Genomic DNA, 55208 nt, shown 5'->3' on the forward strand with positions numbered 1-55208 from the left:
CGGGCACGAATTGTTCTCCTAAAAGAGCACCGCCAGTCACAGCAGCCGCTTGCATGAGCTCCCGGCGCGTTATGTCCGAACTGGCTGTCGAAGTTCTTTGGCTATCAGACATGTCGATTGTCGCTTTCGTGATGATCCGCCAAATTCGCGGCCCAAGATATGGATGGCCCCCGGCCCGAAGACACGCTGGGTGCGTGTGCGACGCTAAAAGCATAGGGCGCTTGAGGCGCCTTGATTAGCGCCCGCTCCCCGATAGGACCTATCGGTCGGGGCCATGAATGGCAGCGACGCGAATGAACTGCCGCCGGTTCTTGCTTCATCGTCATTGCTCAGACGGGGTTCGCGCCACCGTCCGGAATTTGCGGTGCTCTCGGCAATCGCGATCGATTGAGTGTGTGCAGTTCGCTCGATTAGTCCGTATAATCCGCCCAAACTTATGGGGCGGAACCATAAATGCAGCGCGGACGACTCGATATGCTTCTGGCCTTTCTGGCGGTTGCGCGGGAGGGCAGCTTCACGCGCGCCGCTGCGCAGCTCGGAATTTCGCAGTCCACGCTCAGCCACACGGTTCGCGATCTGGAAGAGCGCCTGGGCATTCGGCTGCTGACGAGAACGACCCGCAGCGTTTCGCCTACAGAGGCCGGCGAGCGGCTGCTACGCAATATCGGCCCGCGCTTTGAGGAGATCGAGGCCGAGGTCGAGGCGTTGAGCGAATTGCGGGAGAAGCCCGCCGGCACCATTCGCCTCACGGCAAGCGATCACGCGTTCAACGCCGTCATCTGGCCGAAGCTGGCGAAGCTCCTGCCGGACTATCCCGACGTCACGGTCGAGGTCTTCCTCGACAACGCACTGACGGATATTGCTGCCGAACGGTTCGACGCGGGCGTGCGAATGGGAGAGCGTGTTGCAAAAGACATGATCGCGGTGCGCGTCGGACCGGACATCCGCTTCGCCGTCGTCGGGACGAAGTCGTATTTCGCCAGGCGGCCGCCGCCAACGACGCCGCAGGAGCTGACCGAACACGTTTGCATCAACCAGCGCTTTTCCATCAATGGCGGGCTTTGGGCCTGGGACTTCGAGCGCGATGGTCGCGAGCTGAAGGTGCGGGTGGACGGCCAGATCGTCCTCAATGGCACCCTCGAGATTCTCGAGGCGGCGCTGGCTGGTTTCGGCCTCGCCTATGTGCCGGAGGATGTCGCGGAGCGTCATCTGGAAAGCGGCCGCCTGATGCGGGTGCTGGATGAGTGGTCACCGCCCTGGCCGGGATACCACCTCTACTATCCAAGCCGTCGCCAAGCGTCGCCGGCTTTCGCCCTGCTCGTCGATGCGCTCCGCTTCTCGGGTTGAGGCAATGCAGTCCTGTTGAGGTCCAATGGGTCGTGACATCCGCCGAGGAATGCGGCGGCCCAGAATAAAAGCGCCCTGTAGCGATCCTTCGCGCCCCCTCTGTCCTGCCCTCTTTGCCCAAGACTCGGCATCTCCCCACAAGGAGGGAGATTGGCAGTTCGCGGACAGCGTTCTTTTTGCAAGGTTGGTGGTTGGCGAAATCATTGATGAAGGCCGATCTCCCCCAAGTGGGACCCAAGTGGGGGAGATGCCCGGCAGGACAGAGGGGGGCGCTGTCCCTCGGCGATCAAAGGTTCTGCACCGCAGCAACGCTCCGAGGTAACGGCATGGATCCCAGGGTCTTCGCCGCGTCGCTGCGCTCCTTGCTTCGCCCTAGGATGACGAATGCATGATGGCCTGTGGCTAATCCCCAGCGTCAGAGATGACGGCTGCGGGAAAGCCGCCAAAAAACCGGCCATGCCGCCAACGCCTGACAGCGCAGCCAGGATGAGGCCGAGCGGAACCGGGTCCATGTCCGGTCGAACCAGGCCGACGTCCCCGCCTATCGCCACAACGGAGAGGCAGGCGAGGCCAACGATGATTTCGGGCCAGCCGGGCAAGCGGGTGCGGCATTTGCGTGCATCGGAAACTGTTCGCGACATTGCAGGGGCTTCTCTGCAGGACGAGGATGGCGAGGGCCGGCAAACGGATCGATCCCGACGCTCACCGAAAAGCTCGCCATCCCGGCCCGGATCAGCCTTCGCTCGGCACCGGCGTGTTGAGCAGCTGCTGCTCCCACAGGTACGCCATGCCGCTGCCGGCCATGTGATCCTTGAGGAGCTCGATCAATGCAGGCAGGGTCTCGGCCCTCGTGTAGTCGCGCTGCCATTCGCACGCGAGCGCCATCCAGGTCATCATGTTGCAGCCGGCCGCGATCATGCGCTGGATCGCCACCTCATGGGCTTCAACCGACACACCGCCGCAGGCGTCCGTGATGACCGTGACGTCCCATCCTTCGCCAGCAGCCTGGATCGCCGGCATCGCGACGCAGATCTCCGTGAACAGACCGGCGATGATCAACTGCTTGCGGCCGGTCTTCTTGACCGCGTCGACGACCTTCTGGTCTTCCCACATGTTGATAAGCATCCGGTCGATCACCTCCTGGCCAGGGAAGACGTCGGTGATCTGCGGAAAGATGAGCCCGCCTCGGCCAGCGAGCACGCTCGTGAGGATGGTCGGTACGCTAAATGCCTTGGCAGCCTTCGCCAGACCCGCAGCATTGTTGACCGCCATATGCGGGTCGTGGCTGTTCAGGTTCGTGAGCTGGTAAGGCTGGTGGTCGATCAGAACGAGTACCGAGTCTTCGGGACGAAGAAGCGAATCAAGGCCGTTACGGGGGGTCATCAAGACTTCCTTTCTCTGCCGTTGTGGGCGGCAATGGGTTCACGCGGAGACATGCGCCGGCGGGCGACGTTGCCTTGGCGCAATTTGCTGTTCCTTTGGGTGATGGGGTAGTGCCATAGTCAGGCAAGCTGTGTCGCGAAATGAGGAACGTCGATTGGACATCGAAGATCTACAGACATTTGTCGCAGTGGCCGATGCAAGGGGCGTATCGGCCGCAGCGCGCCGGCTCGGCGTCTCCAAATCGATCGTCAGTCGGCGACTTTTCCGGATAGAAGCAGAGCTTGGCGTCCAGCTGCTTGCACGAACGACCCGCGGCGCCGCGCTCACCGAAGCGGGAACCACTTTCAGGGATCATGCGGCCCGGGCGAGCGCCGAGATCGACACGGCCAGGGAAACGATTCTCCCGACCGGTGAGCTGCGCGGCCGCCTGAGGGTTGCCATGCCGCTTACTTTCGGCGCGACCCACTTCGCCCCCGTGCTCGCGGAAATGGCGCGTCTGCACCCGAAACTTCACATCCATACTTCCTACAGCGATCGCTTCGTCGATCTCATCGCAGAGGGTTTCGATTGCGCGGTCCGGGGCGCCTACCTTCACGACTCCAACCTGGTCGCGAAGCGCGTCGGGCCGATCCATGGAAAGCTTGTCGCGAGCCCGGATTACATCAAGGCGCACGGGTCACCCGAGTCTCCGGACGAACTCGTCACCCATCAGGCGCTCATGCAGGGAACAGAAGCCTGGCAGTTCATGGATGGCGACAAGATTGTTACGGTCCAGCCGCAGGGCAGGTTCAAGGCTGACAGCGCCACGGCGCTTGCCGCCGCCGCAGTGGCAGGTCTCGGCATCGCCTGGCTCCCTGATTGCATCACGCATGAATATGTGGCCTCCGGCGCGCTGGTCCCGATCATGACACGCTATCCGGTACCTCCGGGGGCCGCATATGTCGTCCGCCCGCCGGGTCAGCATCCCACGCGGAAAGTGCGGGTGCTCACCGAGTTGCTGATCGAGTATTTCAAACAGAACCCGGATCTTTGGGGAGTTGATCGTTAGAACGCGAACGGTTCAAAGCATTGTCAAGGAACCGTGTTCGACGGTCGCACTACTGCGAGCCGTCGCGTTCGGCGACATCGCCCGCACGTTCCACTTGCTGCGACACAGCTAGACGTATCACAGGACTAGTTGGGCAGACGGTCGCTCGCCAGTTTAGGCATTTGTCGGCCGAAAGCGCTCTTCCCGCTCGCGGTTCGGATTAGTCGAAATCGGGCATTCGCATCGGCAAGGGCGAGGCTGTCTGGACGGCCTAAGTGAGGATGACGCGCATGAGTTGGAACCCAGCAATCGAACCGGGCAGCGGCGCAACGCTCAGCGGACCGCGCTATATCTGGTGGAACTCGTCGCCTCCTCGAAGGACCGCATCGAAGAAGCGAAGGCCGAATGGCGCGCCGAGGGCTGGGGCAAGGGATGTTTCGATCTCCCGATCGATGACCGAGATGAGCACATTCCGTACCGGACTGACCGGCGCTAAGAATGACCGGCGCTAGAACGAGGTCGCCTGGGTGCACTGACCCGGGCGGTTCAGACGAGATGACGCGTCGCGTGCCGGATATGTTTCTGAATGGAGAAAGCACAATGAGCAACAAGTGGCCCCACCTGGATTACCTCGGCTGGCGCGAGACGTGTTCGGCCCTGCATCTCTATTTGCAGATCGCCGGGAAATATCGCCTTGCTCATACCCCGTGGCTCAACCATTCCTGGAACGCGACCTTCTATGTCACGCCGCTCGGCCTGACCTCCTCGCCTATCCCCGACGGCCCGGGCATCGAGATCCTCTTCGACCTTCGGAACCATATGGTTGTCGGCGCATGCGGCAATGGTCGCATGGCATCGTTTGCGCTCGGGCCATCCACAGTCGCGGCGTTCCACGCGAATTTCGTGCAGTTGATTTCCGAATTTGGAGGCACGCCGACCTTTAACGGCAATCCGAACGAGGTGCCCAATCCCGTGCCGTTCACCGAAGATCATCGCGACCGGCCCTATGACCGGGAAGCAGTTCAGCGCTTCCATCACGCATCGGTGGCGGTCGACAGGGTATTCAATCGGTTCCGGACCTCCTTTCTTGGCAAGTCCAGTCCCGTTCACCTGTTCTGGGGCAGTTTTGACCTGGCCGTCACCCGCTTTTCAGGGCGGCGCGCGCCTCTCCATCCCGGCGGCATTCCTTCATTGCCCAACGATGTGGCACAGGAAGCCTACGACCGCGAGGTCTGCTCAGCCGGTTTCTGGCCCGGCGGTGGCGGCATCGATTACCCCGCCTTCTACGCCTACGCCTATCCGGCGCCGAGTGGCTTCCGGGGCGCCTCGGTCCGGCCCGAGGGCGCGTTCTGGCATGAGGGCCTATCGGAATTCATCCTGCCGTACGATGCCGTTCAGTCGGCTGCAAATCCCGACGCGGCGCTTATGGAGTTTCTCGTCTCGACCTACGACGCTGCGGCCGATCTCGGAAGATGGGACCGCGACCTGCTGGACTGCATGCCGGGGCGGCGGGGTCAGGCGCGGCCGCATGACGCCGAGCAGCCAGGCCCTGCCTCTCCCTTGACCGTCGAAAAGGTCGAGCGGGAGGATACCGCATCGAAGGGACGCTACCGGATGCTCGTCGACGGCATCGAAGCTGAGATGACCTATAGCCGGGCCGGCGAAGGGTTGATCATCATCGACCATACCGAAGTTCCAGCGGCGTTGCGCGGCCGCAAGGTCGGCGAGCGACTGGTACGCCAGGCCGTCGAGGATGCCCGGCGCGAAGGGGTCGCCATCATTCCGCTTTGTCCGTTCGCAAAAGCGCAGATCGACCGTCATCTCGAATGGCAGGACGTGCTGCGTCGGTCATAGGCTGCTCGTAACTTCCTCCACCCGCCAACGTACCGGCGTGGAATGGCAAAAATTGGCGCGTTCAAATGGATGAAACTGGGCACCGCTATATGATTGAAGTCGCTCTGTAAAAACTGTCAGGCGGACTCAGGAGCCTTGGCCTTTGCGAGGTCCTGCAGGAACTCTTCCATCAGCGGCCTGTCACCGAACCGGCGGTAAGCGCGCTCTGCTTCCAGCGAGAATGCCGGATGCGCCTCGACCAGCCTTGCCATCGTCTGCTGGGCTGCCTCGACCTCGCCGCCCGCGCTCTGCAAAGCGGCCTGAATCAGAAGGCAGTTTGCATCGCGCGGCGCCCGGATCAGGCATTCTTCTATGACGGCGGAAGCCTCGTCGCGGCGGTCAGCCGCGTAGAGCGCCTGCCCGTGCACATAGGCGTAGTACTCGGGCGCCATCGGATGAAGGCGGCGGGCCCGCTCTGCGTTGGCGACGGCATCATCATATTCCCCGAAGCGAACCTGCGCCTTTGCAAGCGCCATCATGCTGTCGGGATCGTTGGGGTTGAGCTCCACAGCGCGACGTGCGGCCTGCAAGCCGCCTGAATAGTCGCCCTGCAGGGCAAGCCCGAAGCTGATGACCTGATAGCCAAGGCCAAGATTGGGGTCGAGACGGACCGCCTGCCGAGCTTCGCTAAGCCCAAGATGGAGTTCCGGCGCGTTTTCCCGGCCGTCACCGCTCTGCGCCACGCTGGCAATAAAGGTCAGCGCGAGGCCTGCGCGGGCGGCCGCATAGGACGGGTCCATTTCAAGGGCGCGCTGGTAGAGGCCCCGCGCCTCCAGAATGTCCTGCGGGTCATCGCCGCCGTGCCGGTAGCGGTTGCGGGCCTGCAGCACGAGGTCATAGGCCTGCAGATTGTCGGTCGGGCGTTCCGCTGCCGCCGCCGCCTCGCTCCTGCCGATATAGGGCGCGATCTGCGCGACGATTTCAGTGGTCAGCTCGCTCTGGACGGTGAACACGTCGGCGACCTGGCGGTCAAAACTGCGCGACCACAGATGCGCGCCTGTCTTTACATCGATCAGCTGCGCCGACACGCGAAGCTGGTCGCCTTCACGGCGGGCGCTGCCTTCAACCACATAATCGACGCCGAGCTTCGCCCCGAGCTTGCGCACGTCCATACCCTGCCCGTGCACGGCGTAGGTGGAATCGCGCGCGATGACCTGCAGCTCTGAATTGCGGGCAAGGGCTGTCGTCACATCCTCGGCCAGTCCGTCCGCGAAATACGATTGCTCGCCGCTGCCGCTCATCGCGGCAAAAGGCATGACCGCCACTGACGGCCGGGGGTCGGCGCGGCCCTGATCCATCGACAAGACCGCCGGGATGCGGCTGACCATGGCTGCCAGGGGGAGCGGCTGGATTTGGGTGCCGATGAGGATGAGGGCTATGGCGGCTATGCCATAAGACCAGCGGGCGGCGGTGCTGCGCAGCACCTGCGGCACGTGCCGCCATGGCGACCACGCAGAGCCCGCGCGCCTTACGCGGTAGACGTTGAGAAGTTCGGGAATGTTCTTGGCCCGCCTGCGGCCGATGCGGACGAACCTGTCCGCGCTGTTGCGGTCGGCCGCCATCACCACGGCGCCGCTGACGAATATCTGCCCCGGATCGCACATGGCCTCAAGACGGGCGGCCACATTGACGCCGTCGCCGTATACGTCGCCGTCATCTTCGATGACATCGCCAAGATTGATGCCGATGCGCAGCTCGAACGGGCCCTTGTCGAAGCCCTCCTGTATGGCCAACGCCGCATCGACCGCTTCGTTGACGCTGGGAAACATGGCGAGAAAGCCGTCTCCCGCCGTCTTGACGATGCGCCCGCCATGGCGGGCAGTGGTCGGGTCAATGAGCTCATCAAAAACAGCGCGCAGCTTCGCGTAGGTGGAAGCCTCGTTTTCAGCCATCAGCAGGCTGTAGCCGACGATATCGGCGGCCATGATTGCCGCGAGCTTGCGTTCCATCAGCATTATTCCTGAGCGGCGGCCATTGCAGGGACTACTACGCCTGACATTTAAGACGACGCACGCTTCAAGATTAGACCCATAATCCCGAATAGGCTTATCATACAGCTCACAAATGCGTGACCATTGTGGCCTATACCGTTCTGACCTTCGTCAGCCATCATCTGCTTCGTCCGGAGCCGTCCCCGCATCCGAAGCGGCGTTGGGCATGCTGGTCGGTGTGATTAATGCGCCTACGCTTGTCGGGCTCCGGGTAGGGAAGGGATGTTATTCGCGGCAGTGTCGCCACCGCGAATAATTCCTGAGCTTATGGGATTGCAGGCCGCGAGACCGGATTCGGTCCGCTGCTTGCGGATGTGGCCGTCAGGCCCGACGCCCGAACAGGTCGGCGTATCGCTGCAGGTAGAGCGGCCAGCCTTGATCGGCGGCGACACCATCGCGCACGCTTTCCCAGCCGGCGCCGTGGCGCTCCAGTTTGCGATGCTCGAGATCCAGGCGGGTCCGATTAGCCGTCTCGGCAGTGAAGCGGACTTCCCACTCGCTTGCCTTGTTCGGATCGGTCTCCAACCGCCATTGCGGACTGATGTCCCAACTGAGCAGCACACGGTGCGGCGGCTCAAAAGCCAGCACGCGCGCCCAGCGGCACTCGCTGCCGTCGGCGCCCCGATCATAAATATGGCCGCCGACGCGCGGCTCGAACACGGTCTCGGCGATCGGCACGGCGAGCAGATTGTGCTCCCTGGGCTTGAACTTGCCAAAATCCTCCGTGAAGACCTCGAAGGCGCGCTCGATCGGCGCATCGACCACGATCGAGTGCCTTATCAAGGTGTCTGCTGCTTGCGTGTTCATTTTTTCACTCCTTTCGCGGTTGTTCGACAGCTTGCTTGAAGGCAGCGAGCGTCTTCATCCAGAACCGGTCGAGCTCTGTGCGAAGCGCCGCCAGCCCGTCGGGTTCGACGCGGTAGATGCGGTGCTTGCCAGCCGGCGTGTCTGCAACGAGCCCTGCCTCTTTCAACACCTTCAGATGCTGCGAGACCGCCGACCGGGTCACCGGCAGGGCACGCGCCAACTCGGTAACCGAACGCGGATGCTCGACCAAGAGTTCGAAGATCGTGCGCCTGGTGGGGTCGCCCAGGGCGGTCCAGCTGTTGTTCACGTTAGTCACTACTAACGCGTTAGCACGGACTAACTTGATGTGTCAACCTTGCTACGGCAAAAAGGACTGAGTGAGGGGACTTTGAAGTTGAAGTCGATCAAGCCTCGACAGCTAAGCCCGCGTCACGCCATTCGGGCAGGCCATCTTCCATGCGGCGTGCGCGGAAGCCGTGCTCACGCAGCAATGCGACCGCCTCGAACGACATCACGCACCACGGTCCGCGGCAGTAGGCGACGATCTCGGGCTTCGCCTCGAGGTCGGACAACCGCTGCTGGAGTTGGCCGAGGGGGACGTTGATCGCGCCGGGCAGATGTCCGAGCGCAAACTCATCGGGCGGTCGGACGTCGATGACTGTAACGAGTCCGTCTTTCATTCGCGCGGCCAGCTCTTCCCGGGACACGGGCTCCATATCGTCGCGCCGGTCGAAATAGCCCCTCACGATGCGTTCGACCTCGGCCGAATGCCGCTCGGCAACGACTCGAATGGAGGCGAAGGCGGCAAGTACGCTTTCATCTGCGAGCCGGTAGTTGACGAACTTGCCATCGCGCTCTGACGCCACCAGACCGGCGCGGCGCATCGCCTGGAGATGCTGCGAGACATTCGCCACCGGACGCGCAAGCTTGGCGGCCAAGGCTTCCACGCTGCGCGGACCCTGCGCGAGTTGCTCGATCAGTTCCAGCCTCTGCGGATTGCCCAGAGCCTTCGCGACAACCGCGAACTGCTGGTAAAGTGCCTGCTTCGGATTGCGGATTGACATCAGGGTAGCAGCCACGCTAGTTCATTCAACATAATTATTGAATGATGCGTATCACACGGCCCCCGAGGAGACAAGTCCGTGGCCGAGAAGCCCCTTCAATCGCTTAGCAGCCTTGGCTCCGGCTCTGACGGCTCCCGAACGGGATTGATGTAGTGATGGCCGCACGCACCCGAGCCATCAATGCCGGTGCCGCATGACAACGATCGCGGCGCCAGCAGTGAGCCTCGGTCTCAAGGCAAACTGGCGGCAGTTCGCGCTGCTTGTGCTTATCAATGCATTCGTCGGCGGCATGGTCGGCATCGAACGCACCGTCGTGCCGTTGATCGGCTCAGAGGAATTCGGGCTCGCCTCGACCACGCTGGTCGTCTCCTTCATCGTCAGCTTCGGCGTCGTCAAGGCGCTGGCCAACCTTGTCTCCGGACAGCTCGCCGACAAATGGGGGCGCAAGCGCGTGCTGGTTATCGGCTGGCTGTTCGGCCTGCCGGTGCCCTTCATGATCATTTGGGCGCCAAACTGGAACTGGGTCATCGCCGCCAACGCGCTGCTTGGCATCAGCCAGGGCTTCGCCTGGTCGATGACCGTCATCATGAAGGTCGACCTTGTCGGCCCGAAGGGGCGTGGCCTCGCCGTAGGGCTCAACGAGTTTGCCGGTTACCTCGCAGTCGGGATCACCGCCTTTCTCACCGGCTATCTCGCCAGTCGCTACGGTCTGCGACCAATCCCGATCTATCTCGGCGTCGGCTACGCAGTGCTGGGCACGGTGCTCTCGATCCTGCTCGTGCGCGACACGCTCGATCATGTGCGTGCGGAACTGGCGAACCATCCGCGCGAGGCCTCACCCCTTTCCTTCCGCGAGGTCTTTGCGTTGACCTCCTTTCGGGATCGCAACCTCTTTGCCGCTTCGCAGGCCGGGCTGGTGAACAACCTCAATGACGGCATGAGCTGGGGCATCTTTCCGCTCTTCTTCGCAGCCGGCGGGCTCGGTGTGGAGCGCATCGGCATTCTGAAGGCCGTCTATCCCGTCACCTGGGGCGTGCTGCAGGTCGTGACGGGACCGCTCAGCGACCGATGGGGCCGCAAGGGCCTGATCGTCGCCGGCATGTGGGTGCAGGCGTCGGCGCTCTTTCTCACGGCGCTGACCTCGAATTTTGGCTGGTGGCTGGTGGCGAGCCTCCTGCTTGGTCTGGGCACGGCGATGGTCTATCCGAGCCTGATCGCCGCGGTATCGGATGCGTCGCATCCTTCATGGCGCGCCCGCTCGCTCAGCGTCTACCGATTCTGGCGCGATCTCGGCTACGCGATCGGTGCGCTGTCGGCGGGACTGATCGCCGACTTCTTCGGCCTGGCGTGGGCGGTTGCCTCGATCGCCGCCCTCACTTTCCTGTCCGGTACTGTGGTCGCTTTCATGATGCGCGAAGGTCATGCCGGACGAAGCAGTTGAACGTCGCCTCGGATGCGTCCGCCTCCGCCGCGACAGCGTCGGGTTCCTGAAGTGCCACTCGCGCGAAATCACACAAAAAAGCAACCGGCCGTTCAAAACCGTTTCAAAAACCGATTTGAAACGGTGTCGCGCCGCTAACTGATTGAGATTATTGGCGCGCCCGAAGAGATTCGAACTCCTGACCCCCAGATTCGTAGTCTGGTGCTCTATCCAGCTGAGCTACGGGCGCGCAACAGGTCATGCTTTGCATGGCCCGCGATCCGATCCTTGACGACCGGCCGCGATGTGACGTGTTCCCTAGCGACTGAATTTCCGAAAAGCAAGCCGATCCGGCAAAAGTTTTGCTGTTGTGCCTTGGCGAGGATCGGGCGGGCGCGGATCAGGCGGGACGGCGCAGGCCGTTGCGGGCCTGGTCGAGCCGGACCGGCTGGTCGGGAATGGTGACCGCGAATGTGGTGCGGCCGCCTCTGCTTTCGACAAGCTCCACCGTGCCGCCATGGGCGCGGATCAGTTCATAGGCGATTGCCAGGCCAAGGCCGGTGCCACCGCTGCGGGCCGAGCCGCGGAACGCCGCAAACAAATTCTCGCGCGCCTTCGGCGGCAGGCCGGGGCCGGTGTCGGTGACGGTGATGCGGCTGACGCTGCCGACGCGCTCGGCCGACACCGACAACCGACGCACCACCGCGCTTTCCGCGTCCGCCGCCATCGCCTGGACGGCGTTGCGGCAAAGATTGGTGAGCACGCGAAAAAGCTGATCGGAATCGGCATCGACCTCGAAAGCCAGATCGACGGCATTGACGAATTCGATGCCGCCTTCGGTGTCGAGCAGGCCGTGGACGTCATCGACCAGCTGGCGCAGCCTGAGCCTGCGGCGCGAGGGCGGCGGCTCCTGGGTGCGGCCATAGGCAAGCACACCTTCCGAATAGGATACGGCACGATCGAGCGCGCGCAGCAGTTTTGGCGCGAAGGCCTGCACGGTCGGGTCCTTGACCTGGCGCAGACGGTCCGACATCAGCTGCGCCGACGCCAGGATATTGCGCATGTCATGGTTGATCTTCGACACGGCGAGGCCAAGGTCGGCGAGATGCTTCTGCTCGGAGAGCATCTTTTGCAGCCGCTCCTGCATCTGCGAGAGCTCGCGCTCGGCAACGCCGATTTCGTCGGCGCGGGCAGCAGGGCGGATGATCCGCCCGGGGTCGTCGGGAGCCTCGGAGAAGGCCAGCATCGAGCGCGTCATCGTCCGTATCGGGCCGATCATGATCAGGTCTATGGCGGCATAGACCAGCATGGCGGTGAACAGCGAGATCAGCAGCGAGACGAAGGCGACGTTGCGCGAATAGATGAGCATGGCATTGCGCAGGCTGTAGTCGGGCATGATCAGCTCGAATTCCTTGTCGCTGTCGCCGACCGGCCCGAAAACGCGCAGCATCCGCTCGCCGCCGAACAACAGCGTGTCCAAGGCGCCGGTCATGCCCTCGATCAGGCCGACATTGGCAATGTCGATATGCTCGTCGACGTGCGGCGGCATCTCAGCCACCACCAGAAGCCGCGAGACACCGCCGTCGCGCACGGCGATCGCCTTGGCGCCGATCGCCATCAGCACATCGTTCTGGGCAGCGCGCGACAGCGAGGCGGGCTCTCCCTGCACCAGCACGATCGAGACGGCCGCAGCAGTGCTCAGCCTCTCTTTCAGCCAGCTCAGCCGGTAGCTGGCGATCCAGGGCAGAAAGATGAGGACCTCGGCCAGGAGCACGAAGACGATGGTGAGCAGCAGGAGCTTTGTCGACAATCCACGCGACAACGGCACCCTGCGGGCGGCTGCGGTCGCCCGATCGGTGCTTTCGTCCGCGGATGGGATTTCACTCATGCTGCTTTTTCACGATCACTTGATCGGCCAAGATTAGGCCATTGCGGCTTTTTTGCCAATTTCATCCTTCGTCCCAATCAGGGATAAGACCGCCCAGACCTCGGCCACACGCCAGCCGTTGGCCCGAGGCGCCGGAATGTCGAGGCCGGATTGACTTCCAAAACCCTTCTTTCTATAAGCCCGCTCACGCTCGGGCCATTCGTCCCGGCGCGGTTTCGATCGCGCCAAAGCCGGCCGGGCAAAGCTCCTGTTACAGAGTGACAGAATCAAGAAGGGCCGCACCCCGCGGTATTAAAACAAATGAAGCGTACCTACCAACCGTCCAAACTCGTCCGCAAACGCCGGCATGGTTTTCGTGCCCGCATGGCCACCAAGGGTGGTCGTGGCGTCGTCGCAGCCCGCCGCAACCGCGGCCGCAAGCGGCTCAGCGCCTGAACGGAAGACGAGATCGTTGCCCGCAACCGGCAAGCCAGTGGGAGCACATCCCAAGCGGCTTCTGAAGCGCGCGGAATTCCTGGCCGTCCGGCGTGGCGAAAAGCGCCGCGGGCGGCTTTTTCTCGTCGAGGTTCTCGACCGCAGCGACGCAGCGGCGCCTCGCGTCGGCTACACGGTCACCAAGAAGGTCGGCAACGCAGTCGTCCGCAACCGCATCCGGCGGCGGCTGAGAGAAGCCGTGCGTACGCATGCCGCGGATGACATGAAGCCAGGCAATGACTATGTCATCGTCGGGCGCGAAGATGTGCTTGCCATTCCGTTCGGTCAGTTGAAGGCCGAACTCTCACGCCGACTGCGCGGAACACGATAGGCCAAGGCTTTCGATGGAAAACAACCGGAACTTCTTCATCACCATCGCGCTGTCGGTGCTGATCCTGTCGCTTTGGCAGTATTTTTACGTGCTGCCGCACAGCGAGGCGCAACGCGAGGCAGCCCGTATCGAAGAGCAGCGGATTGCGGAGCAGAAAAAGGCGGCCGAAGCCGCCAGTCCGGGCGGCAGCGAAACGCCGGTGCCGCAGCAAGGCGCCATTCCTAATGCACCCAATGCACCGGGAACCGACGGCACGACGCTGGCCAGCCGCGAGCAGGCGCTGGCGTCGACGAAGCGCGTCAGGATCGACACGCCGAGCCTGGAGGGCTCGATCAATCTCGCCGGCGCCCGTCTCGACGACCTCAAGCTCAAGCACTACAGGCTGACGGTCGACAAGAACTCGCCCGAGATCGAACTGCTCAACCCGGCGGCGCTGCCTACGGGCTACTATGCCGAGATCGGCTTTATCGGCAGCGACAAGACCGGCACGGTGCCGGGCCCGGAAACCGTGTGGACCGTCGACGGCAATGCGACGCTGACCCCGGCGACCCCGGTCACGCTGACTTTCACCAACGACAAGGGCCTGACCTTCAAGCGCACCTTCTCCGTCGACGGCGACTACATGTTCACCGTGTCGGACACGGTGCAGAATTCGGGGTCGGCCGCCGTTACCCTGTCGAATTACGGCCGTGTCACCCGCTTCGACAAGCCTGCCGTTGCCAGCATCTATGTGCTGCATGAGGGGCTGATCGGCGTCACCGGCACGGAAGGCCTGCAGGAACACACATATTCGTCGATCGAGGAGGACAAGCAGTTCACGCCGAGCAAGTCGACCGATGGCTGGCTGGGCATAACCGACAAATACTGGGCGGTGACGCTGGTGCCGACCGAGAAGCAGCAGTTCCAGCCGCGTTACGCCTATTTCGAGGACGGCCGACCGCGCTACCAGGCCGACTTCCTGACCGACCCGATCACCGTCGATGCCGGCCAGTCGGCGACGGTTGAGAGCGAAATCTTCGCCGGCGCCAAGGAAGTGGCCAAGGTCAACGCCTATGCCGAAGACCGCAACATCAGGCTGTTCGACCGCTTGATCGACTGGGGATGGTTCATCTGGATCACCAAGCCGATGTTCTATCTGATCGACACGATGTACAAATTCTTCGGCAATTTCGGCCTGGCCATCCTGGCCACCACCGTCGTCGTCAAAGCCGCCTTCTATCCGCTCGCCAACAAGTCCTACGCGTCGATGGCGAACATGAAGAAGGTGCAGCCCAAGATGCTCGAGATCCGCGAGAAATACGCGGACGACAAGATGAAGCAGCAACAGGCGATGATGGAGCTCTACAAGACCGAGAAGATCAATCCGCTCGCCGGCTGCTGGCCGGTGGCGCTGCAGATCCCGGTCTTCTTTGCGCTCTACAAGGTGCTCTACATCACCATCGAGATGCGGCACGCACCGTTCTTCGGCTGGATTCAGGATCTGGCGGCGCCCGATCCGACCTCGATCTTCAACCTGTTCGGCCTCATCCCGATCGCGCTGCCGGATATGTTGATGATCGGCGTCTGGCCACTGATCATGGGCCTGACCATGTTCCTGCAGATGCGCATGAACCCGACGCCGCCGGACCCGACGCAGGCCATGATCTTCACCTGGATGCCGGTGGTCTTCACGTTCATGATGGCGGGTTTTCCGGCCGGCCTCGTCATCTACTGGGCCTGGAACAATCTGCTTTCGATCATCCAGCAAGGCGTGATCATGAAGCGGCAGGGCGCCAAGATCGAATTGTGGGACAATCTGGTCGCACTGTTCCGGAAGAAACCGTCGCCGGCGGAATAGACGGCGCTGCCTGCCGAATCCAGGAAAGCCCGGCGCGGCGGTAGACGCCGCCGCGCCCTATAAGCTCCGCTGTCGTTTCAGGAGCGCGTTCCCGTCGATGAACAGGTAAGGATGATCCGCTGCGCACGCGGTCGGTGCTGCCGGGCGGATCGCGCTATTTGACCTGCTGTTTCGTCGATGGAGCCAGACCATGATCGGACCCAACCCCAACATCAAGCACCCGATCCCGATGCATAGCCGCGTCGGCTTCCTGAAGGGGCTGGTCACGGCGCCGAACATCGAGATCGGCGACTTCACTTATTATGACGATCCGGACGGGCCGGACAAATTCGCCGAGCGATGCGTGCTTCATCACTATCCATTCATCGGCGACCGGCTGATCATCGGCAAGTTCTGCGCCATCGCCGAGGGCGCGCGCTTCATCATGAACGGCGCCAATCATGCCATGTCCGGCTTTTCGACCTATCCGTTCAACATCTTCGGTCATGGCTGGGAAGAGGGTTTCGATCCGGCGACCTGGTCGAAGGAATTGCGCGGCGACACAGTGATCGGCAATGATGTATGGATCGGCATGGAAGCGGCGATCCTGCCCGGCGTGGCGATCGGCCATGGCGCCATCGTTGCGGCAAAGTCGGTGGTGACGCATGACGTGGCGCCCTATGCGATCGTCGCCGGCAATGCGGCCAAGGTGGTTAAGATGCGTTTCGACGACAGGACCATCCGGCGGCTTTTGGCGGCGGCGTGGTGGGATTGGCCGGTGGAAAAGATCAGCCGCAACCTCAATGCCATTCGTGGCGCCGATATTTCTGTTCTGGAGGCAGCGGTTTGAACGCGTTGAACAAGTCCGTGATCGGCATCGAGCTGTTCACGCGGCCGTGGATATTCATCCGCGGCGTGCCGGCGATGAAGTTCCTGCCGCCGGAAGGACCGCCGGAGATCGCCTTTGCCGGCCGCTCGAATGTCGGCAAATCGTCGCTGATCAACGCGCTGGTCAATCAGAAGGGACTGGCGCGCACGTCCAATACGCCAGGGCGGACGCAGGAACTCAACTATTTCGTTCCGGGCGGGTTTTCCGGCGAAGGCGCCGACCTGCCGCCGATGGCGCTGGTCGACATGCCGGGCTACGGCTACGCCACTGCGCCCAAGGAAAAGGTCGACGACTGGACGAAACTCGTCTTCGACTATCTCAAGGGCCGCGTCACCCTGAAGCGCGTCTACGTGCTGATCGACGCCCGCCACGGCATCAAGGCCAAGGACGACGAAGTGCTGTCGCTGCTCGACAAGGCGGCGGTGTCCTATCAGATCGTGCTGACCAAGACCGACAAGATCAAGGCGGCCGGCGTGCCGCGATTGATCGAAGAGACACTGCAGAAGATCAAGAAGCGGCCGGCGGCGTTTCCGTTCGTCCTCGCCACGTCGTCGGAAAAAAACGAGGGCCTCGAGGAATTGCGCGCGGCGATCGTGCTGGCGGCCAATGGCGGCTAGAGCGGGATGCGTTCAAATTGAACTGGCATCCCGCTCTATCTATTTGTTTTTAGCCGCATTTCTGCGACGCCAAGTGATTCCACTTGGCTGCAAAATGCTCTAGGACTTTGCCTCCAGGGCGATCGTCTGGGTGCTTTCTTCCGTGGCAAGCCTTTCGGTGCCGTAAGCCTTCAGGAACATGCCGACGCCCGACCTGACGATGTGGTCGATTTCATCCTGGCTCGGGGCTTTGGTGCGGTAGGCGAATATGCACTGACGGAAAAGACCCGCCAGGCACAGTTCGGTGAACTGATAGGCGGCAAGATCGACATCGTCGATCTCGAGCAGGCCGCGCTCGATGGCGGCATTGAGAAAAGCAACGACTTTGTCGTGGCCGCGTTTCGGGCCGCGTTCGTAAAAACGCGCACCAAGTTCGGGCATCCTGTCGGACGCGCCGATCACGGTGCGCTGCGCCTGGACGACCTTGGCCGAGGTGATCTTGAGGGACAGCACCTTGCCGAACTTCACCAGCGTCTCGCGAAGATCGTCGGCGCGGTCGAGCAGATCGTACATGTTCTTGAAGATCGTGCCGCGCTCTTCCTCGATCAGCGCCTCGAACAGCTCTTCCTTGTTGGCGAAGTAGACATAGATCGTGCCCTTGGAAACGCCGGCCTCGCGGGTGATGTCGTTCATCGACGCCGCTTCGAAGCCCTTGTCGATGAAGACACGACGCGCGCCCTCGATGATCTGGTTGCGCTTGACCGGGTCCTGTCCCGCCGCCGGGCGGCCGCGACGCAGGCCATCCAGCAGATCGCACTGGTCCTTGTCGGGCTCGGTCATAACGTCACACCTCGAAAAAATTCGAACCGATCGGTTCGATCATCCTTGATATGGGCCTCTCACCGCGCTAAGTCAACGTCAACATCGAACCGAACGGTTCAGTCTGATGCCCGGTTTCTAGCGATGCCAAGAGAGATGCCATGTCCTCGAACGCGACCCCAACCGCCGAAGTCCGTCCCTTCCCCAACGCCAAGGTTGCGCCGGCAATCGAAGCGCCGAACCCACCGACTGAACCCGCAACAAGCCCTCCGGCCGAGGCGCCGGCCAAAAAGAAACGCTCGGCACGCTCCTTTCTGTTGCCGATCCTTGCGCTTGGCTTGCTGGGCGCAGGCGCCTGGTATGGCTATGATTACTGGACCGACGGGCGTTTCATGATCTCCACCGACGACGCCTATGTCCAGGCCGACATGGCGTTCATTTCGCCGAAAATTTCCGGCTATGTCGATCAGGTCAAGGTGACCGAGAACCAGCAGGTCAAGGCCGGCGACCCGCTGCTGGTCGTCGACAATGGCGACTACAAAATAGCGGTCGCCCAGGCCGAGGCGCAGATCGCCACCTTGAGCAAGACGCTCGATCGTATCGACGCCCAGACCGAGGCGGCGCGCGCCTCGCTCGAGCAGGCGCAGGCGCAGAAGACCGCCGACCAGGCCGCCGCCGCCAATGCGGCGCGTGTCCAAGCGCGCGCCGCCCAATTGCTCAAGACACATGTCGGCACCCAGGCCCAACTGGACGATGCCCAGACCGCGGTCGAGCAGGCCAATGCCGCCCTTGTCGGTGCCGACGCCCAGATCGCGGCGGCTGAGGCCAATATCGGTGTGCTCCAAGCGCAGCGCGCGGAGACGGCAAGCACGCTGGCGTCGCTGCAGCTTGCCAGGGACAAGGCCGCACGCGACCTGTCCTTCACCGTGCTGCGCGCGCCCTATGACGGTGTCGTCGGCAACCGCTCGGTCGAGCAGGGCGACCTGATCAGCCCCGGACAGAAGCTCGCCGTTATCGTGCCGATGGACAAGCTCTATATCGTCGCCAATTTCAAGGAGACCCAGCTTGCCCGGCTGGTGCCTGGTGAAAAGGTCAGGATTTCGGTCGACGCGATCGACGGCCAGGATTTCGAAGGCACCGTCTCGTCGCTGGCGCCGGCATCCGGCGCGGTGTTCTCGCTGCTGCCGCCGGAAAACGCCACCGGCAACTTCACCAAGGTCGTGCAGCGCGTCCCGGTTCGCATCGACGTGCCGGCGGATGTGCTGAAGACAGGCAAGCTGCGCGCCGGCCTCAGCGTCGTCGTCGCCGTCGACAGCCGCACCGCACCTTCGGCGTCGAACTGAGCGGCCGCTTGGGAGCAATGCCGTGGCAACCGCAACCTCGACAGCAGGACCGCCGCCGGCGAGGCCGGCTACGCCTGATACCATTTCCACACGCCGCATCATCGCCTTCCTGGCGATGGTGTTCGGCATGTTCATGGCGATCCTCGACATCCAGATCGTTTCGGCCTCGCTGGCCGAGATTCAGGCCGGCTTGAGCGCCAGCTCCGACGAAATTCCGTGGGTGCAGACCGCCTATCTGATCGCCGAAGTCATCATGATCCCGCTGTCCGGTTTTCTCAGCCGGATGCTGTCGACGCGTGTGCTGTTCACCGTCTCCGCGGCCGGCTTCACCGCCGCGAGCGCGCTGGCGGCGACCGCCACCAACATCGACCAGATGATCGTCTACCGCGCCGTCCAGGGTTTTATCGGCGGCGGCATGATCCCAAGCGTGTTCGCTGCCGCCTTCACCATCTTCCCGCCGTCGCGCCGTGCCATGGTGTCGCCGATGATCGGCCTGGTGGCGACGCTGGCGCCGACCATCGGCCCGACTGTCGGCGGCTATATCAGCCATGCCATGTCCTGGCATTGGCTGTTCCTGATCAATGTGGTGCCCGGCATCATGGTGACCGCAGCCGCATGGTCGCTGATCGACTTCGACAAGCCCAATCTCAGCCTGTTCCGCAAGTTCGACTGGTGGGGCCTCGCCGGCATGGCGGCTTTCCTCGGCTCGCTGGAATTTGTGCTCGAGGAAGGTCCCAACAACGACTGGCTTCAGGACCAGGCCGTGTTCATCTGCGCCATCCTGATGACGGCCGGCGCGGTGCTGTTCTTCTGGCGCGCCTTCACTGCCGAGGAGCCGATCGTCGACCTGAAGGCCTTCGCCAACGTCAACTTCGCTTTCGGCTCGCTGTTCTCCTTCGTCATCGGCATCGGCCTCTACGGCCTGACCTATCTCTATCCGGTGTATCTGGGGCGCATCCGCGGCTACGACTCCCTGATGATCGGCGAGGCGCTGTTCGTCAGCGGCCTGGCGATGTTCGTCACAGCGCCGATTTCCGGCATCCTGTCGCGCAAGATGGATCCGCGGCTGATGATGATGATCGGCTTCTTCGGCTTCGCTGCCGGCACCTGGCGGATGACCTATCTGACCGCAGACTGGGATTTCTGGGAGCTTTTGCTGCCGCAGATCCTGCGCGGCGCCTCGATGATGCTGTGCATGGTGCCGATCAACAACATCGCGCTTGGAACGCTGCCGCCTGACCGGCTTAAGAATGCATCCGGTCTGTTCAACCTCACCCGCAATCTCGGTGGCGCCGTCGGCCTTGCCGTCATCAACACCGTGCTGATCGATCGCAGCGCCTTCCACTACGCAAGGCTGGCCGAGCATGTGCAATGGGGCAGCGCCGAGGCGCAGACCAGGCTGCAGAACATGACGCTCGACTTCCAGCAGAATGCCGGCCTCGACGCCTCCAAGGCGGCGATCTCCAAACTGTCCGGCATGGTCCAGCAGCAGGCTTCGCTGCTGTCCTTCATGGACGTGTTCTATCTGTTGACGGCGCTGTTCGCGACGCTAGCGATCTTCACTATGGTCATCCGCAAGCCGGCCGAGCCGGCGGGCGGAGGCGGCGGACACTGACCGCGCAACTTTGCGCGTCCAAGGATGCGGCGCTCTCATGCATGTCGCGCAAAAGTGCGCAGCGGTTTTGCGATAACGACATGCATAAGACAACAACCTAAAGCGCGTCGCGTGAGGCCGGTCAAACGCGAGCGCTTTAGGTCAGGCCGTGGCCGGCTTGAAGGTCAAGGCGACGCCGTTGATGCAATGACGCAGGCCGGTCGGCGGCGGGCCGTCGTCGAAGACATGGCCGAGATGACCGCCGCAACGGCGGCAGTGGACCTCGGTTCGGGTCATGCCCAGGGACCTGTCCACGGTCATGCCGACGGCGTTGGGCAACTCCTGCCAGAAGCTCGGCCAGCCGGTGCCGGAATCGAACTTGGTTTCGGAGGAATAGAGCGGCAGGTCGCAGCCGGCGCAGGCGAAGATGCCCTTGCGATGTTCATTGAGTAGCGGGCTGGTGCCGGGATATTCGGTGCCTTCCTTGCGCAGCACGTTGAAAGCCGCGTCGGAAAGGATGGCGCGCCACTCGGCCTCGGTCTTGGTGACCTCGAAGGTTTCGGCCGCGTGTGCGTCCTGCGGCCGGCCGATGCGCAGCGCTGCCGCCGTGCCTGCCAACAATGCCACAGCGGCACCGCTCCAAAGAAAGTCGCGCCGGATCATCACCATTCCTCCTTCTATCCGTTTGCCAAATTCGACCGTCACATGGAAATCAAAAGCCGGTGACGGCCAGCTCCCGACAACGGGCACTCCGCACCTGCCCCACGCTTACAGCGGACGGTGCGGAGTGTACGCTTGTCGATTGCGCGGGTCACGCAAGCGGAAACCCGCGCACTCGGGCATGGAGCCTCAGCCATATGTTCGCTGGCGACGCCCGCTTCGTTACATCTTCGGCAGGAGAACCTTGTCGATGACGTGGATGACGCCGTTCGACTGCTCGACATCGGCGACGGTCACATTGGCGACATTGCCGTTCTCGTCGGTCGCGGTGACCTTGCCGTTTTCGGCCTTGAGCGTCACCTCGCAGCCGCCAACCGTCTTGACCTTGTGCGCGCCACCATCGTCCATGGCCATCTTGGCAACGTCGGCGGCCATCGCCTTGGCACCGATGACGTGGCAGGTCAGGATCTTGACCAGCTTGTCCTTGTTTTCGGGCTTGAGCAATGTATCGACGGTGCCGGCCGGAAGGGCGGCAAAGGCCTCGTTGGTCGGCGCGAACACGGTGAAGGGACCGGCACTCTGCAGCGTGTCGACGAGACCGCCGGCCTTGACGGCCGCGACCAGCGTCGTGTGATCCTTCGAATTGACGGCGTTCTCGACGATGTTCCTGGTGGCATACATGGCGGCGCCGCCGACCATCGGATTTTCGGCATAGGCGGCGGTGGCGAGCGCGGAGACGGCGACCGTTCCGGCAAGCAAAAGGGTGGCGAACTTACGCATTATTTCTATCTCCTCAGTTTATTTCTTCCCCTATTTGGGGTGCAAGGAGATACGGTGGATAAATGCCCGAGTTTCGCCCGTTCAGGATAAAATTTTATTTTTTATAACGGCGAGCATGATTTTCATGGCAGGACTCTTACAGCCTGCATGCTTCCACGATGAAGTCACCACAGGCGATAGACTTAAAATCTTCTCGAAAACCGGCAGACCGGGGTGATTTGCAGACAGGGGCGATCAGATGCTCTTCAGATCGCCCGCAGCGACCACAGGGCCGGTCGGCTGGCCGGTCGGCGAACCGCCGGTCGGTTCAAGGCTGACCGCAAGCACGGCGCCTTGCGCAAGTTTTTCCTGCACGGCCGGGGAGATGGTCATACGCGCGGTCTGGCCGGCCGGGATGACGCCCATAGAGACCGGCGCATTCTTGCCCTCGATCATCCAAAGCTCGAAATCCTTGCCGGCGGCGCGCTCGCCGGAGACATGCGACAGGCCGACCTCGCGACGGGCGGCATCATAGACGGCGAGGTATCTGACGTCGCTGCCATCGGCAGCCAGCGAGGCGATGAGCCGCGGCGGCTCGGCCGGCGGGTTGAGGTAAGGCTCGGCGATATAGATCGTCAACGCCGCGACGGAAGCGGCTGCAAGACCGCGCCAGAAGGCAAGGCTTGACCAGAGACCGGCGCGAGGCTTTGCGACGAACAGCCGGCGATCCAATGCCTCCTTGACCCTGATCGGCGGCTCTGTCTCCGGATAGGCGTCGGCCATCGGCGAAAGACGCGCCTCCCAGGCATCGACAAGGTGCGCGAAAGCGGCGTCCGCGTCGATGCGGCGTGACGCAATCTCGCGTTCGTCCGCGGCCAGGACGCCAAGAACGTATTCGGCGGCAAACAGGTCGTCGCCCCCAGATTCCGGTCCGTCATCCTCTGCCCGCGTCATCTTTCAAGACACTCTCTGAGCTTCAACAGGCTGCGCCGCAGCCAGGTTCGCATCGTGTTCAGCGGCACGTCATGGCGCGCCGCCAGTTCGGCATAGCTTTCGCCCTCCAGATAAGCGCCCCGGACGGCCGCCGCCCGGTCCTTTTCCAATTCGTCGAGACAACGATAGAAGCGCCCGGATTCACCGCCCGCAACAGCCGCAGCCTCCGGTCCCGGCGCCGGATCGGCGACGTCGAGCGCAGCGTCGATATAGGCGACAGGCTCTCGCCGCGCCCTTATCCGATCGATCGCGTGATTGCGCGCAATGGCCACCAGCCAGGAAATCGGGCTTAGCTCCGAGACAGCGAAACGGTCGGCCTTCGTCCATATCTTGACGAAGACCTCCTGCAGCGCCTCTTCTGCCTCTCCCCGGTCCTTCAATACACGAATGCAGACGCCGAAAAGTTTCGCGCTGGTCTGCCGGTAGAGCAGATCGAACGCAGCCCGGTCCTTCATCGAAGTCCGGACGATCAGGTCGCTGATGTCCTGCGGCGTCATCGGCTGCCAAATTAAGCAATTGCCCAAATTAGGCAATTGCAATGTATTGCGACCACGGAAGCGTTCCTGTGCACCGGGAGCGCCGTCGGCTTCCGTTGACGAGAAAGAGCCGACCTTTTTGAGCATAGGATTTTCCCAAAACCGGGTTTCCACTTTTGCATCCGATGCTCTAGCTTGCCGATAGTTGGGGGAGCAAGAATGTCGGTCGAACGGGCCCTGTGGGAACATGACGCTACCGGCCTGGCTGGCTTGGTGCGCAAAGGAGAAATCTCGCCGCAGGAGCTCGTCGACGCGGCGATTGCGCGGGCCGAGGCCACTCGCCCGGATATCAATGCCATCGCCGAGCCGCTTTACGAGGCGGCGCGGACGCGCGCGAAAACCATCGACCGCAAGCTGCCGCTGGCCGGTGTGCCCTTCGCGCTGAAGGATCTCGGCATCGCCATGAAAGGCGTGCCGACGCACGGCGGCAGCCGCATTCCGGCTTTCGTTGCCGATTTCGACTCGGTGATGACCGAACGCCATCTGGCCGCCGGCCTCGTCCCGATCGCCACCAGCACCTCGCCCGAACATGGGCTGAGGCTGATGACCGAATCCGCCGCTTTCGGCATCACCCGCAATCCGTGGAATACAGCCCATACCAGCGGCGGCTCGTCTGGAGGTGCGGCGGCGCTGGTCGCGGCCGGTGTCGTACCGGTGGCACATGCCTCGGACGGCGGCGGCTCGATCCGCGTTCCCGCCGCCTGCACCGGGCTGGTCGGGCTGAAAACCTCGCGCGGCCGCGTGCCGCTGACGCCGCTGGTCAGCGAAAGCTGGTACGGCCTGGTCATCGACCACGCCGTTTCCCGCTCGGTCCGTGATTCGGCCCTGCTGCTCGACCTGACGCATGGGCCCGATCCGCTGTCGCCGTATGCGGCGCCGACGCCGAAAGGAACTTTCGCCGCCGCAGCAGTGCGTGACCCCGGCAAGCTGAAACTGGCGGTCTACCGAAAATCGCCGCTCGGCCTGCCGATATCGACCGAGACGCTGGCGGCGCTGGACACTGCGATAGCTTTGGCGCGCGAAGGCGGCCATACGATAGAGGAGATCGACCTGCCCTATATCGATCGCGATTTCATCGCTGATTTCGCCAGAACCGTCGCCGCGGCGGTGGCCGGCACGATGCGCGGCGAGGTCCTGCGCGTCGGCCGCTCCATTTCGGGTGATATCGAACGCACCACGCGGGTGATGAGCGCCTTCGGCGAAGTTCTTTCGGCCGGCGAGATCTATGCCAGCCTGCAGCGGCTGCATGCCACGTCGCGCCGGCTGATCATCGAGACCGCGCGGTACGATGCCGTGCTGATGCCTGTCATCGCGCATCCGCCGCTCGCCTGCGGCGCGATGGATCCAAAAGGCGCAGATGCGTTCCTGGAAGAAATGCTCGACAGGCTGCGGCTTGCCCGCCTGCTGAAATTCAAGCCGCTGTTCGGCCAGTTGATGGACAAGAGCCTGTGGTTCACCCACTGGCCGGCAATCCAGAACGTCAGCGGCCAGCCGTCGATCGCGCTGCCTGTTCATGTCACCGATGCCGGCCTGCCGCTCGGCATCCAGGCCGCTGGCCGCCCCGGCGACGAGGAGACCTTGTTGTCCCTCGCCGCGCAAATGGAACAGATTTCGGGATGGCTGACGCGGCGGGCGCCACTGCAGGTGCCCGGTATGAAAGCAGGCCGATTTCACCTGACGTGACAGCAAAGCCGTTTGCCCCCTGCTCCAATTCCCGCTAAGACGCCGCCGTTCATGCCAAGCTGGGAACCAAGCCGAATGACGGACCTCGCCGCCACCGCCGAAATGCAGGCCGCGCTGCTTTCGAGGGCGCTGCCCTATATGCAGCGCTACGAGAACAAGACGGTCGTGGTGAAGTATGGCGGCCACGCCATGGGCGACATCGCGCTCGGCAAGGCCTTTGCCCGCGACATCGCGCTGCTCAAACAATCCGGCGTGAACCCGATCGTCGTGCATGGCGGCGGGCCGCAGATCGGCGCCATGCTGAGCAAGATGGGCATCGAATCGAAGTTCGAGGGCGGATTGCGCGTCACCGACCAGAAGACGGTCGAGATCGTCGAGATGGTGCTGGCCGGCTCGATCAACAAGGAGATCGTCGCGCTGATCAATGCCGAGGGCGAATGGGCCATCGGCCTGTGCGGCAAGGACGGCAACATGGTTTTCGCCGAAAAGGCGCGCAAGACCATGATCGACCCGGACTCCAACATCGAGCGTGTGCTCGATCTCGGCTTCGTCGGCGAGCCGGTCGAGGTCGACCGCACCCTGCTCGACCTTCTGGCGCGGTCCGAAATGATCCCGGTGCTGGCGCCGGTGGCGCCGGGCCGTGACGGCCACACCTACAACATCAATGCCGACACCTTCGCCGGCGCCATCGCCGGCGCCTGCCAGGCGACACGCCTTCTGTTCCTCACCGACGTGCCCGGCGTGCTCGACAGGAACAAGAAGCTCATCGACGAACTGACCGTCGCCGAGGCCAAGGCCTTGATCAAGGACGGCACGGTGTCGGGCGGCATGATCCCCAAGGTCGAGACCTGCATCGAGGCGATCGAGCGCGGCGTCGAAGGCGTCGTCATACTCAATGGCAAGACGCCGCATTCGGTGCTGCTCGAACTGTTTACCGAACACGGCGCCGGCACACTGATCGTGCGGTAAGCGCAGGCTGCAACTTTTTGGAGTATCAACCTAAGGTTGAGCAGCAGGCACCAGGCGAACTTATCGCCTGAGGTGTCCAAGCGGCACGTGGCCCGGCCCCTTGATGTTCTGCAGCACGAGCTGCGTGTGAACGTCGCGCACGCCGTCGAGCCGCATCAGCCGATGCATGACAAAGGCGTTGAGCTCGTCGACCGACGGCACCATCACATGCAGCAGGAAATCGTAGTCGCCGGTCATCGTCCAGCACGACGACACCTCGTCCATGCGCTGCACGGCGGCGATGAAGGTTTCGGGCGACCCGTCGCTGTGGGTCACCAGGCGCACCTGAATGAACACTTCGACCATCAGGCCGATGGCGCGGCGGCTGAGCACAGCGGCAAAGCGCTTGATGATGCCGGCGCTCTGAAGAGCCTCGAAGCGGCGCGCGCATGGCGTCGTCGAAAGCCCGATCTCCTGGGCCAGTTCGGACACAGGCTTGCGCCCATCGCGCTGCAAGATATCGAGCATCTTGATCTCAAAATCGTCAAACTGAGGCACTTTCACTCTCCTGCAGCTCTGCTGTGGTGGCTTTTACCTCAAATCGCCTGTTCGAGCCATCATCAAAGCGGATTTGCCTCACCGGATCCGGCTAAACTTCCAAGATGTTAGTCGTGATTTCCAGGGAGAACAGCCATGACGATGAACGTTGCCGATTACGCCCGCGAATGCGCGGCGCAAGGCCTTCGCGGCGACTATTCGGTCTGCCGTGCCGATTTCACCGTTGAGCAGAGCTACAACTACACAGCTGACGAGCAGGCAGTGTGGCGTACTTTGTGCGACCGCCAGACGAAGCTGACCAAAAAGCTGGCACACCGGTCCTATCTCGACGGCGTCGCCACGCTGGGCCTGCTCGACAGGATTCCGGATTTCGGTGTGGTCAGCGAGAAGCTGCGCAAGCTTACCGGTTGGGAAATCGTCGCCGTGCCGGGTCTCATTCCCGCACCGGCCTTCTTCGTCCACCTGGCTGCCCGGCGCTTCCCGGTGACCAACTGGCTGCGGACGAAACAAGAGCTCGACTACATCGTCGAGCCGGATATGTTCCACGACTTCTTCGGCCATGTGCCGGTGCTGACCCAGCCGGTCTTTGCCGATTTCATGCAGATGTATGGCGAGAAGGCCGAGCATCTGATCGCGCTCGGCGGCGACGAGATGATCAGCCGCCTCTACTGGTACACCGTCGAGTACGGGCTGATCCAGGAGGCCGGCCAACCGTTGAAGGCTTTCGGCGCCGGGCTGATGTCGTCCTTTGCCGAACTTCAATTCGCGGTTGAAAGCAAGGACGCGCATCATGTTCCCTTCGATCTGGAAACGGTAATGCGCACCAGCTATGAGATCGACAAGTTCCAGCGCGCCTATTTCGTGCTGCCGTCCTTCGACGTTTTGCGCGATGCCTTCCACAACGTCGCCGACATGGCAGCGATCATCGGACGCCACAAGGGCAAGCCGGCGCTCGACCCGGCAAAACTTTAGACGCTGGCCCGGCTCGGACGCTCGCAGCCGATCGGCGCGGGCGTTATTGGTGGCGCGCTGTGATGGCGATCCATCGGCAGGACGGAAGCCGAGAAGATGGGACCGCTCAGGCCGCTTCGGAAACGTCCCTGTCCAGGATGGTCAGATTGCGGCCGCGATCCTTGGCCTGGTAAAGGCGGCGGTCGGCGACACGCATCAGATCCGATACGCCGGCATCCTCGCCGCAGGTGACACCGCCGATGCTGACGGTGAGGGGTATGACCCGCTCATCGACGGGACGGAAGCGGATCAGCTCGACTTCACGGCGAATGCGTTCAGCGACGCGTTTGGCTTCCTGTTCGGTGGCGCCGACCAGAAACGCACCGAATTCCTCGCCGCCGATGCGGCCGATCACGTCGCCGCTGCGCACGCCGCGCTCGATCGCGCTTGCAATCAGGAGCAGCGCATCGTCGCCGGTCAGATGGCCGTAGCTGTCGTTGATGAGCTTGAAGTGATCGGCGTCGATGATCAGCAACGCACCGCGATCGGATTTACGCCGGGTGGCCTCGAGGGCGGCGAAGAAGCTCTCGCGGTTGAGCATGCCGGTCATGTCGTCGCGGCTTGCCTTCTCCGACAGGCGCCGATGCGCAGCGGCGAGCTGGGCATGAGCGCGGGCGAGGTCGCGATGAGCGCCTTTCAACCTCTCGCCCTGCCAGAACGTGTAGGCGCTGGCGATCCAGGCGAGCACCAGCGGGCAGACCGTGGACGTCAGCCAGATCGTGCGGTTGATCGGAAAGCCCATTGCCGGAACGACGATCAGCGTCAACAACAGCGAGACTGCGAGGGAGGCGAAAGCGACGGCGGCAGACTTCAGAAATATGCGGCTCATCGCTGGTTCCCCCTGGACCGTCTATGTGCCAGCAAGCCCTGAATGGCACCTTTCGGCGATGCCTAAAATTTGAATCATCGGGCCATTTTCGCCAGCCATGACGCGCATAAGTTGTGGATAAAGCCTCTGCCAAAGGCATTGTTTCGTGCCATAAGGGGTTGCATGACCACGCTCCCGGACCCCGCCCGCTTTGCCCATGTCACCGACTGGGTGTTCGACCTCGACAACACCCTCTATCCGCACCATTCGAACCTGTTCTCGCAGATCGACGTAAAGATGACCGCCTATGTCGGAGAACTGCTGACGCTGCCACGCGACGATGCCCGCAAGCTGCAGAAGGAACTCTACCGGGAATATGGCACGACGCTGAACGGCCTGATGGCGCGCCACGGCATCGATCCCGACGACTTTCTCGAGAAGGTCCATGACATCGACTATTCCTGGCTGGTTCCCGATCCCGTTCTCGGCACCGCCATCCGCCAGCTTCCCGGCCGCAAGTTCATCTTCACCAATGGCGACCGCAGGCATGCCGAACGCACCGCGCGCCAACTCGGCATCCTCGATCATTTCGACGACATCTTCGATATCGTCGCTGCCGGGCTGAACCCCAAGCCGGCCCGCCAGACCTACGAGAAGTTCGCGGAACTCCACGCGGTCACCGGCCACAATGCGGTGATGTTCGAGGATCTGGCCCGCAACCTGTCCGTGCCGAAATCGCTGGGCATGACCACGGTGCTGGTTGTGCCGCGCAACTTCGAGCCGACCTTCTCGGAAATCTGGGAACGTGACCCGGGCCACGAGGACGATGTGGATTTCGTCACCGACGATCTTGCCGAATTCCTCACAGCGATCGTCGACATCACCGCTTGAGCCGTTGCTTCGTAAAGCCGGATCGCGGCCTAGAGCTGATAGAAGCGGCTGATGATCCCCCAGGCTTCGTCGGCGGTGTCGACGAAATCGATGATGTCCTGGTCGCCAGGGGTGATCGTGCCTTGCTCGGCGAGGAAATCGAGATCGATCGCCCGTTTCCAGAAAGCCTTGCCGAACAGGATCACCGGCACGCGCTCCATGCGGCCGGTCTGGATCAGGGTCAGCGTCTCGAAGAATTCGTCCATCGTGCCGAAGCCGCCGGGAAACACCGCGACAGCCTTGGCGCGCATGACGAAATGCATCTTGCGGACCGCGAAATAGTGGAAGTTGAAACAGAGCTCCGGCGTCACATAGGCATTCGGCGCCTGCTCGTGCGGCAACACGATGTTGAGGCCGATCGACGGGGCGCCGACATCGTCGGCGCCGCGGTTGCCGGCTTCCATCACGCCGGGTCCCCCGCCTGTCACCACGACGAATTCGCGATAATAGGAGGTGGCCGACTGCTGCGAGCAGAGCCGGGCGAATTTTCGCGCTTCCTCGTAATATTTGCTGTTTTTCTCGAGGTTTTCCTTCTGCGTCTCGTTCTTGGCCGCCCAGGCTTCACCGCCCGGCTCGGGTATGCGCGCCCCGCCGAACAGGATGACGGTCGAGCCGATGCCGCGCTCGGCCAGGATCATCTCCGGCTTCAACAGTTCGAGCTGCAGCCTGACCGCGCGCAATTCGCGCCGTGTCATGAAGTCGGGATCATTCCAGGCCAACCGGTAGGTCTCGGCACGCGTCTGCGGCGTGTCCGGCACGCTTTTCGACCGCTCCAGATCCTCGTCCGAATGCGGCAGCGGCGTCCACCCCGCCTTTTCCATAGGAGTCATATTACCTACCCGTCCAATTATTCAGTTGCGCCGTCCCGCGACGCAGCCGCGATTGACCCTCACCAAGCCTTCACATAGGGTCCGGCGACTTTCAAAACAGGTTAAGGTGCGGCCCCTTAACAGCTTGGTAACGGAGCGAATTCATGTCAAAGCCCGATCTGGCGAGCCTCGAAAAAACCATCGAAACCGCCTTCGAGGAACGCGAGACGATTTCGACGGCAACCCGCGGCGCAGCACGCGACGCCATCCAGGCGGCGCTCGACCTGCTCGACCGGGGTGTTGTCCGCGTTGCCGAGCGCCAGGCCGACGGCAAATGGCATGTCAACCAGTGGCTGAAGAAAGCGGTGCTGCTGTCGTTCCGACTCAACCCGATGGAGATCATCAAGGGTGGTCCGGGCCAGGCGGTGTGGTGGGACAAGGTGCCGTCGAAATTCGACGGCTGGAGCGCCATCGACTTCGAGAAGGCAGGTTTCCGTGCCGTGCCGTCATCGATCGTGCGGCGCTCCGCCTACGTCGCGCCAGGTGCCGTGCTGATGCCGTCCTTCGTCAATGTCGGCGCCTATGTCGACAGCGGCACCATGGTCGACACATGGGCCTCGGTCGGCTCCTGTGCCCAGATCGGCAAGAATGTGCATCTGTCAGGCGGCGTCGGCATCGGCGGCGTGCTGGAGCCGATGCAGGCCGGCCCGACCATCATCGAGGACAACTGCTTCATCGGCGCACGCTCCGAAGTGGTTGAAGGATGCGTCGTACGCGAAGGCTCGGTACTCGGCATGGGCGTCTTCATCGGCCAGTCGACCAAGATCGTCGACCGTGCCACCGGCGAGGTTTTCTACGGCGAAGTGCCAGCCAATTCAGTGGTGGTGGCGGGCACGATGCCGGGCAAGAACGTGCCAGGCGAAAACTGGGGTCCCAGCCTCTACTGCGCCGTCATCGTCAAGCGGGTCGATGCCAGGACCCGTTCCAAAACCTCGATCAATGAACTGCTTCGCGATTGATCTTTTCAAAAAAAACGGACCTACCCGCTTGCTCGACAGATCTCGATTTCTATGGCTTTTCTTCAGCCTTTCCGGGCGAGTGAACCCCAGCGCCTATGTTTTGGCGGGTCTTTTGCCGCTCCTCACTCAGCTTTTCCTGCTCTACCAGTTCTCGCGAACGCCGTTGGGCACTGCTGCAAGTCAGTATTGGGCGCTCGCCTGGTGGATCGCTGTGGTCGTCTCGACATGGTCGACCTTTGCGCTAACGGCGAAGCGGTTCCATGATTTCGGCAAGCCTACCTACTACGCATTGATCTCTCTCATCGTCGGCGCCATTCTCCTTGTCATTCTGGCCTTTTTCAAAAGTGATCCCGGACCCAACCGCTACGGCAAACGCACCAATGCGCCGGCCGAATCCTGAGCGCCGGGCGGGTCTCTAGCCATGCGCTACCGCACGCTTGATGCGAAACTGATCATCGAAACTGCCGAGCGACTGGAAAAACGCGTCGCCGAGCGGTTTCCCGATACCGGCTTGCGTGGCGTCGCCATAGAACTTGTGTCGCTGTCGCGTGATCTGGCCAAGGCGGCGAAGGCGCTGGAAGCGCCGATCTGGTGGCTGCGCGGCGTCGTCATCGTCACCATTGCCGCCGGCGCGCTGATGTTTCTGTTCGTCGGCACCATCCTTCCGCTCGGCCGCATCTCGGGAACCCACGACGCCATCCAGTCGGTGCAAGGCATCGAATCCTTGATCAACATGATCATCCTCGCGATGCTCGGCTTCCTGGCCTTGATCCGGACCGAGGAGCGCATCAAGCGCAAGCAGGTGTTTCGCAAGCTTCATGGCTTGCGATCGCTGATCCATGTCATCGACATGCATCAGCTGACCAAGGATCCGGCAGCGCTTTCAACCGATTTCAAGCCGACATCGCATTCACCGGCACGCATAACCGACCGTGCCGATCTCGCGCGCTACCTCGACTATTGCTCCGAAATGCTGTCGATCACCGGCAAGATCGCCGCGCTGTTCGCGCAATCGGTCAACGACGATGTGGTCGTCGATGGCGTCAACGACATCGAGTCCCTGGGCTCCAATCTGTCGCGAAAGATCTGGCAAAAGATTACGCTGATCGACGGTCCATTGCGGTCGGCTCGTCCAATTACCTAAGCTAATCTTAATCACCTTGGTCCAGCATGCCCTGTGAACACTGTGTCGACCGGCACGGAGCACTCGACTGGCACGCGACGAACCCCTGGCCAACCCGAAAACGCGCGGAAAGCGAAGCGCCGGCGCGCGGCCGTTCGCCTGGTTTTCTTCACCGATCAGAGCGGAACCGGAAGCTGTCCGCGCGCGGCTTCTCGACACCACTTTCGAGCGCAAATTCGCTGTCCTGTTCGGCACCATCAGTGTCCTGGTGCTGGCAGTCGGCGCCGCGGTCGTCACCGGCGACCGGTGGCCCTACGCCTGGATGGCAGCCGACCTCATCCTGTTTGCCGTCCGCTTCCTGCTGATGCGGGAATGTGAGCGGACCCGCAAGCGCGGGGGAACGGGGCCGCTGGCAGGCCTCATGGCCGCCGGTGGGTCATGGTCATTGATTTTCGGCCTCGGCTGCTATGGCTGCGTCGTCAGCGGGGATATGGCGCTTGCCGTGCTGGCTGCCCTGAACGTCGCAGGCGTCGTCGGCGTGGTGTCGTCGCGCAACGCAGCGACCCCGCGCTACGCCATATTCGTCATGCTGGCCGTAAGCCTGCCTTTCCTGGTTGGCGCGCTGTTATCTCCGGCGCCCGGAATGTCGATCGTCGGATTTCAAGTGCCTTTCTATGTGGCCGGCGTCATCATCGTGCTGCTTCAAAATCATGCGATCAACGCCCGCATGATCCGCGCCGAACTGGACAATCGCGATCTGGCGATCAAGGACGCGCTGACCGGCCTGCCAAACCGCATCTTCCTTCAGGAGAAACTGCGCGGCATGTGCAGCGAGCTTGCGACGCCGGCAGCAAACGGCGGCAGGCCGTTTGCCGTTCTCAGCATGGACCTCGACGGCTTCAAACACGTCAATGACCGCTTCGGCCACGCGGTCGGCGACATGCTGCTGCGCAAGGTAGCCGAACGATTGAAGCGCGCTTTCCGACCGGGGGATGTGGTCTTTCGCATCGGCGGTGACGAATTCGTGATCCTGCTGCCCGACACATCCGAGATCGAAGCCACCATGCTGGCAAAGCAGGCCATTGAGAAGATTTCGGTATCTTTCGACCTTGGCGTGGGCACCGCAATACGCATCGGGTTGAGCATTGGAAGTGCCTTCGCGCCTGCCGACGGCGGCGAGCCGGAACTTCTTCTCACCTGCTCCGATCACGCGCTCTATGAAGCCAAACGCACCGGAAAGGGCCGTTACCGGGCGCACGTGCGGGCCGCGAACTGACCACAGCGATTATTGGGCCTTTGTCGCTCAGTCCATGCAATATCCCGTATCCCGCCTAAGTGCGTCGCGTCTGAAGCGACTCCTGCGACGCACTTTTAAGCCTTTGTTTGTTTTATGCGCATTTGCCCAAAACCGCTGCGCCCGCACGGGTCAAGCCCGAGGCCATGCCTTTTGGGCGACATGCATCAGGCCTGCGACAATACGCCACGAAAACCATAGTGTCGGCGGGATGGCTGGCCCTTATGTCTGGCCGTGACAGGCCTTGCGCTTTCGACTAACGCTTTTGCCCATGACGTTGCCGACTGATCCCGCTGGAAATCTCGCCGCCCTCATCCGCTGCCCCTCCGTGACACCCATCGAGGGCGGGGCACTGAGCACGCTGGAAACAATGCTGAAACCACTCGGCTTTTCCGTCGAGCGCCCGGTGTTCTCGGAGGACGGCACGCCCGATATCGAGAATCTCTATGCGCGGCGCTCCGGCAACGGTCCGCACCTGATGTTCGCCGGGCATACCGACGTGGTGCCGGTCGGCGACGAGACCTCATGGACGCATCCGCCTTTCGCTGCCGAGATCGCCAAGGGCGAGATGTTCGGTCGCGGTGCCGTCGACATGAAGGGGGGCATCGCCTGTTTCATCGCCGCCGTGGCGCGCCATCTCGATTCGAAAGGCGGCCTGAAAGGCTCGGTCTCCCTGCTGATCACCGGCGACGAAGAAGGGCCGGCCATCAACGGCACGACAAAGCTGCTCGAATGGGCGGTCGCCAAGGGCGAAAAATGGGATGCGTCGATCGTCGGCGAGCCGACCAATCCCGATGCGCTGGGCGACATGATCAAGATCGGCCGGCGCGGCTCTTTGTCCGGCAGCGTCATCGTCAACGGCCGCCAAGGCCACGCCGCCTACCCGCAGCTTGCCGACAATCCGGTGCGCGGCCTGATGACGCTGGTCGACGCCTTGCTGCAGCCAGTCTTCGACAAGGGCACCAAGGACTTCCAGCCGACCAATCTGGAGGTGACCTCGATCGACGTCGGCAATCCGGCCACCAATGTTATTCCGGCAAAGGCGACCGCCACCTTCAACATCCGCTTCAACGACACATGGACCGCCGAGACCATCCAGGCGGAAATCCACAACCGTCTCGACAAGGCGGCGAAGCGAAAGAAATACCGGGCCGGCAAGACGACGCCGGTCGATTACGAACTCGCCTGGCGCGACCGGCCGAGCCACGTCTTCCTCACCCGCGACGAGCGGCTGATCGAAGCACTGAGCGGTTCGGTCAGGGCGGTGATCGGCAGGAAGCCGTCGCTTTCCACCTCCGGCGGCACCTCCGACGCACGCTTCATCAAGGATTATTGTCCGGTGGTCGAGTTCGGGCTGGTCGGCAAGACCATGCACATGGTCGATGAACGCGTCGCACTTGCCGACCTCGAGACGCTGACGCAGATCTATCAGCGCTTCATCGAAGACTGGTTCGAGCAAGGCGCATCGTAATCATGCTTTCGTCGGATGAAACCTATGCTTCGCTCAACGGCGCCTGGCGACTGATGCTCGGCAAGGCCGATGGGCTGCGCCAGTTCGACCTTTCGGCCGACGGTTTCTGGAATTCCTTCTTCGCCATCGTCGTCGCGGCACCGGCGCTGATCGTCGGTTGGGTCGGCCTCGCCAACGAGATCGGCGATCCGAATGCATTCGCCGGACGCTTCAGCATGCTGATCCGTCTGGCGACAGTCGACATCGGCGTCTGGGTATTGCCGCTTGTCGGCCTTGCCCTCGTCGCGCCGCGCGCCGGCATCGGCGGGCGCTTCGTCCACTATGTCGTCGCCAGCAACTGGGCGTCGGCGATCATCGCCTGGATGATGCTGCCAGCGGCGTTGATCAGGCTTTTCCTGCCGTCCACCAACGAGTTCGCCGTACTGGCGTCGCTGCTTTTGTTCGCGCTGTCGATGATCCTGACCTGGCGGATGACAAACGTCGCCATCGGCAGGGGCGCGGCTGTCGGCAGCGCTGTCTTCGCCGGAATGTTCGTGGTGTCGCTGATCGTTCTGTTCGTGCTGCAGGCGCTGCTCGGCATCGTTGCGCCGAGCGGAACCGGCACTTGAAGCATCCAACTGAATTTGTCCGAATTCCCGGTGTGGTTTCGCTTGCTGAGGGGCAGCGCCAACTCCCACAATTGGTTGAAGACGACGAGGACTGATTTTTACTCAGTCGTGTGCCGCCTGCGGGTAGTCCACACCGATAAGAAAAAGTCCGTCGGGCGGCGCCACCTGGCCACAGGCTGCACGGTCGCGCGCGTCGAGCGCCGCTTTCAGGTCGGCAATTGTCCAGCCGCCTTCGCCGACGCGCTTCAGCGAGCCGACCATCGAGCGCACCTGATTGTGCAGGAACGAGCGCGCCGAGGCTCGCACTTGGATCATGTCACCCAGCCGACTGACATCCAGCCGGTCGAGCGTCCGGATCGGGTTGTCAGCCTGGCACTGGGTCGATCGGAACGTGGTGAAATCATGCCGCCCCAGCAGCACCTGTGCCGCTTCGTGCATGGCCTCGGCGTCGAGCCGCTTCGGCACCCACCAGATCTTGCCCTTGTCGAGCGCCGCCGGCGCGCGCCGGTTGACGATGCGGTAGAGATAGTGGCGGCCGATCGCCGAGAACCGCGCATCGAAGCTATCCGGCACCACAGCCGCCTTGAGGATGGCGATGCGCGCCTTGGCCGTTTGCAGGTGGGCGTTGACGGCATCGCGCACCTTGTCATCAGGCCACGCCCTGACGAGATCGACATGCGCCACCTGACCGGTCGCATGGACGCCGGCATCGGTGCGGCCGGCGCCGCGCAGCGAGACCTGCTCGCCGCAGAATTTCTCGATCGCCTGTTCGATCGCCTGCTGCACCGAAGGCTGGTCTGCCTGGCGCTGCCAGCCGGCATAGAGGCTGCCGTCATATTCGATGTCGAGGCGAAAACGCGGCATTCCTAAGAAGGATGAGGTTAGGCGGCGAGCGCGGTGCCGAAAGCCGAAGCGTAGACCAGCTTGCCGGTCTCAGGCGCTTCGCCCCAGACCAGCGCCTGCAGCGCTTCGCCCTGGAACTCGCTTTCGAATTTTTCGGCGCGCGCGTGACTGTAGCCGAAGCGGCCATAATATGCGGGATCGCCAAGCACCACCGCCAGCACCTCGCCGGCATCCTTCAGGCGGATATGCGCCTCGCGGACCAGTGCACCGCCGATGCCGGTGCCATGGAATGACGGCTCGACCGCCAGAGGCGCCAGCGCCACCGCCGGAAAGCTCTTGCCGCCGTTCTGCACGTAAAGCCGCGAAAACAGAATATGGCCGACCACCTGTCCATCTTCTTCCGCCACCAGTTCGACGACGGCATCGCCGCCGCTGACCAGCGCGTCGACCAGGCCGGCCTCCGCCTGCTGGCCGAATGCGTGTTCTTCGACCAGGCGGATCGCCTCGCGGTCCCGCGGCGTTGCCGCGCGTATCGACATCATGCTCATGAGAATTTCGTTCCTTTTTCGAGCTTGGCCCCGCGCAGAAACTCCTGCGCGGCAATGGGCCTTCCGCCCGCACGTTGAACTTCGACCAACCTGATCGCGCCTGACCCGCAGGCGACCGTCAGCCGGTCGTCGAGAATTCCTCCCGGCTCGCCGGCGCCTTGCGAAAGCGTCGAGCGAAGCAGTTTCAGCCGCTCCAGGCGGCCGGCAATTTCGATCTCGCACCATGCGCCGGGAAAGGGCGACAGGCCGCGAATATGATCGTGGACTTCGCCAGCAGGCCGCGTCCAGTCCACGTGCGTCTCCGCTTTATCGATCTTTTTGGCATAGGTCACCCCCTCCGTCGCCTGTGCGGTAAAAGTCAGGGCATCCCGTTCCAGACGAGCCAGCGCTTCCGCCATCAGCGCGGCGCCAATGTGCATCAGCCGATCATGCAGTTCGCCGGCCGTCATATTGGGGCCGATGGCGCATTCTTCGGCCATCGCCACCGGGCCGGTGTCCAGGCCCTCTTCCATCCGCATCACCATCATGCCTGTCTCGGTATCGCCGGCCATGATGGCGCGCTGGATAGGGGCGGCGCCGCGCCAGCGTGGCAACAGCGACGCGTGACCATTGAGGCAGCCGAGCCGCGGCGCCTCGAGAATGGGTTTGGGCAACAGCAATCCATAGGCGACGACGACGGCGACATCGGCCCGCAAGGCGCGGAACGCCTGCTGCTCGGTCTCGTTCTTCAGCGACACCGGCGTCCGCACCTCGAGGCCCAGCCGCTCGGCCTCGCGCTGCACCGGCGACGGCGTCAGTTCCAGCCCGCGGCGACCGGCGGCGCGCGGCGGCTGAGTGTAGACGGCTCCAATCTCATGTCCGGCATCCGCGACCGCCCGCAGCGTCGGCACCGAGAATTCGGGCGTACCCATGAAGATGACGCGCAAGGGCATTTTGTTCCGGGTCCGGTCTAGGTCTGGCCGTTAAGTCGGCTCAGTCGAAGTCGCGAACTTTGCGGGTCGGCGACCGAAGTCGCGTTTCCTTTCTGCTTCGATTTCGTTCATGATCTTGGCGAATTCATCGCCAATTGCGTTTTCAGCAGCGAAAGTCGCGCGAATAGCGTCCCATGCCGAAAGACCCGGCTCCAGCCTGGCTTGCCTTTCGGCGACCATGCCTTCGCGCAGAAGAGCTATCGCCTTGCCCGACAGGCTCTGGCCGCTCTTACGCGCCGCCTGCTCGATTTCCCGCTTCAAGGGTTCGGGAATATTTCTGATCAGCATGTCGCTCATCGGCGTCTCCATTTCCTGATCTGGAACAGGGTAGAGGGGCGCTGTCCCGCCAACATCTTCGAAAGGTTCAGCATCAAACTGCGCGAGTATCGCCCTATCCCACTAACTTGCCCGGCGCCTTGCTGCCTGATGGTTTGTCCCTGGCGAGCTTCTTGAACTTCTTCACCACCATGTCGCGCTTCAGCTTCGAGATGTGGTCGATGAACAGAACGCCGTTGAGATGGTCGATTTCGTGCTGCAGGCAAGTCGCCATCAGCCCTTCGGCCTCGATCTCCTGCAGCTTGCCGTCGCGATCGAGATATTTCACCCGCACGGCGGCAGGGCGCTCGACCTCGGCATAGTAATCGGGGATCGACAGGCACCCCTCCTCGTAGACCGAGCGCTGATCGGCGCTCTCAAGAATCTCGGGATTGATGAAGACATGCGGCGCCGGCGGCTCGTCTTCCTTGGCGAGGTCGATCACCAGCATGCGCAGCGGTTCGCCGATCTGGATCGCCGCCAGACCAATGCCCGGCGCATCATACATCGTGTCCAGCATATCGTCGGCCAGTTTGCGCAAGGCGCCGTCGACGCGCTCGACCGGTTTCGAAACCTGGCGCAGGACGGGATCGGGAAGGATGATGAGCGGCTTGATCGACATGGCGTCTCACCTAAGACCTCGCACGAAAAGCGTCAACCGGGGCATTTGCAGCGGCGTTCACGTTTTGATCTGTGTCGTCAGGCCGAATCATCTATGCTGTCCGATATGAACGACCTGACCACCATCCTGTCCGAACCGATCGCCCGGCTCGGCGCCACCACGATCACGCTCGGCCACGCGCTGGCATTCGGCGCGGTCCTGTTCCTGGGCCTGTTCGTGGCGCTCGTCGTCGCGCTCTGGCGCTCGGCCAAGGCGCGTGCGGTGGCTGCCGCGGAAGCCGCCGACCACGCCCGCGACGCCGAGGCGCGGATGGCCGGCATCCTGGCAAGCCAGGCCGAGATGCAGGGCCGCATGGGCGCCATCGCCGAAGTGTTCGGGGCGCGTCAGGCCGAACTCACGCAGTCGATCGGCCAGCGTCTCGACGCGATGACTGGCCGTCTCGGCCAGACCATGACCGAGCAGACGAAATCGACGCATGAAAGCCTCGCCAAACTGCAGGAGCGGCTGGCGGTCATCGATACAGCGCAAGGCAACATCCAGTCGCTCGCCAGCCAGGTCGTGCAACTTCAGGCAATCCTCTCCAACAAGCAGACGCGCGGCGCCTTCGGCCAGTCGCGCATGGAGGCGATCGTCGCCGATGGCCTGCCGCACGGCGCCTATGAATTCCAGGCGACCCTGTCGAACGGCAACCGGCCCGACTGCCTGGTGAAGATGCCGAACGGAGCGCCTGCACTTGCCATCGACGCCAAGTTTCCGCTGGAAGCCTGGAATGCCATCCGTGCCGCCGAAGGCGCCGATTTGCAGAAGGTCGCCGCACAGGCGTTCCGGCGCGATATCGAGGTGCATGTCCGCGATATTTCCGACAAATACCTGATCCAGGGCGAGACGCAGGACACCGCCTTCATGTTCGTGCCGTCGGAATCGGTATTCGCCGAGATCCACGAGAATTTCGAGGGGATTGTCCACAAGGCGCACCGCGCCCGCATCGTCATCGTCTCGCCGTCGCTGCTGATGCTGTCGATCCAGGTCATCCAGGCGATTCTCAAGGACGCCCGCATGCGCGAGCAGGCGCATCTGATCCAGGGCGAAGTCATCCGGCTGATGGAGGATGTCTCGCGCCTCGACGAGCGGGTGCGCAAGCTGCAGAGCCATTTCGGCCAGTCGGCCAAGGATATCGACGATATTCTCGTCTCGACGTCGAAGGTGACCAAGCGCGGCCAGAAGATCGAGGCGCTGGAGTTCGGCGCGCAGCCGGCGGAAGGCGACGCCGGATCGGCGGCCAGCGCGAAGACCGAAGCGGGTGCGCGCGTCGCCGACTCCAAGACCGGCCAATTGAGGCTAAGGGTGGTCGAAGGCGACGACTGAGAGGCTACTGCTCCTCCACGATCATTGTGCCTTCGAACTCCGGCAGCCAAGGCAGCGCCGAGCGGTGCCAGATCTGTTTTCTCGGGATCAGTTGTTCGCGCTGCCGCGCCGTGCCGACCCTGATGCCATAGACTTTCGGCCCGTCGCCAACCGACGTGGCATAGAGGTGCGTACCGCACTCGCCGCAAAAGGCCTGGGCGCGCCTGGCGCCGCTCGCTGCGGTCTTGATGTAGATCTTCGGCGTGCCCTTGGTGATCCGGTAGTGCCCCTCCGGCGCCGGCACGGTTACCCGAAACGCTGTTCCGGTCAGTTGCTGGCAATCGATGCAGTGACAAATACTGGTCTTGTCCGGATCGACCTCCGCCTCGTAAGTGATGGCGCCGCAATGGCACCCGCCGTCGATTTTCATCTTCGCTCCTCCCTTCAGCCGCGCCTCGACGCGTTGGAGCTTAATGGCGCACCGGCCGAAGCTCCACCGGCAATCACAACGCGCGAACCATCCGGTGGTTCAAGACTGCGGCGCCGACGCCTGTTCGATGATTTCATCAGTCCAGACCTTGAAACCGGCCAGCGTGCCCGGCCCGAAAATATGGGTCAGCGGCACATCGGCTGCGTCGCGGCCGGAGGCGATCAGGATCCGGCCGATGCGCGGCGCATTGTTGCGCGGATCGAAGGCATGCCAGCGACCGCCGAGGTAGACCTCCATCCAGGCGGCGAAGTCCATGTCCGACCATGGTTTCGGCAGGCCGATGTCGCTGATGTAGCCGGTGCAATAGCGCGTCGGGATGTTCAAGGCGCGGCAGAAGGCGACGGCGAGATGGGCAAAGTCGCGGCAAACGCCGCTTTGCTCTCGATAGGCCTCTGCTGCCGTGCGCGTCGGCCGCGCGTTGCCGTAGTTGAAGATGATGTGGTTGTGGACGAAATCGCAGACCGCCTGCACGCGTGGAATACCGAGCGGTGAGTGGCCGAACAGCCGCCACGCCTCGTTCGCCAGCACGTCGCTCTCGCAATAGCGGCTCGGCAGCAGGAACAGCAGCGTCTCCGACGGCAGGTCGCGCACCTCGTGCTGCCACGCCACCAGATCGCCCATCTCAAAACTTCCGGGATCGCGGATCACCGCATCCGTGCCGAAGGTGAAGCGACCGGGCGGGGCGACAAGGCGGTTGCACCAATTGCCGAAACTGTCGCGGTAGCTCTCGATCGGCACCGGTGGGTTCGAAGTCAGGAAATCCGGCCGCTCGAGATCGGACGCGCGGGAATAGTGAACGTTGAGCATCGCGATCAGCGGCGTTTCCTGCGGAAAGTCGAAGCTCATCTCGCAGCCGATATGGATTCGCATTGTCGTCCTGACCGTCCTGCCGGATCACCACCCGGCGAAGGCACGGGCCGTTGCTGCAGTGCAAAAAAGATCATCGCACGGACCAGCGCGGTTTACGAGCGAATTAGAAACGGTTGACAGCCGACGCCTGGCGCCGGCGCCAGATTATGCCTCTTGCGGTCGGGCGTTTCTCTTGGTTCATTTCGCTTGCCACAATTGGAGGAAACGAATCATGGCTAAAGGTGCGATGAAGGCGGGCAAGGAAGCCCGCAAGCCGAAGAAGGACGCGAAGAAACCTGCCGCTGCCCCGACCCTGAAAGCGCCGCCCGTCAAGGCGACCAAACTCAAGGACAAGTAAGCCTCGGCGTTTCGGCGCAGTCATGACCGACGGCATTCCAGGACCATCGACATTCAGCGACTGGTCCTGAAGTGCTGTCGGCGCTGCTGTTGATTGGGCATTTCTAAATCAATGCCGCGAAGACGACTTCGCGCTTTCCGAAAAGACCGGGACGACCCGCAGTCCAATGGAGCGTTCCGATGTCGTGGATTCTTCTCTTCTTCGCTGGCCTGTTCGAGATCGGCTGGGCGATCGGCCTCAAATACACTGACGGTTTTTCGAAGCCGCTTCCGACCGTCCTGACGGTTGCCTCGATGGTCGTCAGTCTCGCCTTGCTCGGACTGGCGCTGAAGACGCTGCCGGTCGGCACGGCTTACGCGGTGTGGACCGGCATCGGCACCGTCGGCACGGCGCTGCTTGGCATCTGGCTGCTCGGTGAGCCTGCGACCGCGATCAGGCTGGCCTGCATCGCACTCATCGTCTGCGGCATCATGGGATTGAAACTCGCGACGTAAAGCGCGTGCGTCTGAAGGGACTCATGCGACGCGCTTTACGCTCTTTTTTTATGCATGTCGTCGTCCCAAAACCGCTGCGCACTTTTGGGCGACATGCACTAGTTTTGCTGCAAGGCAGCAGCACAAACGCCTTCAGGGCCGCTGCAAGGCGGCCCTGAATTTGATTGGTGAATCGCGCTTGGAGCGCTAGCGAGCGGAAAAGCCCGGAGGCGTCCTGCCGGTGCGCTGCTTGCGCGCCGCATAGCGCGCGTCGCGCTTGGCTTTGCGCTCGGCCTCGTCGGCAAGCAAACGAGCGATGCGCTCGTTCTCTTCGGCTTCCCGGATCTTAGCTTCCGCCTGCGCCGCTTCTTCCGCAGCAATCCGCGCGGCTTCCGCAGCAGCTTCGCGCTCGGCCTTTTCGGCCGCTTCGCGCGCCAGCTTCTCCTGCTTCAGCCTGGCCTTTTCGGCCTCGCGTATCGCACGGGCTTCGAGGATCGCCTTGCGTTCGGCCTGTCGTGCCAGCACCGCAGGATCGTCCGCTGCCGGCTTTGCCTTGAAGCGCTCGAGAAGCGCCTTCTTTGCCTCGTTTGCGGCATTGCGCCGCTCGAAAACGTCTTTTTCCCTATAGATAGCCAAGTCCACTTCCCTGGAGTCAATTTGCGAGGCTTACATACGCGTGAAAACCCAGAGTTCAAGCGCCAAAACGGTATGCCAGCCATGAAATTCTGAGCTGTTGCAGCCGGGAGACGCCTTTTCGGCTGAATTCGGCTGAAACGGACATGCACTGTTCACCATCCGACCCTCTGGCGGCGCGGCGGACTGGTCGCTACCTGTAGCGCGAAAAACAAAACACCAGAACAAAACACCAGGATGACAGATGATGGAACTCGGTCTCTACACCTTCGCCGACGTCAGCCCGGAATCAGGCCCAGGCGCCATCGGTGCGCATGAGCGGCTGCGCAACCTGATCGAGGAGATCGAACTGGCCGACCAGGTCGGCCTCGACGTGTTTGGGTTGGGCGAGCATCACCGTCCCGATTATGCGGCTTCAGCGCCGATCGTAGCCCTGGCCGCAGCCGCCGAACGCACCCGGCGCATAAAGCTGACCAGCGCGGTCACTGTGCTATCCTCCGACGATCCGGTCCGTGTCTTCCAGCAGTTTGCAACGCTCGACCTTCTATCCAGCGGCCGGGCCGAGATCATGGCTGGGCGCGGCTCGTTCATCGAATCCTTTCCGCTGTTCGGCTACAATCTTGAGGACTATGACGAGCTCTTTGCCGAAAAGCTCGATCTGCTGCTTGCCATCCGCGATCATGTCAAGGTGAGCTGGTCGGGCAGGCTGCGCGCTCCGATCAACGATCGCGGCGTCTACCCCCGCCCGTTCCAGGACCGATTGCCGATCTGGATCGCGATCGGCGGCACGCCGCAATCCGCCGCGCGGGCCGGTGCGCTCGGCCTGCCGCTGGCGCTTGCCATCATCGGCGGCGAGCCGGCGCGGTTCGCGCCGCTGTTCGATATTTACAGGGAAGCGGCCAAACGGGCTGGCAACGATCCGGCTGGTCTGGCCACCAGCCTCAACGTGCACGGCTTCATTGCCGCGACCACCGACCAGGCGGCCGACGATTTTTATGGGCCGCAGGCCGAGGTGATGAACCGCATCGGCCGCGAGCGCGGGTGGGGTCCGACGTCGAGAGCACATTTCGACCAGTCGCGCGGCCCGAACGGCGCGCTGTTCGTCGGCAACCCCGAACAGGTGGCCGAAAAGATCGTTGCCCAGCACAGGATATTCGGCAACGACCGCTTCCTGCTGCAAATGGCGATCGGCACCATGGCGCACGCCAAGATCATGAAGGCGATCGAACTCTACGGCACCAAGGTGGCACCGATCGTGCGCAAGGAAACGGCGAAGGCGATCCCCGCCGTTGCCGCGCCGGCCGCCTGACTCGCCGGCCAGGTGGGGCCTAAGGTCATCGTCAGCGCCGGCTAACGCATCGGCCGAAAATCGGAATCGATTTTCTGGCCGATGGTAAATTCAAAGCGTTAGAGCGTACTTTGAGCGTCCAAGTGGACGCACGTCGCTCCAACGGAACCTTGAAGCCGCAAAGGCGTTTCCGCCAACAGCGTACACCAATCGCAGTGTGCCGCCGAGGGCCAGAATGAAAGCCGAACCCGCCGCTTCGGGCGCTGCCGAGAGCCCCGATCCGCGCGTCGAGGCGCGTGCGGACATGCACCTGATACGTTCGCTGCTAGTCGGCATCTTCATCCTTATGGCGATCTACGCGCTCTCCTTCGCCCGTGCCTTCTTCATGCCGGTCATCCTGGCTTTCCTGCTGGCGCTGACGCTGACGCCGATCGTCCGTTTCCTGCGCAAACACGGCATGCCCGATGTGATATCGGCGACACTGCTGGTGCTGCTGTCGTTCTGCGTCATCGCCGTCGCAGGCTATCTGCTCAGCGGCCCGGTCATCGACCTCATCAACAACACCTCGGCGATTGGCCAGCAGCTGACCGAACGTCTCGCGCAACTGCGGCGTCCTTTCGAAAGGATCATGGAGATTTCGCGGCAGATAGAGGGACTGACGCAGACCTCCCAAGGGCCGGGCGTCCAGAGGGTAGCCATGGCGCAATCGGGCATCCTCTCGCAAGCCGCCGGCAATTTGCTGTCGGCGGGCACCAGCCTCATCATCGTCTTCGTCCTGTCGCTGTTCCTGCTCGCCTCCGGCACGATGTTTTATGAGAAGATCGTCGAATCCTTCCCCAGTCTCAGCGAAAAGAAGCGGGCACTGCGCGTCGTCTATGACGTCGAACGTGAAATCTCGCACTATCTGCTTACCGTCGCCGTCATCAATACATGCCTGGGCGTGGTCATCGGACTCGGCCTCTGGGCACTCGGCATGCCCAACTCGCAGGTCTGGGGCGCAGCAGCGGCTCTGCTCAATTTCCTGCCCTATATCGGGGCGCTGATTACCATCACGCTGGTCACGATCATCGCGCTGATCAGCTTCGACAGCATCTCCTACGCGCTGCTGGCGCCGGCCTTCGTGCTGTTGTGCGATACCGTCGAAGGCCAATTCGTGACGCCGACGGTGGTCGGCCGCCGCCTAGAGATCAATGCCGTGGCGATCCTCATCGCCATTGCCTTCTGGTCCTGGCTGTGGGGTCTCGTCGGCGCGCTGATGGCGGTGCCGCTGCTGGTCGTCATCAAGGTGTTCTGCGACCATTTCGACGGCCTCAGCCATGTCGGCAATTTCCTGGCGGCGCAACATACGGCGGTTGAGGACGAAGAGATTTCAGAAACCGACACGGCTGCGGGCGTATGATACGAGAAGGGGGATAAGCTGCGGCAGGGAACCGTGGATTGTAAAATCCAGAGCGCCCCTTTTTGCTTGGGTGGACTCATGGGCGTCAGTTCAATTTTTTGAATTTGCGGCCATCGCGGTCGGTTCCTACATCCCTCCCGTCCACAGGATCCTCGCCGCCCATGACCGCTCTTTCCGTTCTCGACCTGTCGCCGATCGTCGAAGGCAGCAACGCTTCGCAATCGCTCGCCAATTCGCTCGATCTCGCCCGCCATGCCGAGCGGCTGGGATACAGGCGCTATTGGCTGGCCGAGCATCACAATATGCCGGGCATCGCCAGCGCCGCCACCTCCGTCGTCGTTGCCCATGTCGCCGGCGGCACCACAACGATACGCGTCGGCGCCGGCGGCATCATGCTGCCGAACCATTCGCCGCTGGTCATCGCCGAGCAGTTCGGCACGCTTAACGCGTTGCACCCGGGCCGCATCGATCTCGGCCTCGGCCGAGCGCCGGGCACCGACATGGGCACGGCGCGTGCGCTGCGCCGCAACCTCGAGGCCGGCGCCGACAGTTTTCCGCAGGATGTCGTCGAACTGATGGGCTATTTCCAGCCGGCCGAAGACGGTCAGCGTATCCGCGCCGTGCCCGGCGAGGGCGAGCAGGTGCCGATCTGGATTTTGGGCTCGAGCCTCTATGGCGCGCAGCTCGCAGCCATGCTCGGCCTGCCCTACGCCTTCGCCTCGCATTTCGCGCCGGCCGAACTCGACCACGCGCTGGAGATCTATCGCTCGCGCTTCCAGCCGTCGAAACAGCTCGACAAGCCCTATGTCATGCTCGGCCTCAACGTGTTCGCTGCACCCTCCGACACCGAGGCGCGGCTGTTGTTCACCTCGCTGCAGCAGGCCTTCGTCAATCTGCGCACAGGCCGGCCCGGCCGCTTGCCGCCGCCGGTCGACGGATATGAGCGCGACCTCGACCCGATGGCCAAAACCATGCTCGACCAGGCGCTGTCCTGCGCCGTCGTCGGCGCCCCGGAAACGGTCAGGCAAGGCATCGAAGCGTTCGTACAGCGCACCGGCGCCGACGAGTTGATGGTTACCGCGCAGATTTTCGACCACGCAGCGCGGGTGCGATCCTTCGAGATTCTGGCCAACGTCCACAAATCGCTGTCAGAAGCTGCCTGACTTTTTTGCGACGCTGCGAAGGCGCGTTAGGCGCTGACGCTTTGGGCGATCGCCCCCAGCGGCGCGCCAAGGGGCCGGCATGAATTGCGGATCATCAGGCGTCCCTTGAGCGTCAGCTTGCGCGGCGGCGCGTCCCTGTTTCCGGCTAGGCGGTCGAGCAACAGATTGGCCGCCTGCTCACCGATCGCCTTGACCGGTTGTGCGACCGTGGTCAGTTGCGGCTGGAACACGTCCGACCACGGAAAATCGTCGAAGCAGGCAACCGAAATGTCCTCGGGGCAAGACAGCCCGATATCGCGGATCGCCTTCATGGTGCCGATCACCATCGGGTTGTTGGCCGAGAAGACCGCGCTCGGGCGGTCGTGCAGCGAAAGCAGCTGCATCGTCGCGTTGTAGCCGTCGACTTCATGGAAATTGCCGAAGCGGACAAGCTCGCTCTCGACCGGCAGGTCGGCAGCCTGGAGCGCCTCGCGATATCCCGTCATGCGGTCATGCATGGGCGAGATGTCGAACGATCCGGAGATGTAGCCGATCCGCCGGTGGCCGAGATCGATCAGATGGGTGATGGCGTCGAACACCGCGCGCTGGTTGTCGAGAACGACGGTGTCGGTATCGATGCCTTCGCAAACGCGGTCGAGCAGCACCACCGGCACGTTGGCGTCGTCGACAATTCTCTTCAGGATCGCGCCGTCGCCGACGCGCGCAACGATCAGTCCGTCGACCATTCGGTCGAGCAGCAGCCTGATCTGGTCGTCCTGCGTGTTCAGGTCCTCGTCCGTGCAGCACAGCATGACCGCATAGCCGGCGCGGTCGAATGCCTGCTGGATGACCGAAACGACATCGGTGAAGAACGGATTGGTGATGTGGGGAACGGTCAGCCCGATGGTGCGGGTCGTGCCCATCTTCAGGCTGCGGGCGATCGCGTTGCGCTTGTAGCCGATGTCGCGGATCGCCTGTTCGATGCGCTGGCTGAGCTCGGGACTGACGGTCGCGGTGCCGTTGATCAGCGCCGAGACGGTGGCAACCGAAACACGCGCCGTTTCAGCCACGTGCAGCATGGTCGGGGCCGTGGACTTTCGCTGCTTTTTTCGCCCTGACGCCATCATTTTCGAAACGTTTCATCGCCCTCTAGCTGCAATATCTACGGAATCCTGCGGATTTGTGCAAGAATTGAAATGCATCAATCCCGCCTCATCAGATAGCGACTTGACATGTTCGAAACGTTTAGATTAGCGTTTGAGATGTTCGACGACAACGGAAGGGAGGCCGTTCTTGTCATGGAGCATGGCAATTCCATCACGTCCGGAGATGATGCGGCCGCCGGCCGCTCGGCTGTCGTTCTGAGTGCCGAGCACATCTCCAAGACCTTCGGTGGCATCGCCGCACTTGTCGATGTCGGCTTCGAGCTGCGGCACGGCGAGATCCATGCGCTGATGGGGGAAAACGGCGCCGGCAAGTCGACGCTGATGAAAATCCTCTCCGGCATCTATACGGATTACGACGGAACGGTGAACGTCGATGCCCATCCGGTCCGTTTCGCCGGGGTGCGCGACGCCGAGCATGCCGGCATCGCCATCATCCACCAGGAGCTCAATCTCGTTCCCGAACTCAGCGTTGCCGATAATATCTTCCTCGGGCGCGAGAAGCTGATCGCCGGACTTATCGTCGACCGCAAGGCAAGCAGCCATGCCGCAGGCGCCCTGCTGCAGAGGCTCGGCATCGAGCTCAACCCGGATGCGCGGGTCGGCAGCCTGCGTGTCGGCGAGCAGCAGCTGGTCGAGATCGCCAAGGCATTGTCGATGTCGGCGCGCATCCTGATCATGGACGAGCCGACCTCCGCGCTTTCGCCGGCCGAATGCCAGAGGCTGTTCCGGATCATCCGCCAGCTCGCCGACAACGGCGTGGCGATCATCTACATCTCGCACCGCATCGACGAGGTCATGCATCTGGCCAGCCGGGTCACCGTGTTTCGCGATGGACGCCGCGTGCTGACCGAGGCGATGGCAAAGCTCGACGAAGACACCATTATTTCGGCGATGGTCGGGCGCAACCTGCTTGCCTCTTCCCAGGAAGAGCGTGGTCCCAGCGGCAAGGTCGTTCTCTCCATAGGCGGCCTATCGCTGTCGAAACCAGACCGCCACGGCTGGCGCACCGCGCTCGACGGCGTCGCCTTCGATCTTGCCGAAGGCGAAATTCTGGGGATAGGCGGACTGCTCGGCTCGGGACGCACCGAAATCCTGGAGACCATCTTCGGCTCGAGCGGCGGCCGCGCCGGCGGCGAAATCCGGCTCGACGGCGAGCCGGTGGAAATCCGTTCGCCGCGCGACGCCCGCCGGCTCGGCATCGCCCTGGTGACGGAGGACCGCAAGACGCAGGGCCTGCATCTTCAGGCGTCGATCACCGACAATGTCGCGCTGCCGCTGGTCGGCACGCTGGCGCGGTTCGGACTTCGCTCGCGGGCCGCCGAGCAAGGCCTGGCGCGGCAGGCGGTCAAGGCGCTCGGCATTCGCTGCGGGACCATCGAGCAGCCGGCCGGCACCCTGTCCGGCGGCAACCAGCAGAAGGTCGTCATCGGCAAGTGGCTGGCGACGCGGCCGCGGGTGCTGCTGCTGGACGAGCCGACACGCGGCATCGATGTCGGCGCCAAGCGGGAGATCTACGACCTGATCTTCAAGCTGGCGCGAGACGGGCTCGCCATCGCCGTCATCAGCTCGGAATTGCCGGAGCTGCTGCTTCTTTCCGATCGCATCCTGGTCATGGCCGATGGTCGCCAGACGGGGATCCTGTCGCGCGCGCAAGCCAGCGAGGAGGCCATCATGCGGCTCGCGGCGCCGCGCCGGACCATGACGAGACCCGCAGCATGAGCATCTTGAACATCCTGTCGCGGACGAAGCTCTATTGGGGGCTGATCGCCATCTTCCTGATCGGCGTGCTGGGCTCGCCGATCAGCTCCAAGGGCAACAACATCTTCCTGTCCTACGGCAATCTGCTCGATGTGCTGCGCCAGGTGTCGACCACCGGCCTGATCGCCACCGGCATGACGGCGGTGATCATCACTGGCGGCATCGACCTTTCCGTCGGCTCGCTGATGGCGATCTGCACCGTGGTCTGCGCCATGCTGCTGACGGTTCCGGGCGTCACGCCGGCGGTGGTGCTGGGGGTGCCGACAGTTGCCGTTGTCGCCCTTTGCCTCGGCATCCTGGTCACCCGCTTCATCTTCCTGAACATCGAAAAATCGCGCGCCGGCCCGCAGGCCACCCACGCCATCAGGCTGGATGGCGTTCGTGGGCTGGTCACGCCCGGCATTGTCGGGGTGATCCTCTGCAGTCTGGTGCTGTGGTACCTGCTGCCGCAGGTCGGTTCGAAATTCGGCGTGGTCGGCGTGTTGCTGGTGGCGCCTTGCGTCGGCCTGCTGTTCGGCGCGCTCAACGGCTTCATCATCGTTGCCGGGCGGCTGCAGCCTTTCATCGTCACGCTGGCGATGATGGTGACGGCGCTCGGCATCGCCCGGCTGACCGCCGGCCAGAACAATGCAGTGCTGCCGGTCTACACCGGATCGAACGCCACCGCCGATTTCGAGATGCTGCGCTCGCTGGTGTTCGGCGTGATCCCGATGCCGGGCCTGTTCTTCCTCGGAGCGATACTGATCTACGGCGCAGTGCTGCGCTTCACCCCGTTCGGCCGCTATGTCTACGCCATCGGCGGCAACGAAGAGGCGGCGCGGCTGTCCGGCATTGCCGCCGGCCGCGTCAAGATCGCCACCTACGCCGTGTCCGGGCTGCTGGCCGGCGTGGCGGCAGTTCTCTATGTCGCGCAATACAGGCAAGGCAAGCCGGATGCCGGCGCCGGGCTGGAGCTCGATGCCATCGCCGCCGTGGTCATCGGCGGCACCAGCCTGATGGGTGGACGCGGCAGCCTGATCGGCACATTCTGCGGCGTGCTGATCTTTGGGCTGCTCTCGAACATCCTGCAATTGCACAACATCAATTCGAACCTTCAGCTCGTGCTGAAGGGGATGATCATCATCGGCACCGTGCTCGTCCAGGAGCGCAATGCCGTTGATCTTCTCTACTATCTGCGCCTGCCTGGCGGAAAAGCGGCGCACAAGGAAACGACCGCAGCAAAGCGGCCGTCAAAAGAGACCCCGTCTCTAAATCTTGGAGGAAACAAGAAATGAAACGACGTGAATTGTTGAAGCTTGCAGCTGTCACCGCGGCACTGCTGACCACGACCGCGCTTTTGGCCAGCGGCAACGCCTACGCACAGGACAAGAAGTGGAAGATCGGCTTCTCGCAGGTGACGACCATCGAGCCGTGGCGCGCCCAGTTCAACAAGGACATCCTGGCTGAGGCCGCCAAGCATCCGGAAGTCGAGCTGATCGTCACCGACGGCGAGGACAAGACGGAAAAGCAGGTCGCCGATGTCGAAAACCTGATCCGCCAGGAAGTCGATGCGCTGCTGGTGTCACCGAAGGAATCGGCGGGGTTGACCGGTGTCGTGCAGCAGGCGATCGACGCCAAGATCCCGGTCTTCGTCCTCGACCGCAATGTCGAAACCAAAGACTACACGCAGTTCGTCGGCGGCGACAACAAGCTGATCGGCCGGGCTGCCGGTGAATACGCGGTCGAATTGCTCGGCGGCAAGGGCAAGGCATCAGGCAATGTCGTCGAGATCTGGGGCGGCATGGGCACCCAGCCGGCACATGACCGCCATGACGGCTTCCATGAATTCACCGACAAGGAGCCGGGCATAAAATATTTGCTCGACCAACAGTCGGGCGACTGGAAGCAGGACCAGGCCTACAACATCATGGCCACGGCACTGCGCAACAACGAGAAGATCGACCTCGTCTATGGTCACAACGATCCGATGGCCTACGGCGCCTATCTTGCCGCCAAGGATGTCGGCCGCGAGAAGGACATCAAGTTCATCGGCATCGACGGCCTGCCCAATGAAGGCGTGCAGCTTGTTGCCAATGGCGAGCTGACGGCGACGTTCACCTATGTGACACCGGGCGCCGAAGGGCTGCGGCAAGCGATCAAGTTTCTGAACGGCGAGAAGGTCGAAAAGACCATCACGCTGCCGACGCAGAAGATCACCAAGGAAAATGCCGCCCAGATCCTGAAGGAGCATGGGCTCTGAGGCGTGTCGCCGGTGAGGGCGCTTGAGGGACGCGGCATGGCGCTGCCCCTCATCCGCCTGCCGGCACCTTCTCCCCGTATAGTGACGGGGAGAAGGGGACTGCCGCAGGGCCGGCACCCTTTTTGACCAAGGCCGCGCTCACGCCAGCTTGGCCAAAAGCCTCATGAAAATCGCCGTCTCCTTGGATGAAAGCGGCGCCAGCGTTTCCTCGGTGATCTCGCGGGCGATCGGGATCAGCCGCTCGACGGCCTTGCGGCCTTCCGCGGTCAAATTGACCAGCAGGCGCCTTTTGTCGACCTCATGCTTGGAAAGCTCGACCAGGCCGCGCGCCTTGAGCCGGTCGATGACACCTTTTACCGTCGCCGCGTCCATGGCGATCAGGCTGCCAAGCTGGTTCTGCGAGGTCTCGCCGACATCGTGCAACTTGGCCAGCGCGGCGAATTGCGGCGGCGTCAGGTCGGCAATGTGCGCGGCGAAGATCGAGACATGGCGCTGGTGCGCCTTGCGCAGGATGAAGCCGACCTGCTCCTGCAGGCGGTAATCGTTCTCGTCGGGCTCCTCGGCCTCGACCAGCTTGAGCTTGATGTCTTCGGCGCTCACCGCAGTCCGTCCCATGCCTTGATGTCCTTTGCCGCGAGACCGCCCATGCGGTCGTGCACGCGCGGGCCGCAGGTCATGGCGAGGCAGAACAGGATCTCGTCGGGACGAGGCCCGTCGCTGATGCCGACCTCCATGGCATCGAAATGACTGCGCACATAGGCGGCGTTGATATGGCCGAGCGGCACGTCGAGCCGCGCGCCGAAGGCGCCGACCTTCTTTGCCGACGGCACGATCGCCTTGGCGTCGCCGAGCCGCTCGCGCATGGCATAGCCGCCAGGCACATGCCACAGCGCGCCATGCTCCAGTTCGCCGGCGATACCGACGATGGCGCCCTTGCCGTAGCCGTCGATCTGTTTCACGTCTCCGCCCAATGCGGCGATCAGTTTGTCCGAGAGCAGCAGCCCGAGCGGCTTCAGATCGTCCATGGCGCTCTGCAGGTCTTCCACGTAGCGGCCGGCGAATGGGTTGTTCACCACCGCCATGGCGGCGGCGCGGCGGCGCGGCACCTTCGCCACCGGCCCGCCCTCATGAAATATCTCCTCGGTCAGCACCGCAATCTTGCGGATGGCAAACTCAGGCATGGGCAATTTCCTTCCTTGATTTCTCGTTGGGCGCAACGAGCGCCATGGGGCCGGCGATCCGTGCCTGACCGGCAAGGAACAAGGCTGAAGCGGCAATCAGGCAATGTCGCCGAAAATCTTCGGCCACGGCGAGCCCGCTATCCAGCGCCTTACCGATTTCGCTGGAGGAAAGCGCGCCGACGGCCTGGGTGACCAGGCGATCGCCAAGGTCGCTGTCGGGCGCCAGATCGCGCGCCGGCATGCGCTCGATGGCGCCATGAGCGGGCAGGTCGACGGCGTTGGCGATCAGGGTCGCGGCGGCATCGGCTTCAGCACCGGTCCGCGCCAGTACGGCAACAGCGTCGGCGATGCCGAGCGAAAAGGAACGGCCGCGCCAGCCGCTTGTCGCGATGCCGCGGATCCCGTCTTCGGCACCGATCGTGACACGGTCTGCCAGTCCATGACCTGTCCCGGCAATGGCAAGCGTCATGGACCGGCCATTGCCGAGATAAATCGCGCTGTCGCCGCCATTGTTGACATAGGCGCGATCGAGCCGGCGACCGGCCAGCAGCGCGCCAAGCATTTCGTCGGCTACCGAACCGGCGACCGCAGCCATCGGCGTGATGAATTGTTTCGCGAGCGGAACAACCGCCGCTTCCATGCGTCGCGCCGTCGGGCCAGCGAAAGCACGGGACCGCGACGAGGCCGGCCGGCGCAGTTCCGGCAGTTCGTCGACGAGCTCCTGCAGGATTGTTTGAAACCGCGCCACCGCCTGGCCATAGGCGGCGCGGCATTCGCCCGCATCGCCAAATGCCTCGACGATCAGGTCGATCGGGCCATGATTGAGATGCAGCCGCCTGCCGTCCTCAAGCCAATACGCCTGCGGGCCGTTCATCACTACTTTGCCCCGTCTGCCGCTGCGCGCCGCAACTGCGCCAGCGGCGGCCATGGGTTGCTGGCCGGCGCGCCCGTGCCGCGGCGCGGGTTGAGATACTCGCCGCCTTTGGCGAGAATGTCGTCAACGCTGCGGATCTCGGCTTCGTAGCCGCCGAGCCTGATATAATCGTCGCGGCGCAGGGTGAACTCGATCGGCGCCACCAGCGCCGGCGTCGGCACATAGCCGAAGGCGCCTTCCGGCACGCGGGTGACGTCGACCATCAGCGTGATGCCGCCGCCCGGCCAGACATAGACCGGCGCGCCGCCGACCGTCACATAGGTCGTCAGGCCCTGCACCGAGCGGGTCAGATTGACCGGGTTCTCGGTGACGCCGGCACGCAGCGAGCCGCCGGCGCCGCCGACGAACAGCACGGTGCACAGCGCCGGCTCGCAATTGTCCTCGATCAGGCCGACGGATTTCTGCAGCCGCTCGGGGAACGGTTTCTGCACCGGCTTCAAGGCGTCGTCGAGCTCGTAGTAGGCGAACTGCTCGCCGGTGGTCGAGACCATCAGCAGCGACAGGCCGGGACGCGCGCCCTTCTTCGCATTCCATTCGCCAAGGATCGACAGCGGGTCGGAAATGCTGGTGCCGCCCCAGCCGAGGCCGGGCTCCGACACCTTGAAATAGCGGCCCGGCGTCGAACGGCGGCCGATGATTTTTATCCCCGTGTCCTGCCAGCCGAGCACCTTGCCTGCCTGATGCTCGGAAACGACGCCGGTGATGTGGTCGTCGACCACCACCACCTCGTCGACCAGGCCGCGCCACTGGGTGGCGAACATGC

General features: G+C 63.0%; 58 protein-coding genes, 1 tRNA gene and 1 pseudogene (2 of these 60 only partly in view). 31 read left to right on the top strand and 29 right to left on the bottom strand.

The features are described 5' to 3' along the window. Nucleotides 1-112: the 5' portion of a (2Fe-2S)-binding protein gene (locus tag AC0L3H_RS05315; RefSeq protein WP_027152089.1), read on the bottom strand. The gene continues 527 nt to the left of window position 1, outside the view; 112 of the gene's 639 nt are visible here — the first part of the coding sequence; the start codon lies at nt 110-112; the stop codon falls past the left edge of the window. Nucleotides 113-453: 341 nt separating this feature from the next. Here AC0L3H_RS05315 and AC0L3H_RS05320 point away from each other — a divergent pair, with 341 nt between their 5' ends. Next, a complete protein-coding gene (locus tag AC0L3H_RS05320) occupies nt 454-1347 on the top strand; it encodes a LysR family transcriptional regulator (RefSeq protein ID WP_027152090.1) in 894 nt (297 codons plus the stop codon). Nucleotides 1348-2079: 732 nt separating this feature from the next. Here AC0L3H_RS05320 and AC0L3H_RS05325 read toward each other — a convergent pair. Then, complete coding sequence (locus AC0L3H_RS05325; RefSeq protein ID WP_473584741.1) at nt 2080-2730, bottom strand: hydrolase; 651 nt, start codon at nt 2728-2730, stop codon at nt 2080-2082. 154 nt (nt 2731-2884) lie between these two features. Here AC0L3H_RS05325 and AC0L3H_RS05330 point away from each other — a divergent pair, with 154 nt between their 5' ends. From AC0L3H_RS05330 to AC0L3H_RS05340, 3 genes and pseudogenes are all read left to right on the top strand, one after another. Beyond that, on the top strand, nt 2885-3778 hold the full coding sequence (locus tag AC0L3H_RS05330; protein ID WP_473584742.1) for a LysR family transcriptional regulator: 894 nt from the start codon (nt 2885-2887) through the stop codon (nt 3776-3778). 302 nt (nt 3779-4080) lie between these two features. Continuing rightward, nucleotides 4081-4253 (top strand): annotated as a pseudogene (locus AC0L3H_RS05335) (pirin-like C-terminal cupin domain-containing protein); the annotation flags it as partial. Between the two features lie 104 nt (nt 4254-4357). Further along, nucleotides 4358-5611 carry a DUF5996 family protein gene (locus AC0L3H_RS05340; protein ID WP_473584743.1) on the top strand — a complete coding sequence of 418 codons (1254 nt, stop codon included), beginning with the start codon at nt 4358-4360 and terminating at the stop codon, nt 5609-5611. 116 nt (nt 5612-5727) lie between these two features. Here AC0L3H_RS05340 and AC0L3H_RS05345 read toward each other — a convergent pair whose 3' ends face one another. The 4 genes from AC0L3H_RS05345 to AC0L3H_RS05360 all read right to left on the bottom strand — a co-directional run bounded on the left by AC0L3H_RS05345 (nt 5728) and on the right by AC0L3H_RS05360 (nt 9512). Further along, nucleotides 5728-7599 (bottom strand): adenylate/guanylate cyclase domain-containing protein, encoded by a 1872-nt coding sequence (locus AC0L3H_RS05345; protein WP_473584744.1) that lies wholly within the window; start codon nt 7597-7599, stop codon nt 5728-5730. Nucleotides 7600-7962: 363 nt separating this feature from the next. Further along, on the bottom strand, nt 7963-8448 hold the full coding sequence (locus AC0L3H_RS05350; RefSeq protein ID WP_473584745.1) for an SRPBCC family protein: 486 nt from the start codon (nt 8446-8448) through the stop codon (nt 7963-7965). Nucleotides 8449-8452: 4 nt separating this feature from the next. Then, nucleotides 8453-8764: an ArsR/SmtB family transcription factor gene (locus AC0L3H_RS05355; RefSeq protein ID WP_236378022.1), complete on the bottom strand. Its 312-nt coding sequence runs from the start codon at nt 8762-8764 to the stop codon at nt 8453-8455. An 88-nt stretch (nt 8765-8852) separates the two neighbouring features. Continuing rightward, the gene (locus tag AC0L3H_RS05360) at nt 8853-9512 is read right to left on the bottom strand and encodes an ArsR/SmtB family transcription factor (protein WP_473584746.1); all 660 of its coding nucleotides are present in this window, start codon (nt 9510-9512) and stop codon (nt 8853-8855) included. A 193-nt stretch (nt 9513-9705) separates the two neighbouring features. Between AC0L3H_RS05360 and AC0L3H_RS05365 the strand changes: the two genes are divergently transcribed. Then, entirely contained in the window at nt 9706-10953 is a 1248-nt protein-coding gene (locus AC0L3H_RS05365; RefSeq protein WP_473584747.1) for an MFS transporter, read from the top strand. Nucleotides 10954-11105: 152 nt separating this feature from the next. Here AC0L3H_RS05365 and AC0L3H_RS05370 read toward each other — a convergent pair. Continuing rightward, nucleotides 11106-11182: transfer RNA gene (locus AC0L3H_RS05370), tRNA-Arg, on the bottom strand. A gap of 150 nt (nt 11183-11332) precedes the next feature. Continuing rightward, nucleotides 11333-12820, bottom strand: coding sequence for an ATP-binding protein (locus tag AC0L3H_RS05375; RefSeq protein ID WP_091596434.1), 1488 nt, complete (start codon nt 12818-12820; stop codon nt 11333-11335). Between the two features lie 300 nt (nt 12821-13120). Between AC0L3H_RS05375 and rpmH the strand changes: the two genes are divergently transcribed. The 5 genes from rpmH (at nt 13121) to yihA (ending at nt 16947) form a co-directional block, all read left to right on the top strand. Beyond that, nucleotides 13121-13255 carry a 50S ribosomal protein L34 gene (gene rpmH, locus AC0L3H_RS05380; protein WP_008833937.1) on the top strand — a complete coding sequence of 45 codons (135 nt, stop codon included), beginning with the start codon at nt 13121-13123 and terminating at the stop codon, nt 13253-13255. A gap of 16 nt (nt 13256-13271) precedes the next feature. Beyond that, on the top strand, nt 13272-13625 hold the full coding sequence (gene rnpA / locus AC0L3H_RS05385; RefSeq protein WP_128175793.1) for a ribonuclease P protein component: 354 nt from the start codon (nt 13272-13274) through the stop codon (nt 13623-13625). 13 nt (nt 13626-13638) lie between these two features. Further along, nucleotides 13639-15462 carry a membrane protein insertase YidC gene (gene yidC, locus AC0L3H_RS05390; protein ID WP_287220359.1) on the top strand — a complete coding sequence of 608 codons (1824 nt, stop codon included), beginning with the start codon at nt 13639-13641 and terminating at the stop codon, nt 15460-15462. Nucleotides 15463-15652: 190 nt separating this feature from the next. Beyond that, the gene (locus tag AC0L3H_RS05395; RefSeq protein ID WP_091596428.1) at nt 15653-16291 is read left to right on the top strand and encodes a CatB-related O-acetyltransferase; all 639 of its coding nucleotides are present in this window, start codon (nt 15653-15655) and stop codon (nt 16289-16291) included. Beyond that, nucleotides 16288-16947: a ribosome biogenesis GTP-binding protein YihA/YsxC gene (gene yihA, locus AC0L3H_RS05400; RefSeq protein ID WP_023801587.1), complete on the top strand. Its 660-nt coding sequence runs from the start codon at nt 16288-16290 to the stop codon at nt 16945-16947. Before AC0L3H_RS05395 ends, yihA begins: the two co-directional genes overlap by 4 nt. Before the next feature lie 99 nt (nt 16948-17046). On the opposite strand, the gene AC0L3H_RS05405 is transcribed toward yihA, so the two are convergent. Continuing rightward, nucleotides 17047-17766, bottom strand: coding sequence for a TetR/AcrR family transcriptional regulator (locus AC0L3H_RS05405; RefSeq protein WP_091596422.1), 720 nt, complete (start codon nt 17764-17766; stop codon nt 17047-17049). Between the two features lie 140 nt (nt 17767-17906). Between AC0L3H_RS05405 and AC0L3H_RS05410 the strand changes: the two genes are divergently transcribed. Continuing rightward, nucleotides 17907-19088, top strand: a complete 1182-nt coding sequence (locus tag AC0L3H_RS05410) for an HlyD family secretion protein (protein WP_473507915.1) — start codon at nt 17907-17909, stop codon at nt 19086-19088. An 82-nt stretch (nt 19089-19170) separates the two neighbouring features. Continuing rightward, nucleotides 19171-20703, top strand: a complete 1533-nt coding sequence (locus AC0L3H_RS05415) for a DHA2 family efflux MFS transporter permease subunit (protein ID WP_473584858.1) — start codon at nt 19171-19173, stop codon at nt 20701-20703. 141 nt (nt 20704-20844) lie between these two features. On the opposite strand, the gene msrB is transcribed toward AC0L3H_RS05415, so the two are convergent. The 4 genes from msrB to AC0L3H_RS05435 form a co-directional block, all read right to left on the bottom strand. Then, nucleotides 20845-21345: a peptide-methionine (R)-S-oxide reductase MsrB gene (gene msrB / locus AC0L3H_RS05420; RefSeq protein ID WP_473584748.1), complete on the bottom strand. Its 501-nt coding sequence runs from the start codon at nt 21343-21345 to the stop codon at nt 20845-20847. Between the two features lie 219 nt (nt 21346-21564). Further along, nucleotides 21565-22122: a fasciclin domain-containing protein gene (locus tag AC0L3H_RS05425; RefSeq protein ID WP_091596413.1), complete on the bottom strand. Its 558-nt coding sequence runs from the start codon at nt 22120-22122 to the stop codon at nt 21565-21567. Nucleotides 22123-22356: 234 nt separating this feature from the next. Continuing rightward, complete coding sequence (locus AC0L3H_RS05430) at nt 22357-23055, bottom strand: anti-sigma factor (RefSeq protein WP_473584749.1); 699 nt, start codon at nt 23053-23055, stop codon at nt 22357-22359. Beyond that, the gene (locus AC0L3H_RS05435; RefSeq protein WP_473584859.1) at nt 23052-23591 is read right to left on the bottom strand and encodes a sigma-70 family RNA polymerase sigma factor; all 540 of its coding nucleotides are present in this window, start codon (nt 23589-23591) and stop codon (nt 23052-23054) included. The genes AC0L3H_RS05430 and AC0L3H_RS05435 overlap by 4 nt, the downstream gene beginning before the upstream one ends. Before the next feature lie 198 nt (nt 23592-23789). On the opposite strand from AC0L3H_RS05435, the gene AC0L3H_RS05440 reads away from it, so the two are divergent. Both AC0L3H_RS05440 and argB read left to right on the top strand, forming a co-directional pair. Next, on the top strand, nt 23790-25313 hold the full coding sequence (locus AC0L3H_RS05440; RefSeq protein WP_473584750.1) for an amidase: 1524 nt from the start codon (nt 23790-23792) through the stop codon (nt 25311-25313). Between the two features lie 75 nt (nt 25314-25388). Continuing rightward, nucleotides 25389-26282: an acetylglutamate kinase gene (argB, locus tag AC0L3H_RS05445; RefSeq protein ID WP_077374521.1), complete on the top strand. Its 894-nt coding sequence runs from the start codon at nt 25389-25391 to the stop codon at nt 26280-26282. Between the two features lie 60 nt (nt 26283-26342). Here argB and AC0L3H_RS05450 read toward each other — a convergent pair whose 3' ends face one another. Beyond that, entirely contained in the window at nt 26343-26819 is a 477-nt protein-coding gene (locus AC0L3H_RS05450) for an Lrp/AsnC family transcriptional regulator (protein ID WP_023801577.1), read from the bottom strand. A gap of 135 nt (nt 26820-26954) precedes the next feature. Here AC0L3H_RS05450 and phhA point away from each other — a divergent pair, with 135 nt between their 5' ends. After that, nucleotides 26955-27791 (top strand): phenylalanine 4-monooxygenase, encoded by an 837-nt coding sequence (gene phhA, locus AC0L3H_RS05455; protein WP_128175770.1) that lies wholly within the window; start codon nt 26955-26957, stop codon nt 27789-27791. Nucleotides 27792-27897: 106 nt separating this feature from the next. On the opposite strand, the gene AC0L3H_RS05460 is transcribed toward phhA, so the two are convergent. Continuing rightward, nucleotides 27898-28659, bottom strand: coding sequence for a GGDEF domain-containing protein (locus tag AC0L3H_RS05460; RefSeq protein ID WP_023801575.1), 762 nt, complete (start codon nt 28657-28659; stop codon nt 27898-27900). Nucleotides 28660-28821: 162 nt separating this feature from the next. Here AC0L3H_RS05460 and AC0L3H_RS05465 point away from each other — a divergent pair, with 162 nt between their 5' ends. Beyond that, the gene (locus AC0L3H_RS05465; RefSeq protein WP_023801574.1) at nt 28822-29529 is read left to right on the top strand and encodes a pyrimidine 5'-nucleotidase; all 708 of its coding nucleotides are present in this window, start codon (nt 28822-28824) and stop codon (nt 29527-29529) included. 29 nt (nt 29530-29558) lie between these two features. Here the strand turns inward: AC0L3H_RS05465 and AC0L3H_RS05470 are convergent, their stop codons facing one another. After that, on the bottom strand, nt 29559-30398 hold the full coding sequence (locus AC0L3H_RS05470) for an LOG family protein (protein ID WP_023801573.1): 840 nt from the start codon (nt 30396-30398) through the stop codon (nt 29559-29561). A gap of 143 nt (nt 30399-30541) precedes the next feature. On the opposite strand from AC0L3H_RS05470, the gene dapD reads away from it, so the two are divergent. From dapD to AC0L3H_RS05500, 6 genes are all read left to right on the top strand, one after another. After that, nucleotides 30542-31396, top strand: coding sequence for a 2,3,4,5-tetrahydropyridine-2,6-dicarboxylate N-succinyltransferase (gene dapD / locus AC0L3H_RS05475; RefSeq protein WP_128175767.1), 855 nt, complete (start codon nt 30542-30544; stop codon nt 31394-31396). Further along, nucleotides 31377-31796 (top strand): DUF805 domain-containing protein, encoded by a 420-nt coding sequence (locus AC0L3H_RS05480; protein WP_473584751.1) that lies wholly within the window; start codon nt 31377-31379, stop codon nt 31794-31796. The genes dapD and AC0L3H_RS05480 overlap by 20 nt, the downstream gene beginning before the upstream one ends. Before the next feature lie 21 nt (nt 31797-31817). Continuing rightward, on the top strand, nt 31818-32540 hold the full coding sequence (locus AC0L3H_RS05485; RefSeq protein ID WP_473495109.1) for a hypothetical protein: 723 nt from the start codon (nt 31818-31820) through the stop codon (nt 32538-32540). A 247-nt stretch (nt 32541-32787) separates the two neighbouring features. Next, entirely contained in the window at nt 32788-33795 is a 1008-nt protein-coding gene (locus AC0L3H_RS05490; RefSeq protein WP_473584752.1) for a GGDEF domain-containing protein, read from the top strand. Between the two features lie 289 nt (nt 33796-34084). After that, the gene (dapE, locus tag AC0L3H_RS05495; RefSeq protein ID WP_473584753.1) at nt 34085-35284 is read left to right on the top strand and encodes a succinyl-diaminopimelate desuccinylase; all 1200 of its coding nucleotides are present in this window, start codon (nt 34085-34087) and stop codon (nt 35282-35284) included. A 2-nt stretch (nt 35285-35286) separates the two neighbouring features. Continuing rightward, on the top strand, nt 35287-35892 hold the full coding sequence (locus AC0L3H_RS05500; protein ID WP_473584754.1) for a transporter: 606 nt from the start codon (nt 35287-35289) through the stop codon (nt 35890-35892). 102 nt (nt 35893-35994) lie between these two features. Here the strand turns inward: AC0L3H_RS05500 and truA are convergent, their stop codons facing one another. From truA to def, 5 genes are all read right to left on the bottom strand, one after another. Then, complete coding sequence (truA, locus tag AC0L3H_RS05505; RefSeq protein WP_473584755.1) at nt 35995-36756, bottom strand: tRNA pseudouridine(38-40) synthase TruA; 762 nt, start codon at nt 36754-36756, stop codon at nt 35995-35997. 17 nt (nt 36757-36773) lie between these two features. Further along, a complete protein-coding gene (locus tag AC0L3H_RS05510) occupies nt 36774-37283 on the bottom strand; it encodes a GNAT family N-acetyltransferase (protein ID WP_128184972.1) in 510 nt (169 codons plus the stop codon). Beyond that, on the bottom strand, nt 37280-38215 hold the full coding sequence (gene fmt / locus AC0L3H_RS05515) for a methionyl-tRNA formyltransferase (protein ID WP_473584756.1): 936 nt from the start codon (nt 38213-38215) through the stop codon (nt 37280-37282). The genes AC0L3H_RS05510 and fmt overlap by 4 nt, the downstream gene beginning before the upstream one ends. Before the next feature lie 30 nt (nt 38216-38245). Continuing rightward, nucleotides 38246-38551: a hypothetical protein gene (locus AC0L3H_RS05520; protein ID WP_023801563.1), complete on the bottom strand. Its 306-nt coding sequence runs from the start codon at nt 38549-38551 to the stop codon at nt 38246-38248. Nucleotides 38552-38645: 94 nt separating this feature from the next. After that, a complete protein-coding gene (gene def / locus AC0L3H_RS05525) occupies nt 38646-39191 on the bottom strand; it encodes a peptide deformylase (protein WP_128170220.1) in 546 nt (181 codons plus the stop codon). Nucleotides 39192-39296: 105 nt separating this feature from the next. Between def and AC0L3H_RS05530 the strand changes: the two genes are divergently transcribed. Then, nucleotides 39297-40556 carry a DNA recombination protein RmuC gene (locus AC0L3H_RS05530; protein ID WP_473584757.1) on the top strand — a complete coding sequence of 420 codons (1260 nt, stop codon included), beginning with the start codon at nt 39297-39299 and terminating at the stop codon, nt 40554-40556. 4 nt (nt 40557-40560) lie between these two features. Here the strand turns inward: AC0L3H_RS05530 and AC0L3H_RS05535 are convergent, their stop codons facing one another. Together AC0L3H_RS05535 and AC0L3H_RS05540 are read right to left on the bottom strand one after the other, a co-directional pair. Continuing rightward, nucleotides 40561-40965 (bottom strand): GFA family protein, encoded by a 405-nt coding sequence (locus AC0L3H_RS05535; protein ID WP_473584758.1) that lies wholly within the window; start codon nt 40963-40965, stop codon nt 40561-40563. Nucleotides 40966-41064: 99 nt separating this feature from the next. After that, the gene (locus tag AC0L3H_RS05540; RefSeq protein WP_236368517.1) at nt 41065-41895 is read right to left on the bottom strand and encodes a transglutaminase-like domain-containing protein; all 831 of its coding nucleotides are present in this window, start codon (nt 41893-41895) and stop codon (nt 41065-41067) included. Nucleotides 41896-42106: 211 nt separating this feature from the next. On the opposite strand from AC0L3H_RS05540, the gene AC0L3H_RS05545 reads away from it, so the two are divergent. Both AC0L3H_RS05545 and sugE read left to right on the top strand, forming a co-directional pair. Beyond that, on the top strand, nt 42107-42232 hold the full coding sequence (locus tag AC0L3H_RS05545; protein WP_023801558.1) for a hypothetical protein: 126 nt from the start codon (nt 42107-42109) through the stop codon (nt 42230-42232). A 179-nt stretch (nt 42233-42411) separates the two neighbouring features. After that, nucleotides 42412-42726 (top strand): quaternary ammonium compound efflux SMR transporter SugE, encoded by a 315-nt coding sequence (gene sugE / locus AC0L3H_RS05550; RefSeq protein WP_023801557.1) that lies wholly within the window; start codon nt 42412-42414, stop codon nt 42724-42726. 186 nt (nt 42727-42912) lie between these two features. Here sugE and AC0L3H_RS05555 read toward each other — a convergent pair whose 3' ends face one another. After that, nucleotides 42913-43341, bottom strand: a complete 429-nt coding sequence (locus AC0L3H_RS05555) for a DUF6481 family protein (RefSeq protein WP_023801556.1) — start codon at nt 43339-43341, stop codon at nt 42913-42915. A 244-nt stretch (nt 43342-43585) separates the two neighbouring features. Between AC0L3H_RS05555 and AC0L3H_RS05560 the strand changes: the two genes are divergently transcribed. The 3 genes from AC0L3H_RS05560 (at nt 43586) to AC0L3H_RS05570 (ending at nt 47188) form a co-directional block, all read left to right on the top strand. Beyond that, on the top strand, nt 43586-44647 hold the full coding sequence (locus AC0L3H_RS05560) for an LLM class flavin-dependent oxidoreductase (RefSeq protein WP_473584860.1): 1062 nt from the start codon (nt 43586-43588) through the stop codon (nt 44645-44647). Nucleotides 44648-44861: 214 nt separating this feature from the next. Further along, complete coding sequence (locus tag AC0L3H_RS05565) at nt 44862-46025, top strand: AI-2E family transporter (RefSeq protein WP_473584759.1); 1164 nt, start codon at nt 44862-44864, stop codon at nt 46023-46025. A 161-nt stretch (nt 46026-46186) separates the two neighbouring features. After that, nucleotides 46187-47188 (top strand): LLM class flavin-dependent oxidoreductase, encoded by a 1002-nt coding sequence (locus tag AC0L3H_RS05570; protein ID WP_473584760.1) that lies wholly within the window; start codon nt 46187-46189, stop codon nt 47186-47188. A gap of 26 nt (nt 47189-47214) precedes the next feature. Here AC0L3H_RS05570 and AC0L3H_RS05575 read toward each other — a convergent pair whose 3' ends face one another. Then, nucleotides 47215-48246: a LacI family DNA-binding transcriptional regulator gene (locus tag AC0L3H_RS05575; RefSeq protein WP_473584761.1), complete on the bottom strand. Its 1032-nt coding sequence runs from the start codon at nt 48244-48246 to the stop codon at nt 47215-47217. Nucleotides 48247-48465: 219 nt separating this feature from the next. Here AC0L3H_RS05575 and AC0L3H_RS05580 point away from each other — a divergent pair, with 219 nt between their 5' ends. From AC0L3H_RS05580 to AC0L3H_RS05590, 3 genes are read left to right on the top strand one after another with little or no spacing between them, the layout of a single operon-like run. Then, nucleotides 48466-50052 carry a sugar ABC transporter ATP-binding protein gene (locus AC0L3H_RS05580; protein WP_473584861.1) on the top strand — a complete coding sequence of 529 codons (1587 nt, stop codon included), beginning with the start codon at nt 48466-48468 and terminating at the stop codon, nt 50050-50052. Further along, complete coding sequence (locus tag AC0L3H_RS05585; protein WP_473584762.1) at nt 50049-51365, top strand: ABC transporter permease; 1317 nt, start codon at nt 50049-50051, stop codon at nt 51363-51365. The genes AC0L3H_RS05580 and AC0L3H_RS05585 overlap by 4 nt, the downstream gene beginning before the upstream one ends. Then, a complete protein-coding gene (locus AC0L3H_RS05590; protein ID WP_128175728.1) occupies nt 51362-52330 on the top strand; it encodes a substrate-binding domain-containing protein in 969 nt (322 codons plus the stop codon). The genes AC0L3H_RS05585 and AC0L3H_RS05590 overlap by 4 nt, the downstream gene beginning before the upstream one ends. Nucleotides 52331-52468: 138 nt before the next feature. Here AC0L3H_RS05590 and AC0L3H_RS05595 read toward each other — a convergent pair whose 3' ends face one another. The 4 genes in view from AC0L3H_RS05595 to AC0L3H_RS05610 are tightly spaced (at most 2 nt apart) and all read right to left on the bottom strand, a layout consistent with a single transcriptional unit that may run on beyond the window. Then, the gene (locus AC0L3H_RS05595) at nt 52469-52930 is read right to left on the bottom strand and encodes a MarR family winged helix-turn-helix transcriptional regulator (protein WP_473584862.1); all 462 of its coding nucleotides are present in this window, start codon (nt 52928-52930) and stop codon (nt 52469-52471) included. Beyond that, nucleotides 52927-53511: an amino acid synthesis family protein gene (locus tag AC0L3H_RS05600; protein WP_023801548.1), complete on the bottom strand. Its 585-nt coding sequence runs from the start codon at nt 53509-53511 to the stop codon at nt 52927-52929. The genes AC0L3H_RS05595 and AC0L3H_RS05600 overlap by 4 nt, the downstream gene beginning before the upstream one ends. Beyond that, nucleotides 53504-54385 carry a UPF0280 family protein gene (locus AC0L3H_RS05605; RefSeq protein ID WP_473584763.1) on the bottom strand — a complete coding sequence of 294 codons (882 nt, stop codon included), beginning with the start codon at nt 54383-54385 and terminating at the stop codon, nt 53504-53506. The genes AC0L3H_RS05600 and AC0L3H_RS05605 overlap by 8 nt, the downstream gene beginning before the upstream one ends. A 2-nt stretch (nt 54386-54387) precedes the next feature. Then, a protein-coding gene (locus AC0L3H_RS05610; RefSeq protein WP_473584764.1) for a 6-hydroxynicotinate reductase crosses the window boundary here: on the bottom strand, nt 54388-55208 show its 3' portion. Its footprint extends 721 nt past the window's final position; the window shows 821 of its 1542 coding nt (coding positions 722-1542); its start codon lies off the right edge, out of view — the gene reads right to left on this strand; the stop codon is at nt 54388-54390.

Source organism: Mesorhizobium sp. WSM4816 (genome assembly GCF_055811535.1).

Bases quoted from the DNA above. Each gene is read 5' to 3' on its own strand.
- AC0L3H_RS05320 (WP_027152090.1), top strand. From the start codon at position 454: ATGCAGCGCGGACGACTCGATATGCTTCTGGCCTTTCTGGCGGTTGCG.
- AC0L3H_RS05325 (WP_473584741.1), bottom strand. From the start codon at position 2,730: ATGACCCCCCGTAACGGCCTTGATTCGCTTCTTCGTCCCGAAGACTCG.
- AC0L3H_RS05340 (WP_473584743.1), top strand. From the start codon at position 4,358: ATGAGCAACAAGTGGCCCCACCTGGATTACCTCGGCTGGCGCGAGACG.
- AC0L3H_RS05345 (WP_473584744.1), bottom strand. From the start codon at position 7,599: ATGGAACGCAAGCTCGCGGCAATCATGGCCGCCGATATCGTCGGCTAC.
- AC0L3H_RS05350 (WP_473584745.1), bottom strand. From the start codon at position 8,448: ATGAACACGCAAGCAGCAGACACCTTGATAAGGCACTCGATCGTGGTC.
- AC0L3H_RS05360 (WP_473584746.1), bottom strand. From the start codon at position 9,512: ATGTCAATCCGCAATCCGAAGCAGGCACTTTACCAGCAGTTCGCGGTT.
- AC0L3H_RS05365 (WP_473584747.1), top strand. From the start codon at position 9,706: ATGACAACGATCGCGGCGCCAGCAGTGAGCCTCGGTCTCAAGGCAAAC.
- AC0L3H_RS05375 (WP_091596434.1), bottom strand. From the start codon at position 12,820: ATGAGTGAAATCCCATCCGCGGACGAAAGCACCGATCGGGCGACCGCA.
- rpmH (WP_008833937.1), top strand. From the start codon at position 13,121: ATGAAGCGTACCTACCAACCGTCCAAACTCGTCCGCAAACGCCGGCAT.
- yidC (WP_287220359.1), top strand. From the start codon at position 13,639: ATGGAAAACAACCGGAACTTCTTCATCACCATCGCGCTGTCGGTGCTG.
- AC0L3H_RS05395 (WP_091596428.1), top strand. From the start codon at position 15,653: ATGATCGGACCCAACCCCAACATCAAGCACCCGATCCCGATGCATAGC.
- AC0L3H_RS05405 (WP_091596422.1), bottom strand. From the start codon at position 17,766: ATGACCGAGCCCGACAAGGACCAGTGCGATCTGCTGGATGGCCTGCGT.
- AC0L3H_RS05410 (WP_473507915.1), top strand. From the start codon at position 17,907: ATGTCCTCGAACGCGACCCCAACCGCCGAAGTCCGTCCCTTCCCCAAC.
- msrB (WP_473584748.1), bottom strand. From the start codon at position 21,345: ATGATCCGGCGCGACTTTCTTTGGAGCGGTGCCGCTGTGGCATTGTTG.
- AC0L3H_RS05425 (WP_091596413.1), bottom strand. From the start codon at position 22,122: ATGCGTAAGTTCGCCACCCTTTTGCTTGCCGGAACGGTCGCCGTCTCC.
- AC0L3H_RS05430 (WP_473584749.1), bottom strand. From the start codon at position 23,055: ATGACGCGGGCAGAGGATGACGGACCGGAATCTGGGGGCGACGACCTG.
- AC0L3H_RS05435 (WP_473584859.1), bottom strand. From the start codon at position 23,591: ATGACGCCGCAGGACATCAGCGACCTGATCGTCCGGACTTCGATGAAG.
- AC0L3H_RS05440 (WP_473584750.1), top strand. From the start codon at position 23,790: ATGTCGGTCGAACGGGCCCTGTGGGAACATGACGCTACCGGCCTGGCT.
- argB (WP_077374521.1), top strand. From the start codon at position 25,389: ATGACGGACCTCGCCGCCACCGCCGAAATGCAGGCCGCGCTGCTTTCG.
- phhA (WP_128175770.1), top strand. From the start codon at position 26,955: ATGACGATGAACGTTGCCGATTACGCCCGCGAATGCGCGGCGCAAGGC.
- AC0L3H_RS05460 (WP_023801575.1), bottom strand. From the start codon at position 28,659: ATGAGCCGCATATTTCTGAAGTCTGCCGCCGTCGCTTTCGCCTCCCTC.
- AC0L3H_RS05465 (WP_023801574.1), top strand. From the start codon at position 28,822: ATGACCACGCTCCCGGACCCCGCCCGCTTTGCCCATGTCACCGACTGG.
- AC0L3H_RS05470 (WP_023801573.1), bottom strand. From the start codon at position 30,398: ATGACTCCTATGGAAAAGGCGGGGTGGACGCCGCTGCCGCATTCGGAC.
- dapD (WP_128175767.1), top strand. From the start codon at position 30,542: ATGTCAAAGCCCGATCTGGCGAGCCTCGAAAAAACCATCGAAACCGCC.
- AC0L3H_RS05480 (WP_473584751.1), top strand. From the start codon at position 31,377: ATGAACTGCTTCGCGATTGATCTTTTCAAAAAAAACGGACCTACCCGC.
- AC0L3H_RS05485 (WP_473495109.1), top strand. From the start codon at position 31,818: ATGCGCTACCGCACGCTTGATGCGAAACTGATCATCGAAACTGCCGAG.
- dapE (WP_473584753.1), top strand. From the start codon at position 34,085: ATGACGTTGCCGACTGATCCCGCTGGAAATCTCGCCGCCCTCATCCGC.
- AC0L3H_RS05500 (WP_473584754.1), top strand. From the start codon at position 35,287: ATGCTTTCGTCGGATGAAACCTATGCTTCGCTCAACGGCGCCTGGCGA.
- truA (WP_473584755.1), bottom strand. From the start codon at position 36,756: ATGCCGCGTTTTCGCCTCGACATCGAATATGACGGCAGCCTCTATGCC.
- AC0L3H_RS05510 (WP_128184972.1), bottom strand. From the start codon at position 37,283: ATGAGCATGATGTCGATACGCGCGGCAACGCCGCGGGACCGCGAGGCG.
- fmt (WP_473584756.1), bottom strand. From the start codon at position 38,215: ATGCCCTTGCGCGTCATCTTCATGGGTACGCCCGAATTCTCGGTGCCG.
- AC0L3H_RS05520 (WP_023801563.1), bottom strand. From the start codon at position 38,551: ATGAGCGACATGCTGATCAGAAATATTCCCGAACCCTTGAAGCGGGAA.
- def (WP_128170220.1), bottom strand. From the start codon at position 39,191: ATGTCGATCAAGCCGCTCATCATCCTTCCCGATCCCGTCCTGCGCCAG.
- AC0L3H_RS05530 (WP_473584757.1), top strand. From the start codon at position 39,297: ATGAACGACCTGACCACCATCCTGTCCGAACCGATCGCCCGGCTCGGC.
- AC0L3H_RS05535 (WP_473584758.1), bottom strand. From the start codon at position 40,965: ATGAAAATCGACGGCGGGTGCCATTGCGGCGCCATCACTTACGAGGCG.
- AC0L3H_RS05540 (WP_236368517.1), bottom strand. From the start codon at position 41,895: ATGCGAATCCATATCGGCTGCGAGATGAGCTTCGACTTTCCGCAGGAA.
- AC0L3H_RS05545 (WP_023801558.1), top strand. From the start codon at position 42,107: ATGGCTAAAGGTGCGATGAAGGCGGGCAAGGAAGCCCGCAAGCCGAAG.
- sugE (WP_023801557.1), top strand. From the start codon at position 42,412: ATGTCGTGGATTCTTCTCTTCTTCGCTGGCCTGTTCGAGATCGGCTGG.
- AC0L3H_RS05560 (WP_473584860.1), top strand. From the start codon at position 43,586: ATGGAACTCGGTCTCTACACCTTCGCCGACGTCAGCCCGGAATCAGGC.
- AC0L3H_RS05565 (WP_473584759.1), top strand. From the start codon at position 44,862: ATGAAAGCCGAACCCGCCGCTTCGGGCGCTGCCGAGAGCCCCGATCCG.
- AC0L3H_RS05570 (WP_473584760.1), top strand. From the start codon at position 46,187: ATGACCGCTCTTTCCGTTCTCGACCTGTCGCCGATCGTCGAAGGCAGC.
- AC0L3H_RS05575 (WP_473584761.1), bottom strand. From the start codon at position 48,246: ATGCTGCACGTGGCTGAAACGGCGCGTGTTTCGGTTGCCACCGTCTCG.
- AC0L3H_RS05580 (WP_473584861.1), top strand. From the start codon at position 48,466: ATGGAGCATGGCAATTCCATCACGTCCGGAGATGATGCGGCCGCCGGC.
- AC0L3H_RS05585 (WP_473584762.1), top strand. From the start codon at position 50,049: ATGAGCATCTTGAACATCCTGTCGCGGACGAAGCTCTATTGGGGGCTG.
- AC0L3H_RS05590 (WP_128175728.1), top strand. From the start codon at position 51,362: ATGAAACGACGTGAATTGTTGAAGCTTGCAGCTGTCACCGCGGCACTG.
- AC0L3H_RS05600 (WP_023801548.1), bottom strand. From the start codon at position 53,511: ATGCCTGAGTTTGCCATCCGCAAGATTGCGGTGCTGACCGAGGAGATA.
- AC0L3H_RS05605 (WP_473584763.1), bottom strand. From the start codon at position 54,385: ATGAACGGCCCGCAGGCGTATTGGCTTGAGGACGGCAGGCGGCTGCAT.